49 protein-coding genes, 5 tRNA genes and 1 pseudogene are annotated in these 47,418 nt (G+C 57.2%); 29 read left to right on the forward strand and 26 right to left on the reverse strand.

Going from position 1 to position 47,418, the window contains the following annotated elements; translation table 11 throughout:
* The 7 genes from gutQ to srlA all read right to left on the reverse strand — a co-directional run.
* On the reverse strand, positions 1 to 733 hold a 733-nt coding region (gutQ, locus tag NUX24_RS20410; RefSeq protein ID WP_257833794.1), incomplete at its 3' end, for an arabinose-5-phosphate isomerase GutQ.
* Positions 726 to 1,499 (reverse strand): DNA-binding transcriptional repressor, encoded by a 774-nt coding sequence (locus NUX24_RS20415; protein ID WP_032640855.1) that lies wholly within the window; start codon positions 1,497 to 1,499, stop codon positions 726 to 728. The genes NUX24_RS20415 and gutQ, both read right to left, overlap by 8 nt.
* Positions 1,500 to 1,562: 63 nt before the next feature.
* Positions 1,563 to 1,922, reverse strand: coding sequence for a transcriptional regulator GutM (gutM, locus tag NUX24_RS20420; RefSeq protein WP_045286053.1), 360 nt, complete (start codon positions 1,920 to 1,922; stop codon positions 1,563 to 1,565).
* Between the two features lie 67 nt (positions 1,923 to 1,989).
* Positions 1,990 to 2,769: a sorbitol-6-phosphate dehydrogenase gene (srlD, locus tag NUX24_RS20425; RefSeq protein ID WP_023294411.1), complete on the reverse strand. Its 780-nt coding sequence runs from the start codon at positions 2,767 to 2,769 to the stop codon at positions 1,990 to 1,992.
* 14 nt (positions 2,770 to 2,783) lie between these two features.
* Complete coding sequence (gene srlB, locus NUX24_RS20430) at positions 2,784 to 3,146, reverse strand: PTS glucitol/sorbitol transporter subunit IIA (RefSeq protein WP_023308951.1); 363 nt, start codon at positions 3,144 to 3,146, stop codon at positions 2,784 to 2,786.
* A gap of 12 nt (positions 3,147 to 3,158) precedes the next feature.
* Positions 3,159 to 4,118 carry a PTS glucitol/sorbitol transporter subunit IIB gene (locus NUX24_RS20435; RefSeq protein WP_047650299.1) on the reverse strand — a complete coding sequence of 320 codons (960 nt, stop codon included), beginning with the start codon at positions 4,116 to 4,118 and terminating at the stop codon, positions 3,159 to 3,161.
* Positions 4,115 to 4,678 carry a PTS glucitol/sorbitol transporter subunit IIC gene (gene srlA / locus NUX24_RS20440; protein ID WP_023333189.1) on the reverse strand — a complete coding sequence of 188 codons (564 nt, stop codon included), beginning with the start codon at positions 4,676 to 4,678 and terminating at the stop codon, positions 4,115 to 4,117. Before srlA ends, NUX24_RS20435 begins: the two co-directional genes overlap by 4 nt.
* Before the next feature lie 252 nt (positions 4,679 to 4,930).
* Between srlA and mltB the strand changes: the two genes are divergently transcribed.
* From mltB to NUX24_RS20535, 19 genes are all read left to right on the forward strand, one after another.
* A complete protein-coding gene (gene mltB / locus NUX24_RS20445) occupies positions 4,931 to 6,031 on the forward strand; it encodes a lytic murein transglycosylase B (protein WP_200882512.1) in 1,101 nt (366 codons plus the stop codon).
* Between the two features lie 261 nt (positions 6,032 to 6,292).
* Positions 6,293 to 6,946 (forward strand): metal ABC transporter ATP-binding protein, encoded by a 654-nt coding sequence (locus NUX24_RS20450; RefSeq protein WP_257833798.1) that lies wholly within the window; start codon positions 6,293 to 6,295, stop codon positions 6,944 to 6,946.
* On the forward strand, positions 6,943 to 7,803 hold the full coding sequence (locus NUX24_RS20455; protein ID WP_039263400.1) for a metal ABC transporter permease: 861 nt from the start codon (positions 6,943 to 6,945) through the stop codon (positions 7,801 to 7,803). The genes NUX24_RS20450 and NUX24_RS20455 overlap by 4 nt, the downstream gene beginning before the upstream one ends.
* 14 nt (positions 7,804 to 7,817) lie before the next feature.
* A complete protein-coding gene (locus NUX24_RS20460) occupies positions 7,818 to 8,696 on the forward strand; it encodes a metal ABC transporter substrate-binding protein (RefSeq protein ID WP_126329563.1) in 879 nt (292 codons plus the stop codon).
* Positions 8,697 to 8,825: 129 nt separating this feature from the next.
* Positions 8,826 to 9,323: a nicotinamide-nucleotide amidase gene (gene pncC, locus NUX24_RS20465; protein ID WP_023308944.1), complete on the forward strand. Its 498-nt coding sequence runs from the start codon at positions 8,826 to 8,828 to the stop codon at positions 9,321 to 9,323.
* An 89-nt stretch (positions 9,324 to 9,412) separates the two neighbouring features.
* The gene (recA, locus tag NUX24_RS20470; protein ID WP_023308943.1) at positions 9,413 to 10,471 is read left to right on the forward strand and encodes a recombinase RecA; all 1,059 of its coding nucleotides are present in this window, start codon (positions 9,413 to 9,415) and stop codon (positions 10,469 to 10,471) included.
* Between the two features lie 69 nt (positions 10,472 to 10,540).
* Positions 10,541 to 11,041 carry a recombination regulator RecX gene (recX, locus tag NUX24_RS20475; protein WP_257833799.1) on the forward strand — a complete coding sequence of 167 codons (501 nt, stop codon included), beginning with the start codon at positions 10,541 to 10,543 and terminating at the stop codon, positions 11,039 to 11,041.
* Between the two features lie 131 nt (positions 11,042 to 11,172).
* On the forward strand, positions 11,173 to 13,800 hold the full coding sequence (gene alaS / locus NUX24_RS20480) for an alanine--tRNA ligase (protein ID WP_257833800.1): 2,628 nt from the start codon (positions 11,173 to 11,175) through the stop codon (positions 13,798 to 13,800).
* Positions 13,801 to 14,041: 241 nt separating this feature from the next.
* On the forward strand, positions 14,042 to 14,227 hold the full coding sequence (gene csrA, locus NUX24_RS20485) for a carbon storage regulator CsrA (RefSeq protein WP_000906486.1): 186 nt from the start codon (positions 14,042 to 14,044) through the stop codon (positions 14,225 to 14,227).
* Between the two features lie 342 nt (positions 14,228 to 14,569).
* A tRNA-Ser gene (locus tag NUX24_RS20490) sits at positions 14,570 to 14,662 on the forward strand.
* 4 nt (positions 14,663 to 14,666) lie between these two features.
* Positions 14,667 to 14,743: transfer RNA gene (locus NUX24_RS20495), tRNA-Arg, on the forward strand.
* 64 nt (positions 14,744 to 14,807) lie between these two features.
* Positions 14,808 to 14,884: transfer RNA gene (locus tag NUX24_RS20500), tRNA-Arg, on the forward strand.
* A 29-nt stretch (positions 14,885 to 14,913) separates the two neighbouring features.
* Positions 14,914 to 14,990 (forward strand) — tRNA-Arg (locus tag NUX24_RS20505).
* 160 nt (positions 14,991 to 15,150) lie between these two features.
* Positions 15,151 to 15,227, forward strand: a tRNA-Arg gene (locus NUX24_RS20510).
* A gap of 117 nt (positions 15,228 to 15,344) precedes the next feature.
* The gene (yqaB, locus tag NUX24_RS20515; protein ID WP_257833801.1) at positions 15,345 to 15,911 is read left to right on the forward strand and encodes a fructose-1-phosphate/6-phosphogluconate phosphatase; all 567 of its coding nucleotides are present in this window, start codon (positions 15,345 to 15,347) and stop codon (positions 15,909 to 15,911) included.
* Positions 15,908 to 16,336, forward strand: coding sequence for a YqaA family protein (locus tag NUX24_RS20520; RefSeq protein WP_008499541.1), 429 nt, complete (start codon positions 15,908 to 15,910; stop codon positions 16,334 to 16,336). Before yqaB ends, NUX24_RS20520 begins: the two co-directional genes overlap by 4 nt.
* Positions 16,337 to 16,419: 83 nt before the next feature.
* The gene (gshA, locus tag NUX24_RS20525; RefSeq protein WP_257833802.1) at positions 16,420 to 17,964 is read left to right on the forward strand and encodes a glutamate--cysteine ligase; all 1,545 of its coding nucleotides are present in this window, start codon (positions 16,420 to 16,422) and stop codon (positions 17,962 to 17,964) included.
* Between the two features lie 153 nt (positions 17,965 to 18,117).
* Positions 18,118 to 18,633, forward strand: coding sequence for an S-ribosylhomocysteine lyase (gene luxS / locus NUX24_RS20530; protein ID WP_014884972.1), 516 nt, complete (start codon positions 18,118 to 18,120; stop codon positions 18,631 to 18,633).
* A 54-nt stretch (positions 18,634 to 18,687) separates the two neighbouring features.
* Entirely contained in the window at positions 18,688 to 19,452 is a 765-nt protein-coding gene (locus NUX24_RS20535; RefSeq protein ID WP_257833803.1) for a helix-turn-helix domain-containing protein, read from the forward strand.
* Here NUX24_RS20535 and leuA read toward each other — a convergent pair.
* The 13 genes from leuA to NUX24_RS20600 all read right to left on the reverse strand — a co-directional run bounded on the left by leuA (position 19,439) and on the right by NUX24_RS20600 (position 34,148).
* Entirely contained in the window at positions 19,439 to 21,094 is a 1,656-nt protein-coding gene (gene leuA / locus NUX24_RS20540) for a 2-isopropylmalate synthase (protein WP_257833804.1), read from the reverse strand. The genes NUX24_RS20535 and leuA overlap by 14 nt on opposite strands.
* 96 nt (positions 21,095 to 21,190) lie before the next feature.
* Positions 21,191 to 22,738: a multidrug efflux MFS transporter permease subunit EmrB gene (emrB, locus tag NUX24_RS20545; RefSeq protein ID WP_045357562.1), complete on the reverse strand. Its 1,548-nt coding sequence runs from the start codon at positions 22,736 to 22,738 to the stop codon at positions 21,191 to 21,193.
* Between the two features lie 16 nt (positions 22,739 to 22,754).
* Positions 22,755 to 23,927 (reverse strand): multidrug efflux MFS transporter periplasmic adaptor subunit EmrA, encoded by a 1,173-nt coding sequence (gene emrA / locus NUX24_RS20550; protein ID WP_023308934.1) that lies wholly within the window; start codon positions 23,925 to 23,927, stop codon positions 22,755 to 22,757.
* A 126-nt stretch (positions 23,928 to 24,053) separates the two neighbouring features.
* Positions 24,054 to 24,584 (reverse strand): transcriptional repressor MprA, encoded by a 531-nt coding sequence (gene mprA, locus NUX24_RS20555; RefSeq protein WP_023308933.1) that lies wholly within the window; start codon positions 24,582 to 24,584, stop codon positions 24,054 to 24,056.
* 313 nt (positions 24,585 to 24,897) lie between these two features.
* Positions 24,898 to 26,082, reverse strand: coding sequence for an MFS transporter (locus NUX24_RS20560; RefSeq protein ID WP_257833805.1), 1,185 nt, complete (start codon positions 26,080 to 26,082; stop codon positions 24,898 to 24,900).
* A 162-nt stretch (positions 26,083 to 26,244) separates the two neighbouring features.
* Entirely contained in the window at positions 26,245 to 27,240 is a 996-nt protein-coding gene (proX, locus tag NUX24_RS20565) for a glycine betaine/L-proline ABC transporter substrate-binding protein ProX (RefSeq protein WP_023308931.1), read from the reverse strand.
* Between the two features lie 9 nt (positions 27,241 to 27,249).
* Positions 27,250 to 28,320 (reverse strand): glycine betaine/L-proline ABC transporter permease ProW, encoded by a 1,071-nt coding sequence (gene proW / locus NUX24_RS20570; RefSeq protein WP_047650311.1) that lies wholly within the window; start codon positions 28,318 to 28,320, stop codon positions 27,250 to 27,252.
* Positions 28,304 to 29,515 (reverse strand): glycine betaine/L-proline ABC transporter ATP-binding protein ProV, encoded by a 1,212-nt coding sequence (gene proV, locus NUX24_RS20575; RefSeq protein ID WP_167818907.1) that lies wholly within the window; start codon positions 29,513 to 29,515, stop codon positions 28,304 to 28,306. Before proV ends, proW begins: the two co-directional genes overlap by 17 nt.
* A gap of 331 nt (positions 29,516 to 29,846) precedes the next feature.
* Positions 29,847 to 30,806 carry a class 1b ribonucleoside-diphosphate reductase subunit beta gene (gene nrdF / locus NUX24_RS20580; RefSeq protein ID WP_257833807.1) on the reverse strand — a complete coding sequence of 320 codons (960 nt, stop codon included), beginning with the start codon at positions 30,804 to 30,806 and terminating at the stop codon, positions 29,847 to 29,849.
* Positions 30,807 to 30,815: 9 nt separating this feature from the next.
* Positions 30,816 to 32,960 (reverse strand): class 1b ribonucleoside-diphosphate reductase subunit alpha, encoded by a 2,145-nt coding sequence (gene nrdE / locus NUX24_RS20585; RefSeq protein WP_257833809.1) that lies wholly within the window; start codon positions 32,958 to 32,960, stop codon positions 30,816 to 30,818.
* Positions 32,933 to 33,343, reverse strand: a complete 411-nt coding sequence (gene nrdI / locus NUX24_RS20590) for a class Ib ribonucleoside-diphosphate reductase assembly flavoprotein NrdI (RefSeq protein WP_047650315.1) — start codon at positions 33,341 to 33,343, stop codon at positions 32,933 to 32,935. Before nrdI ends, nrdE begins: the two co-directional genes overlap by 28 nt.
* Positions 33,340 to 33,579: a glutaredoxin-like protein NrdH gene (gene nrdH, locus NUX24_RS20595; protein WP_126329543.1), complete on the reverse strand. Its 240-nt coding sequence runs from the start codon at positions 33,577 to 33,579 to the stop codon at positions 33,340 to 33,342. Before nrdH ends, nrdI begins: the two co-directional genes overlap by 4 nt.
* A 242-nt stretch (positions 33,580 to 33,821) precedes the next feature.
* Positions 33,822 to 34,148 (reverse strand): DUF883 domain-containing protein, encoded by a 327-nt coding sequence (locus tag NUX24_RS20600; RefSeq protein WP_023308924.1) that lies wholly within the window; start codon positions 34,146 to 34,148, stop codon positions 33,822 to 33,824.
* Between the two features lie 160 nt (positions 34,149 to 34,308).
* On the opposite strand from NUX24_RS20600, the gene NUX24_RS20605 reads away from it, so the two are divergent.
* Positions 34,309 to 34,653 carry a DUF2002 family protein gene (locus tag NUX24_RS20605; RefSeq protein ID WP_023308923.1) on the forward strand — a complete coding sequence of 115 codons (345 nt, stop codon included), beginning with the start codon at positions 34,309 to 34,311 and terminating at the stop codon, positions 34,651 to 34,653.
* Between the two features lie 32 nt (positions 34,654 to 34,685).
* Here the strand turns inward: NUX24_RS20605 and alaE are convergent, their stop codons facing one another.
* Entirely contained in the window at positions 34,686 to 35,135 is a 450-nt protein-coding gene (gene alaE / locus NUX24_RS20610) for an L-alanine exporter AlaE (protein ID WP_008502567.1), read from the reverse strand.
* Between the two features lie 497 nt (positions 35,136 to 35,632).
* Between alaE and stpA the strand changes: the two genes are divergently transcribed.
* Positions 35,633 to 36,037 carry a DNA-binding protein StpA gene (gene stpA, locus NUX24_RS20615; protein ID WP_033146355.1) on the forward strand — a complete coding sequence of 135 codons (405 nt, stop codon included), beginning with the start codon at positions 35,633 to 35,635 and terminating at the stop codon, positions 36,035 to 36,037.
* Between the two features lie 38 nt (positions 36,038 to 36,075).
* On the opposite strand, the gene NUX24_RS20620 is transcribed toward stpA, so the two are convergent.
* From NUX24_RS20620 to NUX24_RS20630, 3 genes are all read right to left on the reverse strand, one after another.
* The gene (locus tag NUX24_RS20620) at positions 36,076 to 36,255 is read right to left on the reverse strand and encodes a hypothetical protein (RefSeq protein ID WP_023308920.1); all 180 of its coding nucleotides are present in this window, start codon (positions 36,253 to 36,255) and stop codon (positions 36,076 to 36,078) included.
* Between the two features lie 79 nt (positions 36,256 to 36,334).
* The gene (locus NUX24_RS20625; RefSeq protein ID WP_064673542.1) at positions 36,335 to 36,856 is read right to left on the reverse strand and encodes a rhodanese family protein; all 522 of its coding nucleotides are present in this window, start codon (positions 36,854 to 36,856) and stop codon (positions 36,335 to 36,337) included.
* Positions 36,857 to 36,865: 9 nt separating this feature from the next.
* Positions 36,866 to 37,165 (reverse strand): helix-turn-helix transcriptional regulator, encoded by a 300-nt coding sequence (locus NUX24_RS20630; RefSeq protein WP_047650318.1) that lies wholly within the window; start codon positions 37,163 to 37,165, stop codon positions 36,866 to 36,868.
* A 179-nt stretch (positions 37,166 to 37,344) separates the two neighbouring features.
* On the opposite strand from NUX24_RS20630, the gene NUX24_RS20635 reads away from it, so the two are divergent.
* Complete coding sequence (locus NUX24_RS20635; protein ID WP_023308917.1) at positions 37,345 to 37,503, forward strand: YqaE/Pmp3 family membrane protein; 159 nt, start codon at positions 37,345 to 37,347, stop codon at positions 37,501 to 37,503.
* Here NUX24_RS20635 and NUX24_RS20640 read toward each other — a convergent pair.
* Complete coding sequence (locus NUX24_RS20640; RefSeq protein WP_029742057.1) at positions 37,500 to 38,429, reverse strand: LysR substrate-binding domain-containing protein; 930 nt, start codon at positions 38,427 to 38,429, stop codon at positions 37,500 to 37,502. The genes NUX24_RS20635 and NUX24_RS20640 overlap by 4 nt on opposite strands.
* A 320-nt stretch (positions 38,430 to 38,749) precedes the next feature.
* Here NUX24_RS20640 and NUX24_RS20645 point away from each other — a divergent pair, with 320 nt between their 5' ends.
* The 7 genes from NUX24_RS20645 (at position 38,750) to NUX24_RS20675 (ending at position 47,179) form a co-directional block, all read left to right on the forward strand.
* Positions 38,750 to 39,355: an ankyrin repeat domain-containing protein gene (locus tag NUX24_RS20645; RefSeq protein WP_039263421.1), complete on the forward strand. Its 606-nt coding sequence runs from the start codon at positions 38,750 to 38,752 to the stop codon at positions 39,353 to 39,355.
* A 107-nt stretch (positions 39,356 to 39,462) separates the two neighbouring features.
* The gene (gene fdrA, locus NUX24_RS20650) at positions 39,463 to 41,004 is read left to right on the forward strand and encodes an acyl-CoA synthetase FdrA (protein ID WP_047650319.1); all 1,542 of its coding nucleotides are present in this window, start codon (positions 39,463 to 39,465) and stop codon (positions 41,002 to 41,004) included.
* Positions 41,004 to 42,419 carry a DUF1116 domain-containing protein gene (locus tag NUX24_RS20655; protein WP_257833818.1) on the forward strand — a complete coding sequence of 472 codons (1,416 nt, stop codon included), beginning with the start codon at positions 41,004 to 41,006 and terminating at the stop codon, positions 42,417 to 42,419. The genes fdrA and NUX24_RS20655 overlap by 1 nt, the downstream gene beginning before the upstream one ends.
* An 11-nt stretch (positions 42,420 to 42,430) precedes the next feature.
* Positions 42,431 to 44,011, forward strand: a complete 1,581-nt coding sequence (locus NUX24_RS20660; protein ID WP_257833820.1) for a xanthine permease — start codon at positions 42,431 to 42,433, stop codon at positions 44,009 to 44,011.
* Complete coding sequence (locus NUX24_RS20665) at positions 44,008 to 44,964, forward strand: carbamate kinase family protein (RefSeq protein WP_257833822.1); 957 nt, start codon at positions 44,008 to 44,010, stop codon at positions 44,962 to 44,964. The genes NUX24_RS20660 and NUX24_RS20665 overlap by 4 nt, the downstream gene beginning before the upstream one ends.
* Before the next feature lies 1 nt (position 44,965).
* Positions 44,966 to 46,345, forward strand: coding sequence for an amidohydrolase family protein (locus NUX24_RS20670; RefSeq protein WP_257833824.1), 1,380 nt, complete (start codon positions 44,966 to 44,968; stop codon positions 46,343 to 46,345).
* Between the two features lie 99 nt (positions 46,346 to 46,444).
* Positions 46,445 to 47,179 (forward strand): bifunctional 2-polyprenyl-6-hydroxyphenol methylase/3-demethylubiquinol 3-O-methyltransferase UbiG, encoded by a 735-nt coding sequence (locus tag NUX24_RS20675; RefSeq protein ID WP_257833825.1) that lies wholly within the window; start codon positions 46,445 to 46,447, stop codon positions 47,177 to 47,179.
* On the opposite strand, the pseudogene NUX24_RS20680 reads toward NUX24_RS20675, so the two are convergent.
* Positions 47,173 to 47,418: pseudogene (locus tag NUX24_RS20680) on the reverse strand (short chain dehydrogenase); the annotation flags it as partial. The gene NUX24_RS20675 and the pseudogene NUX24_RS20680 overlap by 7 nt on opposite strands.

The following is a 47,418-nucleotide window of genomic DNA, read 5'->3' on the forward strand; positions in this document are numbered from 1 at the left end:
CGCCCTTAACGCTCCCGCCGTCATCGCACACCGCAACCAGCCCCAGACCGGTGCGGCTGAGCTCCAGCATCGCGTCCATGACGCTGGTATCGAGTTTGACCTGCGGAATGGCATCGTCGGTGCGCATCAGGTGGTGAACCTTGTTGAGCAGGCGCGCGCCGAGCGCGCCCGCCGGATGCGAACGGGCGAAATCTTCTTCGTTAAAGCCGCGCGCCTGCATCACCGCCATTGCCAGCGCGTCGCCCATCATCAGGGTGTTAACGGTGCTGGAGGTCGGGGCGAGGTGCATCGGACAGGCTTCACGCTCAACGGAAATATCCAGCGTCGCCTTGGCGGCCAGCGCCAGCGGCGAGCGGGATTTCCCGGTCATCGCCAGCAGGGCGACCGATTTTTCCTGCAGGCGCGGAATAATCAGATCCAGCTCTTTGGCCGAACCGGAGTAGGAGATAAACAGCATCACGTCGCGGCTTTCAATCATCCCCAGATCGCCGTGCAGCGCCTCTGCCGGATGCACGAAGAACGCCGGGGTGCCGGTGCTGGCGAGCGTCGCGGCAATCTTTTTGCCGATATGGCCGGATTTACCGATGCCCGCCACGATCACTTTGCCTTCGCAGTGGATAATGGTGTTGGCCGCGCGGACAAAATCCTCGCCCAGACGTTCCGGCAGGCGGCTGGCTTCCTGCAGTTCAAGCATCAGCGTCTGGCGGCCCGTTTCTAACAGAAAATCACTCATCTCTCTCTCCGGTTACGATCACGTCGATTCCTTTCTCTTCCAGCGCTTTTTTGAACGCCGGGTCGATACCCGCGTCGGTAATCAGCTTATCAACGCTTTCAAGGCTACAGACAATGTTGGGGCTTTTACGGCCAAACTTCGACGAGTCTGCCATCAAAATCACTTCCCGCGCGGCGTTGCACATGGCTTTACTGACGCTGAACACCTCGTTGAACGTCGTAACGCCGGCGTTCAGGTCGATGCCGTCGGTGCCCATAAACAGTTTATCAAAGCTGAAGTGGTCGAAGGCATTCTCCGCCAGTTGGCCGTGAAACGACGCCGATTTTTTGCGGAAGGTGCCGCCGGGCATCAGGATGGTCTGCTCGCTGTCAAACTCCGACAGGGCATTGACGATGTGCAGGCTGTTGGTCATCACCGTGATGTTGTTAAAGCGGCTGAGCAGCGGGATCATCTGCAGGACGGTGCTGCCTGCATCCAGAATGATGGAGTCGCCATCGTGGATAAATTTGACCGCGGCTTCGGCAATCAGCGCTTTCTGGTGGGTATTGATCAGCGTTTTGTGATCGATAGGCGGGTCCGCTTCGTCCTTGTTGAGCACCACGCCGCCGTAGGTTCGAATGACGGCGCCAGAGTTTTCGAGCAATACCAGGTCCTTGCGTATTGTCGTGCCGGTGGTGTCAAAGTAGTGGGCCAGATCCTCTACCGAACATTTTCCCTGCTTTTGCAGATGTTCGAGAATGGCCGCCTGCCGCTGACGAGGTTTCATAGGCGCTTCGTTCCTTAGGTTGCGAAATGATAATTTCGCAAGTCTATAGCTTTCACAACGAAATTATCCATGTTTCAGATTAAGCGCTAATGATAGTGCATTCTGACAGAGTGGATCATGGGGAAAGATCACATCAGGCCGTAATTCCTGCAGCGAAATGCCGTTGATTGCCTGGATTTTCACCGGACGGGCAAAGACGGTCATGCCGCGCATGATGAGGGAATCGCAGACGTTATTGTTTTCATCCAGCGCAACGGCGACGACCACGCGCGGTTTGAAGCGTCCACCGGAACGCCCGACCCCGACGCGACCTTTCTGACACAGTGCGTCAAACGCGCGGTTAAACTGGTGGATCTGCCAGCCGCCAAACGCCATCTGGCAGATCCAGGCGAGGGCGGCGACGGTGATGAGTGCGGTGACCATATCGGCTCCTTGTTTTGTTCCCTCTCCCCTTGGGAGAGGGTTAGGGTGAGGGCATCAAGCCGCTCGATCAGAACATCACCTGCCCGCCGGTGACGTTAATCGACTGCCCGGTGCAGTACGAGGCTTTCGGGCTGGCGTAAAACAGCAGCATGTTCAGCACGTCCTGATAATCGCACCCGCGCTTCAGCGGCACTTTATCGATGTAGTACTGCTCCACTTCCTCAGCCTTGATGCCGAGCTTGGTGGCATACTGCGGCAGCAGGGACTGGAACATCGGCGATTTCAGCAGGTTGCCCAGCATCAGCGAATGCACGGTAATGCCGTACTCGGCCAGATCCAGCGCCAGAGACTGCGTCAGCCCCACGCCGCCAAACTTCGCCGCGCTGTAGCCGGAGTTGTGCTTGCTGCCCACTTTCCCCGATTTGGAGTTGATCTGAATGATGCGCCCCTGAATGCCGTCGCGGATCATCAGACGGGAAAACTCGCGGGCGCAGAGGAAATAGCCCACCAGATTGACCTGCAGCGAGCGGTCAAAATCTCCCAGCTCGAAGTCGCTGATAAAGGCCGCTTTCGCAATACCGGCGCTATAAACCAGCAGGTCGGTACGGCCAAAAATCTCGTCCACGCCGCGGGCGAGCGCCATCACGCTCTGTTCGCTGGTGGCGTCGGCGCCAAACCCGTACGCCATCCCTTCACCAAACTCGGTGTTAATGGTGTCCGCCACGCGGGCGGCTTTTTCACTCTGAATGTCCACTACCGCCACGCGGTAGCCCTCTGCGGCAAGCCCACGGCAGAGGAACTCGCCTAAGGTTTGTCCTCCACCAATGACAACGGCAACCTGACTCATGTGTTTCTCCTTAATTACGCAACAAATTTTAATGTGCAGCCTGGGGTGACAGCCTGCGGAACCGGGCCCGCTACGTGAACCGTGCCGGGATATTCCGCCTGCGGCTGGCCGTCGAAACGCAGGGTGATGTGGCCCAGCTCGCGCAGGTTTTGTTCAGCGACGTCGCCGACGGCGGTAACGGCATACCGCGCCTCGCCCAGCTCCAGCTGGCTTCCTGCCTTCAGCTCGCCCTTCAGCTCGCCGTGGCAGTGGATAAAACAAAACTCTTCGATATCCGCAGGCGCCCCTTCGCGGAAGGTGATCAGCATCTGGTCGCTCAGCGCGTCGGCCGCGCTCTGGCCGATGCGGGTAATGGTGGTCTGGTAAATCACGGTCATCGCAGGAACCTCTTATTGATAAATAAAGCCGGAGACAAACCAGGCAATCAGCACCGTCGGCGCGCCCGTCAGGAAGCGGCTAACCAGCACGGACGGCACGCCCACGCGCACGGTGTCCTGGCGTGCTTCGGCCAGCGACAGCCCAACGGGGATGAAGTCGCACGCCGCCTGGGCGTTAATGGCAAACAGGGCGGGCAGGGCGAGATGCGGGGGAATGTTCCCCAGACCAATCTGCACGCCAATCAGTACGCCGATGACCTGGGCAATCACCGCGCCCGGTCCGAGGAACGGCGACAGCAGCGGGAAGGAGCAGATCAGCGCCAGCGTCACCAGCCCGAGCGGGTGGCTGGCGAGCGGGGCGAGGCCGTGGGCAATCCAGTCGCCCAGGCCGGACGCCATGATGATGCCGATCAGCGCCGAGACGAATGCCATAAACGGCAAAATGGTTTTCAGTACCGTGTCGATGGTGTCGCGCCCGGACTGGAACAGCACCGCCACGGCGGAACCCATGCCCATCCCGACCTTCGCCAGCAGGCCGTCGCTCTGCTCGGTGATTTTCTTAGTGGTGTCATACTCGCGCGGGGCCGCTTTTTGCGGCGCCGGAGTGCCGTTCACCAGCGTGATGTTGTCCTCCTTCACGCCTGAGACATAAATGTCTTCAAGGATGTACTGTGCCAGCGGGCCGGATTTTCCGGTGGAGTGAATATTTACCGTCGGAATGCGGCGCTTCGGATAGATGCCGCAGCGCAGCGTGCCGCCGCAGTCGATTACCGCCACGCCAATTTCCGCCTCCGGTGGTTCCCCTTCTTTGAAGCCGTCGACCGCTTCCCAACCGGTCAGCTCGCGCAGCCTGTCGACGATCGCCGGGCGCGTGCCTGCGGTGATGTAGACGATCTTTTTGCCTTCGGTGGCGTCGAACTCCAGCGGGCCGCCCCAGCCGCCCGTGCCTTTCTCAATGCGGATCCGGTTCATGCTGTGGCTCCTGAAAGATGGACTTTCTGTTCAAGCTGGATGCCCATTTTTTTCTCAAAAATGGCGGTGGTGAGGTCGGTCACCCAGCCGCGGAAGAAGTTGGTGACCAGGCCAACCAGCAGGTAGCTCACCGCCAGCGGGCCGAGCGGCAGGCCAAGGGTGGTGAGACCGCTGGCGATCCCGAGATAAACAAACAGCTCGCCGGGGTTAATGTGCGGGAACAGGCCGTTCATCGAATGGCAGCTGTAGGAGGCGGCGGCGTAGTAGCTCGGCTTGTACTTTTCCGGCATGAAGCGGCCGAGGCTTAAGGTCATCGGGTTGCAGAACACGAAGGTGCCGATGAACGGCAGTACCAGGTAGCGGGACAGCGGATTCCCGGCACAGCGCTGGGCGAAGCGTTCGATGCGCTGCTGGCCGATAAAGTTGATCAGCGCGTTCATGATCACCAGCAGGCTGATCAGCAGGGGCAGGATCCCGGTCACCATGCCGGTGAACACTTCTCCGCCTTTCTGAAACAGCCCGATGAACCACTCGGCGCCGTGGGTGATGGTTTCTATCATTCTTCTCTCCTGTGGGGCTTTTTTGTTTTTGTCTGACTGGGCTAATAATAATCACTTTGAAAGGTTTTAAAGTGTTAATTAGATCTCACAATGAAAGAAAAAAGTATTATTTTGAAAGTTTATTGGTGGGGCGAATGATTTTCGGTGGAAAAAAGCGCGGATTTGCGTAGGGGAGGTGCGTACCGCTTCCTTGAGGTGTTGCGGATGCTTTACCATACTGGGTTCTTATCGAACCCGTTAAATGGATGTCTCATGTTCAAGCGTCGTTATGCAGCGCTGTTGCCTGCGCTTATTCTGCTGTCTGCCTGTAGTAGCAAACCTAAGACCGAAGCCGTTCAGCAAACGGCGGGCGCGCCTTCCGGAGGATTCCTGCTGGAGCCGCAGCACAATATGATGCAGATGGGCGGCGACTTCGCGAATAACCCGGCGGCCGAGCAGTTCATCGATAAAATGGTGAGCAAGCACGGCTTTGACAGACAGCAACTGCACGAAATTTTGTCTCAGGCCAAGCGCCTGGACTACGTGCTGCGCCTGATGGACAGGCAGGCACCAACCGCCCAGGTGCCGAGCGGGCCAAACGGCGCGTGGCTGCGCTATCGCAAACAGTTTATTACCCCGGACAACGTGCAAAATGGCGTGGTGTTCTGGAATCAGTATGAAGATGCGCTCAACCGCGCGTGGCAGGTCTACGGCGTACCGCCTGAAATCATCGTCGGGATTATTGGCGTGGAAACCCGCTGGGGCCGCGTGATGGGTAAAACCCGCATCCTCGACGCGCTGGCGACGCTCTCCTTTAACTACCCGCGCCGCGCGGAGTATTTCTCTTCCGAGCTGGAAACCTTCCTGCTGATGGCGCGCAACGAGCAGGACGATCCGCTCGATCTGAAAGGGTCGTTTGCCGGCGCGATGGGCTACGGTCAGTTTATGCCGTCCTCCTATAAGCAGTATGCCGTCGACTTTAACGGTGATGGTCACATCAACCTGTGGGATCCGGTGGATGCCATCGGCAGCGTGGCGAACTACTTCAAAGCGCACGGCTGGACGCCGGGCGGTCAGGTTGCCGTTCAGGCAAACGGCGAGGCGTTTGGTCTGGAAAACGGCTTCAAAACCAAATACAGCGTCGCACAGCTGACGGCGGCGGGCTTAACGCCAACCCAGCCGCTGGGCAATGTCGATCAGGTGAGCCTGCTGCGTCTGGATGTCGGGACGGGCTACCAGTACTGGTACGGCATGCCGAACTTCTACACCATCACCCGCTATAACCACAGCACCCACTATGCTATGGCGGTGTGGCAGTTGGGGCTGGCAGTGTCCCAGGCGCGCGTTCCGGCGGCGTCGCCGTTTAGTCAGTAAGTCATCTTATTCCGCCCTCTCCCTTTGGGAGAGGGTACCCCGCGCCCATCCTGGTTTTTCTCAGAAACATTTCGCCACACTCCCTTTTCAAACCCGCCATTTACATCTTAACCGTCTTTCATTATTGTTATGTTATAACATTTAATGCGGTGTCGACATGTCAACGTCCCTTTTTTCTCTGTCTGCTCTGGTTCGGCTTTTGCTGGCGCTGATGCTTGTTGTCTTTCTCGGGCTGGCCGTGCGCTGGGCGGTGGCATTGCCATGATTGTGATGAACGAACTGGTCGCGGGATATGAACGCCAGCCCGTTACGCGGCCCCTTTCGGGCACGATTGAGCGCGGAAGCATGACCGCCATTATCGGCGCTAACGGCTGCGGGAAATCCACGCTGCTGAAAACGCTGGCGGGATTTATTCCTCCCGTCAGCGGCGGCTTCCGCTGGCAGGGAAAGCGACCGGTCATCGGCTGGCTGGCACAGCGTCACGCGCTGGAGGCGCAGTTTCCGCTGACCGTACAGGACGTGGTAAGCATGGGCTGCTGGCCGGGCATTTCGCTTTTTTCCGGGTTTCGTCGCGAAACGCGGCTGCGCATTGCCAGCGCGCTAGAGCGCGTCGGGCTTGAGTCCATGGCATTATCCACCATTGATGAACTCTCCGGCGGTCAGTTTCAGCGCATGCTGTTTGCCCGCGTCCTGGTGCAGCAGGCGCCGCTGGTGATGCTGGATGAACCCTTTACCGGGGTCGATGAAGCTACCTGCAACGTGCTGATGGATCTGATGCTGGAGATGTATATGCAGGGGCAAACGCTGCTCGCGGTACTGCACGACAGCGAGCGCGTGTCGCGCCATTTCCCGCAAACGCTGCGGCTGGATGCTAACGTTCCCCAGTGGAAAACCGAGCGGGTGAGGGTGGCATGATCTGGCATCTCTTTTTTCAGCCGTTCATTGAGTATGGCTTTATGCGTCGCGCGCTGGTGGTTTGCCTGGCGCTCTCCGTCAGCACGACCGCGCTCGGCGTGTTTCTTCAGCTGCGTCGGATGAGCCTGATGGGCGACGCCCTTTCTCACGCTATTTTGCCGGGTGTCGCCGTGGGGTATTTGCTCAGCGGTATGTCGCTGCTGGCGATGAGTATTGGCGGTTTTATCGCGGGAATTACCGTGGCGCTGCTGGCCGGTCTGGTCAGTCGACGCACGCCGCTGAAAGAAGATGCCAGCTTTGCCGGGTTTTATCTCGGCTCGCTGGCGCTGGGTGTCACGCTGGTGTCGCTGCGCGGGTCGAATGTCGATCTGCTGCATCTGCTGTTCGGATCTATCCTCGCCGTGGACAACGACGCCGCGCTGTTCGTCACGGGCGTGTGCATGTTCACCCTTATCACGCTGGCGCTGTTTTATCGCGGACTGGTGACAGAAGCGTTTGATACCGCCTGGCTGCAGGTGAACGCCCGCTGGCTGCCTGGCCTGCTGCACGGCCTGTTTCTGGCGCTGCTGGTGCTTAACCTGGTGGCCGGTTTTCAGGTGCTCGGCACGCTGATGGCCGTCGGGCTGATGATGCTTCCGGCCGTGGCAGCCCGCTGCTGGGTGCGCACGTTACCGGCATTACTCCTGATGGCGGGTATCAGCGGTATCTTCTGTGCGTGGCTCGGGCTAAGCCTCTCCTGGGCGATGAGTCTGCCGGCCGGGCCATCCATCGTGCTCACCGCCAGCGCGCTGTTCTTTATTTCCATTTTACTGGGTACGCGAAGCAGGCTCGCTGGCAGCCTGCGGGCGTATTTTTAACGCAAGGGGAAACGATGAAAGGTACAGGATTTGTAGTGGCGCTCGCGCTGGGGATGATGTCGCACGGCGTGATGGCGAAAACGCTGAATGTGGTGACCAGCTTTTCGATACTGGGGGATATCACGCAGGAGGTGGGCGGCGACCATGTGAACGTGACGACGCTGGTCGGGCCGGACGGCGATCCGCATACCTTCGAACCGTCGCCGAAAGACAGCGCGGCCCTGAGCAAGGCTGATGTGGTAGTGGTAAACGGCCTTGGGCTGGAGGGCTGGCTTGATCGTCTGGTAAAAGCCTCCGGGTTCAAAGGGCAACTGGTTGTCGCCTCAACTGGGGTGAAAACCCACACGCTTGAGGAAGATGGAAAGACTGTGACCGATCCCCATGCGTGGAACAGCGCGGCGAACGGAGCGCTGTATGCACAAAATATTCTGAACGGGCTGGTGAAAGCTGACCCGCAGGACAAAGCCGCGCTGGAAGCCTCCGGTAAACCGTATATCGCGCAGCTTAACCAGCTGGATAACTGGGCCAAAACGCGCTTTAGCCAGATTCCACTGGCGAAGCGTAAAGTGCTGACCAGCCATGACGCGTTCGGCTATTTCAGCCGCGCTTACGGCGTGACGTTTATGGCGCCGCAGGGGCTGTCGTCTGAGAGCGAAGCCAGCGCGGCGCAGGTCGCCGAGATTATCAATCAGATTAAAGCCGACGGCGTGAAAACCTGGTTTATGGAGAATCAGCTCGATCCGCGTCTGGTGAAACAGATTGCGTCGGCGACGGGCGCGCAGCCCGGGGGGGAGCTTTACCCCGAAGCGCTGTCGGCAAAAGGTGGGGTGGCAGATACCTACGTTAAGGCGTTTCGCCACAATGTGAACACCCTCGCTGAGAGCATGAAATAACCTTTCCACCGCCGGTGCGTCCGTACCGGCTTTTTTCTGAAGCCCCCTCGTAAAACCTGAAGTGCATCCCCACATCTGACGAGAAAGTGCTATCTTGTGCAGCACGTTTTTCTGATGCCTGGAGCGAGAATGACTGACCATGAATTGATGCAGCTTAGCGAGATCGTTGGCCTTGCGCTAAAGCAGCGTGGCGCGACAATCACCACCGCGGAATCCTGCACCGGCGGCTGGGTGGCGAAAGCGATTACCGATATTGCCGGCAGTTCCGCCTGGTTTGAACGCGGTTTTGTGACCTACAGTAACGAAGCTAAAGCTCAGATGATTGGCGTGCGTGAATCCACGCTTGAACAGCATGGCGCGGTCAGCGAACCGGTGGTGATCGAGATGGCCATTGGCGCGCTCAAAGAGGCGCGGGCAGATTACGCCATTTCCATTAGCGGCATTGCAGGCCCGGACGGCGGTAGCGACGTGAAGCCTGTCGGCACCGTCTGGTTTGGGTTCGCCACCTCCAAAGGGGAAGGGATCACCCGCCGGGAGTGCTTCAGCGGCGATCGCGAAAGCGTGCGTCGTCAGGCAACCGTTTATGCGTTAAAAACGCTCTGGCAACAATTTCTACAAAACACTTGATACTGTATGACCATACAGTATAATTGCACCAACAGAACAGAAATCCACGGTGAAGCACAGTCGCTTCTCCCGGCATGACAGGAGTAATAATGGCTATCGACGAAAACAAACAGAAAGCGTTGGCGGCAGCACTGGGCCAGATCGAAAAGCAATTCGGTAAAGGCTCCATCATGCGCCTGGGTGAAGACCGTTCCATGGATGTGGAAACCATCTCCACCGGTTCGCTTTCTCTGGATATCGCGCTGGGCGCTGGCGGTCTGCCTATGGGCCGTATCGTAGAAATCTACGGGCCAGAGTCCTCCGGTAAAACCACCCTGACGCTGCAGGTGATTGCCGCGGCACAGCGCGAAGGTAAAACCTGTGCGTTTATCGATGCCGAGCACGCGCTGGATCCTGTTTATGCCCGCAAGCTGGGCGTTGATATCGACAACCTGCTGTGTTCTCAGCCGGACACCGGTGAGCAGGCGCTGGAAATTTGTGATGCGCTGGCGCGTTCTGGTGCCGTTGACGTTATCGTGGTCGACTCCGTTGCCGCACTGACGCCAAAAGCCGAAATCGAAGGTGAAATCGGTGACTCTCACATGGGCCTCGCGGCACGTATGATGAGCCAGGCGATGCGTAAGCTGGCGGGTAACCTGAAGCAGTCCAACACGCTGCTGATCTTCATCAACCAGATCCGTATGAAAATTGGTGTGATGTTCGGTAACCCGGAAACCACTACCGGTGGTAACGCACTGAAATTCTACGCCTCTGTCCGTCTGGATATCCGCCGTATCGGCGCGGTGAAAGAGGGCGAGAACGTGGTCGGTAGCGAAACCCGCGTGAAGGTTGTGAAGAACAAAATCGCCGCGCCGTTCAAACAGGCTGAATTCCAGATCCTCTACGGCGAAGGGATCAACTTCCTCGGCGAGCTGGTTGACCTGGGCGTGAAAGAGAAGCTGATTGAAAAAGCAGGCGCCTGGTACAGCTACAACGGTGACAAGATTGGTCAGGGTAAAGCGAACGCGATCTCCTGGCTGAAAGAGAACCCGGCTGCGGCGAAAGAGATTGAGAAGAAGGTGCGTGAGCTTCTGCTGAACAACCAGGACTCCAAACCTGATTTCGTGGTGGATGCCGCGGATGCTGAAGAAACTAACGAAGACTTTTAATTCTTTCGTTTAAAAATGAAGGGCTGCTGATGCGGCCCTTTTTGCATTTCTGAACCAGCAGGTTTTTTTATGAGTGAACCGACAACACGTCGACCCGCGTATGCACGCTTACTGGACCGTGCGGTGCGCATCCTGGCCGTTCGTGACCACAGTGAACAGGAGCTGCGGCGAAAACTGTCGGCGCCGGTAATGAGTAAAAACGGGCCGGAAGAGATTGATGCCACCGCGGAGGATTATGACCGCGTGATTGCCTGGTGCTACGAGCATCGTTATCTTGATGACGAGCGTTTTGCCTCACGGTTTCTCGCCAGCCGCGGCCGTAAAGGATATGGGCCCGCGCGCATCCGGCAGGAGCTGAACCAGAAAGGGTTGGCCCGGGAGTCCATCGAAAAAGCGATGCGCGAATGCGATACTGACTGGTGCGAGCTGGCCAGAGAACAGGCGATTCGTAAATACGGCGAACCGCTGCCGCGTGAATTTTCAGAAAAAGTCAAAATCCAGCGCTTTTTGCTCTACCGCGGCTTTCTGATGGAAGATATTCAGGATATCTGGCGTAATTTTGCCGATTGAACGCATGCGGGATTTTACTTCCCACCCAAGAAAACTTATCTTATTCCCACTTTTTCCAGTAGCTGGCCTGTCCAACGGTTTACCGATACAGGCTGGCTACGACATTTCGTTAGCTTGATTTCAGGATAATTATGAGCAAGAGCACCGCTGAGATCCGTCAGGCGTTTCTCGATTTTTTCCATAGTAAGGGACACCAGGTTGTTGCCAGCAGCTCCCTGGTACCGAACAACGATCCAACTCTGCTGTTTACCAACGCCGGGATGAACCAGTTCAAGGATGTGTTCCTTGGTCTCGACAAGCGTAATTATTCCCGCGCCACAACCTCACAGCGTTGCGTGCGTGCGGGCGGTAAACACAACGACCTGGAAAACGTCGGTTACACCGCGCGTCACCATACGTTCTTCGAAATGCTGGGTAACTTCAGCTTCGGCGACTACTTCAAACACGATGCCATTCAATATGCGTGGGAACTGCTGACCGGTGAAAACTGGTTCAACCTGCCGAAAGAGCGTCTGTGGGTTACCGTCTATGAAACCGATGACGAAGCCTACGAAATCTGGGAAAAAGAAGTCGGGATCCCGCGTGAGCGTATTATTCGCATCGGTGATAACAAAGGCGCGCCATACGCGTCTGACAACTTCTGGCAGATGGGTGATACCGGCCCTTGCGGTCCGTGCACCGAGATCTTCTACGATCACGGCGACCACATCTGGGGTGGGCCTCCGGGCAGCCCGGAAGAAGACGGCGATCGCTACATTGAGATCTGGAACATCGTCTTCATGCAGTTCAACCGTCAGGCCGACGGTACGATGGAGCCGCTGCCGAAGCCTTCCGTCGATACCGGTATGGGCCTGGAGCGTATTGCCGCGGTTCTGCAGCACGTTAACTCCAACTACGAGATTGATCTGTTCAGCACCCTGATCAAAGCCGTTGCGGACGTTACCGGCGCGACCGATCTGAACAACAAATCGCTGCGCGTCATCGCGGACCACATTCGTTCCTGTGCGTTCCTGATTGCCGACGGCGTTATCCCGTCGAATGAAAACCGTGGCTACGTGCTGCGTCGTATCATTCGTCGTGCCATCCGTCACGGCAACATGCTGGGCGCGAAGGACACCTTCTTCTATAAACTCGTTGGGCCACTGATTGGCGTGATGGGTGCTGCCGGTGATGAGCTGAAACGCCAGCAGGCACAGGTAGAGCAGGTTCTGAAAACCGAAGAAGAGCAGTTTGCGCGTACGCTGGAGCGCGGCCTGGCGCTGCTGGACGAAGAGCTGGCGAAACTTAAGGGCGACACGCTGGATGGCGAAACCGCTTTCCGTCTGTACGACACCTACGGCTTCCCGGTTGACCTGACGGCAGACGTTTGCCGCGAGCGCAACATCAAAGTTGACGAAGCGGGCTTCGAAGCCGCGATGGAAGAGCAGCGTCGTCGTGCGCGTGAATCCAGCGGTTTCGGTGCAGACTACAACGCGATGATCCGCGTTGATAGCGCGTCAGAATTCAAAGGTTATGACGCGCTGGAACTGACCGGCAAAGTGACCGCTCTGTTTGTTGACGGTAAAGCCGTGGACAGCATCAGCGCGGGCCAGGATGCGGTTGTCATTCTGGACAAAACGCCGTTCTACGCGGAATCCGGCGGTCAGGTTGGCGATAAAGGCGAACTGAAAGGCAACGGTTTCAGCTTCAGCGTCAGCGACACCCAGAAATACGGTCAGGCGATTGGTCACCAGGGCAAACTGGTTTCCGGTTCTCTGAAAGTGGGCGAGGGCGTACAGGCTAACGTGGATGAAGCTCGCCGCGCGCGCATTCGTCTGAACCACTCTGCAACCCACCTGATGCACGCTGCCCTGCGCGACGTGCTCGGTACCCACGTTGCACAGAAAGGTTCTCTGGTTAACGACAAAGTGCTGCGCTTCGACTTCTCGCATTTTGAAGCGATGAAACCGTCTGAAATCCGCGCGGTGGAAGATCTGGTGAACGCGCAGATCCGTCGTAACCTGCCAATCGAGACCCACATCATGGAGCTCGAGGACGCGAAGAAAAAAGGTGCGATGGCGCTGTTTGGTGAGAAATATGACGACCGCGTTCGCGTGCTGAGCATGGGCGACTTCTCTACCGAGCTGTGCGGCGGTACGCACGCATCGCGCACCGGTGACATCGGCCTGTTCCGCATTGTTTCCGAGTCGGGAACGGCGGCAGGTGTGCGTCGTATTGAAGCGGTGACCGGTGAAGGTGCGATTGCCAGCCTGCATGCGCAGAGCGATCAGCTGCACGACATCGCGCAGCTGCTGAAAGGCGATAGCCAGAACCTGGGTGAGAAAGTGCGCGTTGCGCTGGATCGCACGCGTCAGCTGGAAAAAGAGCTGCAGCAGCTGAAAGAGCAGGCTGCGGCGCAGGAGAGTGCAAACCTCTCCAGCAAGGCTGTAAACATTAAGGGCGTCAAACTGCTGGTCAGCGATCTGGCGGGGGTTGAGCCTAAGATGCTGCGTACTATGGTCGACGATCTCAAGAACCAGCTTGGTTCTACCGTTATCGTGCTGGCGACAGTGGCAGAAGGTAAGGTTTCTCTGATTGCGGGCGTCTCTAAGGATGTGACCGACCGCGTAAAAGCAGGGGAACTGATTGGTATGGTCGCTCAGCAGGTGGGCGGCAAGGGTGGCGGTCGTCCGGACATGGCGCAAGCCGGTGGTACGGATGCGGCGGCACTTCCGCAAGCTTTGGCCAGCGTTGAAAGCTGGGTAAGCGCGAAACTGTAATAACTACAAAGCACAAGCAGACGCCATAGCGGTAACGTTATGGCGTCTTGTTCACTGTGCTATCGATAACGATAAAGTCAGGTTGAGTTTGTGTATATCGGCTAAACTTACGTTTAACAGAATGTGATGCCGTGACTGCTTACACTTTACGTGTTTGTCATCGCTTACTTTTTGGCGTTATATGATGGATAATGCCGGGATACAAGAGACCCGACTCTTTTAATCTTTCAAGGAGCAAAGAATGCTGATTCTGACTCGTCGAGTTGGTGAGACCCTCATGATTGGGGATGAGGTCACCGTGACAGTTTTAGGGGTAAAGGGTAACCAGGTACGTATTGGTGTTAACGCTCCTAAAGAAGTATCTGTCCACCGTGAAGAGATCTACCAGCGTATCCAGGCTGAAAAATCCCAGCAGTCCAGTTACTGATATTGTCGCGTCTCGCTGTCGGGCGAGACGCAACCCTCCTGTCATTTTTCCTGCTCAACGTTACCGTTTAATTTCAAACGCTCTCTTTTTAACCACTCTGTTACCCTAAACTCGCCCCTACGCCGCCATTTCTGCAAAGGTTTTCTGTGAAGATGCCTGCAAAATCCGCTTATAAAACACCCTCTTTGCGGCTTTTACATGCGAATTGCGTGTGATTTGTGCAAACGATAAAAGCTTTTGGAAAATTGTTTGACTTATAAGTCCCAGAAAGTAATATATGCGCCACGCAGCGACGAGAAGCTCTTAACGAGTAACTCGAAGCACTCGAAAGAGGCGTTGTGTGGTGAGGTGGCCGAGAGGCTGAAGGCGCTCCCCTGCTAAGGGAGTATGCGGTCAAAAGCTGCATCCGGGGTTCGAATCCCCGCCTCACCGCCATTTTGCATCCGTAGCTCAGCTGGATAGAGTACTCGGCTACGAACCGAGCGGTCGGAGGTTCGAATCCTCCCGGATGCACCATCTATTACTTCATATTGCTTTAGAAGTGATATGAATATCGAGCAGTACAGTAGTAAATCCCGATGCATCCGTAGCTCAGCTGGATAGAGTACTCGGCTACGAACCGAGCGGTCGGAGGTTCGAATCCTCCCGGATGCACCATTTACTATTTCTGAAAGCAGTACCCTGATGCATCCGTAGCTCAGCTGGATAGAGTACTCGGCTACGAACCGAGCGGTCGGAGGTTCGAATCCTCCCGGATGCACCATATTCTCCGAGATAATAGCCACGCTGTTGTTTCAAGGTCTGCGAGTTAATCGCGAGCACTAGGGAGGATAACGTTGCTTCAGCAACGGCCCGCAGGGCGAGGCGCAGCCGAGTAATCCTCCCGGATGCACCATTTACTGTTTCTAAAAGCATTTCCCGATGCATCCGTAGCTCAGCTGGATAGAGTACTCGGCTACGAACCGAGCGGTCGGAGGTTCGAATCCTCCCGGATGCACCATCTTCTCCTTCTTTGTTTATTCCTTCGACGTTCCGTCAGCAATCACACTCTCAGTCAGCGACAAAAATCACCATTTACGATAAAGTAATGCTTTGTTAATCGTTTAGCGAGAGCACGATGTACGCACAGTATGAAGGTTTGATCTTTGATATGGACGGCACTCTCCTGGATACCGAACCCACGCATCGTCAAGCCTGGACTGACGTCCTGGGCCGTTACGGCATGCGTTTCGATCTTCAGGCGATGATTGCCCTCAACGGATCCCCCACCTGGCGTATTGCGCAGGCCGTGATTGAACTGAATCAGGCCGATCTCGACCCGCACCTGCTCGCGCGCGAAAAAACCGATGCGGTAAAAGCCATGCTTTTAGATACCGTACGCCCTCTGCCGCTGATTGATGTGGTAAAAGAGTGGCACGGGCGCCGCCCGATGTCGGTAGGAACCGGGAGCGAAAGCGCGATTGCAGAAGCTTTGCTCAACCATCTTGGCCTGCGCCACTATTTTTCTGCCGTGGTGGCCGCCGATCATGTTAAACATCACAAGCCCGCACCGGACACCTTCCTGCTTTGCGCAGAATTAATGGGCGTCCCGGCGGCAAAATGTGTCGTGTTTGAAGACGCCGATTTCGGTATCCAGGCCGCGCGAGATGCCGGAATGGATGCGGTGGATGTGCGCTTACTGTGAGTGACGCGCTGTCACTTGCTTCATTATTCGCCAGCAGTTTTTTAAGCGCCACGCTGTTACCGGGAAATTCGGAAGTGGTGCTGGTGGCGATGCTGTTGTCCGGCGTGAGTCAGCCCTGGCTGCTTGTATTAATAGCAACAATGGGTAATAGCCTTGGAGGGCTGACTAACGTTATTCTTGGGCGTTTCTTTCCGCTGCGCGAAAAATCGCGCTGGCAGGAAAAGGCAGTCGGCTGGCTAAAACGCTATGGCGCTGCCACGCTGTTATTAAGCTGGATGCCTGTAATAGGCGATTTACTGTGTCTGCTGGCGGGATGGATGCGCATCTCCTGGGGACCGGTGCTCTTTTTTTTGTGCCTTGGCAAGGCGTTGCGCTATGTTCTTGTGGCGTGGGCAACACTACAGGGTATGACGTGGTGGCACTAATTGGTGGAATGAAAACGCGACCTTCAATCGTCAACCATTACAATTATGCTGAGTAACATTACTTTGACAGGCGGGAGGTCAATTTGATCCCGGACGTATCTCAGGCGCTGGCCTGGCTGGAAAACCACCCTCAGGCATTGAAGGGTATTCAGCGTGGTCTTGAGCGTGAAACGCTGCGCGTTAACGCGGACGGTAGCTTAGCGACGACGGGTCACCCGAAGGCGTTAGGCTCGGCGCTGACACATAAATGGATCACAACCGATTTCGCTGAAGCGCTGCTGGAGTTCATCACCCCAGTAGAGGGTGATATTGATCATATGCTGACGATTATGCGCGATATCCATCGCTACACCGCGCGCAACATGGGCGACGAACGTATGTGGCCCCTCAGCATGCCGTGCTATATCGAGCAGGGCCAGGAGATTGAGCTGGCGCAGTACGGCACGTCAAATATCGGCCGGCTGAAAACGCTCTATCGCGAAGGGCTGAAAAACCGCTACGGCGCGTTGATGCAGACGATCTCGGGCGTGCATTACAACTTCTCGCTGCCAATGGCGTTCTGGCAGGCGAAATGCGGTGAAACGGATAAAGACGCGATCTCTGAAGGCTACTTCCGCCTGATCCGCAACTATTACCGTTTCGGCTGGGTGATCCCGTATCTGTTTGGTGCGTCTCCTGCGATCTGTTCTTCGTTCCTGCAGGGGAAACCGACCACGCTGCCGTTCGAGAAGACCGAGTGCGGAATGTACTATCTCCCGTACGCCACCTCTCTGCGCCTGAGCGATCTGGGTTATACCAATAAATCGCAAAGCAATCTCGGTATTACGTTTAACGAATTGCACGAATATGTGGCAGGATTGAAGCGGGCGATCAAAACCCCGTCGGAAGAGTACGAGAAAATCGGCCTCGAAAAAGACGGCAAGCGCCTGCAAATCAACAGCAATGTGCTGCAGATTGAAAACGAGCTGTATGCGCCTATTCGTCCTAAACGCGTGACGCTCAGCGGTGAAACCCCGTCGGATGCGCTGCAGCGCGGCGGGATCGAATACATCGAAGTGCGTTCGCTGGATATCAACCCGTTCTCACCGATTGGCGTTGATGAACAGCAGGTTCGCTTCCTGGATCTGTTTATGGTCTGGTGCGTGCTGGCGGATGCGCCGGAAATGAGTTCAGACGAACTGCTCTGTACCCGTACAAACTGGAATCGCGTGATTCTGGAAGGGCGTAAACCGGGCCTGACGCTGGGTATCGGCTGCGAAACGGCACAGTTCCCGTTGACCAAAGTCGGCAAAGATCTGTTCCGCGATCTGAAGCGCGTTGCCCGCACAATGGACAGCATCGACGGCGGCGACGCGTATCAACAGATCTGCGACCAGCTGGTGGAATGTTTTGATAATCCGGAACTGACGTTCTCAGCGCGTATTCTGCGTTCTATGATCGATCAGGGCATTGGCGGCACGGGGCGTTCACTCTCAGCGGAGTACCGTGAGATGCTGATGCAGGAGCCGTTAGAAGTGCTGAGCGAAGCGGATTTTGCCGCGGAACGCGATGCGTCCGTGGTGCGTCAGAAAGAGGTTGAAGCGGCGGATACCGAGTCGTTTGAGGCGTTTCTGGCGAAGCAGTCTTAAGCAGAAAAGAAAAAGGCCACATCGCTGTGGCCAAAATATACATCTCTGAATTCAGGGATGATGATAACAAATGCGCGTCTTTCATATACTCAGACGTGCATTCTGTAGAAGAGTTCAGTTTATTTTAAAAAAAATCACTGTCGGAGGTGACGTATGCCGTTATTAGATAGCTTTACTGTCGACCATACCCGTATGGAAGCACCTGCAGTACGCGTGGCGAAGACCATGCACACCCCGCACGGCGACACGATCACCGTTTTCGATCTGCGTTTCTGCGTGCCAAATAAAGAAGTGATGCCAGAGAAAGGCATTCATACCCTGGAACACCTGTTCGCCGGTTTCATGCGTGACCATCTGAACGGCAACGGCGTTGAGATCATCGACATCTCTCCGATGGGCTGCCGTACCGGTTTCTACATGAGCCTGATTGGCCAGCCGGAAGAGAAACGCGTCGCTGATGCGTGGAAAGCGGCGATGGAAGACGTGCTGAAGGTGAAAGAGCAGAACCAGATCCCTGAGCTGAACGTTTACCAGTGCGGTACTTACCAGATGCACTCTCTGGAAGAAGCGCAGGACATCGCGCGTCACATCATCGAGCGTGATGTTCGCGTGAACAGCAACGAAGAGCTGGCCCTGCCAAAAGAAAAACTGCAGGAACTGCACATCTAGTGCACCTTTTCCCTCTCCCACCGGGAGAGGGTAGGGTGAGGGTTGTTTAACCCCATGACCACAACCGCAACGTTCTCCTTTACCCATCGTCCCCTCGTTCCGTTCGCCCATGATTACGTTCATGGTGACAGCGAGCCGTGGCATGAGCACGACTGCGCGCAGCTGTTGCACATCCTGAGCGGCGTGGTACGGGTTGATACCGTCTCGGGCTGCTGGGTGGTACCGCCTGGCCGCGGCGTCTGGCTGCCGGCGGGTACTCGCCACTCGCTTCGCATCACCGGCAACGTGGCGGCGCGAACGCTGTTCATCGATCCGCTGGCGCGAGCCGATCTCCCGGCCACCTGCCAGATCGTGCAGATCGCGCCGCTGTTGCGCGAGCTGATCCTCGTCTCTCTTGCTTTACCTGAATCGTACTCGCCCGGCAGCCGGGATGAACGCGTCTATGAACTCATTCTCGATGAAATCCGCACTATGCCGGTGCTGCCGATTCATCTGCCGGAGCCGGAAAGCGAGGCGTTACGTCACCTGTGTCTGCAAATCCGGCAAAACGCGGGGGAGAGCTGGAGCGGCGCGCAGGCCGCGAGCATGATGAACATGAGCGAGCGAACCCTGAACCGCCATTTTCAGCAGCAGACGGGATTAAGCTACGGCGAGTGGCTGAGACGGGCGCGCCTGCTGGAAGCCTTAGTGCGGCTGGCGCAGGGCCAGCCGGTACTGCGCGTGGCGCTGGATCTGGGTTACGGCAGCCACAGCGCCTTTACGGCGATGTTCCGCCGGGTGATGGGCGTCTCCCCCAGCGATTATTTTAAGAACGACTGACGGCGTTTAAAAGCGCCTGAAGCGACGCGCGCGCCACGTCGCTGTCAATGCCTACGCCCCAGCGGCTGCTGCCGTCCTGGAACAGGCAGCAGATGTAGGCCACCGAGCGGCTGTCGCTGCGTTCGCCTAACGTATGCTCGTGATAATCCTTAATCACGAACGGGGCGTTGACCCAGCGGCTTAAGCCCTGAGCGGCGGCGGAGAGCAGACCGTTACCCTGACCTTCCAGCTGACGCGTTCCCCCCTGCGTAGCGACGCTTGCCGTCAAACGCAGCTGGCCGTCCTGCTGGCTGTCGCTGCGGTAGGATTGCAGCGCAAACTGCGGCGTGGCGACCAGGCCGTAGCGGGTGCGGAACAGCTGCCACAGCGCATTTTGCGTCATCTCTTTTCCGTGGCGATCGGTTTCCTGCTGCACGTGCTGGCTGAAATCCTGCTGCAGGGCGCGGGGCAGTTTCAGGCCATGATTCTGCTCAATCAGCCACGCGCTGCCGCTTTTTCCTGACTGGCTGTTCACGCGGATCACCGCTTCGTAGGTGCAGCCGATATCCTGTGGATCGACGGGCAGATACGGCATCTCCCAGCGATCGCCAGGCCTGCGGGCATCAAAGCCTTTTTTGATCGCGTCCTGATGCGAGCCTGAGAAGGCGGTATAGGCCAGTCGTCCGGCCCACGGGTGGCGCGGATGCACCGGCAGCTGGTTGCAGGCTTCCACCACTTCCACGACCCGGTTCATATCGCTAAAGTCGAGATTCGGGCTGATGCCCTGGCTGTAGAGGTTCATCGCCAGCGTCACCAGGCAGACGTTGCCCGTGCGCTCACCGTTACCAAACAGACAGCCTTCCACGCGATCAGCCCCCGCCATCACGGCCAGCTCGGCGCTGGCGACGCCGGTACCGCGGTCGTTATGCGGATGCACGCTAATGCAGACATCCCGGCGGCGGCTGAAGTGACGACAGAAATACTCGATCTGGTCGGCATAGACGTTCGGCGTGCTCACTTCGACGGTGGCCGGTAAGTTGATCACCATGGGCCGTTCGTCGCACGGCTGCCAGATCTCCGCCACGGCTTCACAGATCTCCAGCGCAAACTCCGGCTCGGTAAAGCAGAAGGTCTCCGGGGAATACTCATACTGCCAGCGGGTGTCCGGGTTCTCTTCACACAGCTGACGAATAAGCCGCGTGGATCGCGTCGCCAGCTCGACGATTTGCGCTTTTTCCATGCCGAATACCAGGCGGCGGAACAGCGGGGCGGTGGAGTTATACAGATGGACGGTGGCCTGTTTCGCGCCGCGCAGGGATTGGAAAGTACGATGGATGAGATCTTCCCGCGCCTGGGTTAATACCTGAATCGTGACGTCATCCGGGATGCGGTTCTCTTCAATCAGCTGGCGAACAAAGTTGAAGTCAGTCTGCGAGGCGGATGGGAACGCCACCTCAATTTCTTTGAATCCGCAGCCCAGCAGCAGATCCCAGAACTGCAGCTTGCGGGTGCTGTCCATCGGCTCGGCAAGGGCCTGGTTGCCGTCGCGTAAGTCGGTGGAGAGCCAGCGCGGCGCGCGGGTGATGCGTTGCTCCGGCCAGCGGCGGTCGGGCAGGGAAAGGGTGGGATAGGGTTGGTACTTGTCGGCGGGTGTGTTCAGCATGATGCGCTCCTGTTGTCTTTTCACCATCGTGAATGGATTTCAGGAGCGCTGCTTTATCGAAACTGACAATCGCTGTCGCGTTCTGGACAACGCGAATTAGTGCGCGCCACCGCCGCCGCTACCGGCGCCAAACGGTGGTTTAGCAAACCAGACCAGCCCCAGCAGGACGATAAAGATCCCCGCCGATATCCAGAAAATCTCGTTGGCCGATATAATCAGACCCTGGTTGGTGATCTGCTGGGCTATCCACCCTGACGCCTGCTGTTCCGTCATACCCATTCCCTGAAGCTGGTTGTACATCTCCCGGGAGTTCGGGTTGAACGGGTTCACCGCTTCGGTCAGCTGGGCATGGTGCATCGATTCACGGTTCGTCCACAGGGTGGTGGTGATCGACGTACCAATCGAGCCCGCCAGCGTTCGCGTAAAGTTCGACAGGCTCGATGCGGCCGCCATGCGCTCAGGCGGTAAACCGGAAAGCGTGATGGTGGTCAGTGGCATAAAGAAACACGCCACGGCAAAGCCCTGAATAAACTGCGGCCACGCGGACGCGCCAAAGTCCATTCCCGGTTCGAACGTATACGCGCGCCAGTAAAAGCAAACGGCATACATGATAAAGCTGAACGTCACCAGCCTGCGCATGTCGAGCTTGTGGGCGAAGCGGCCAATAATCGGCGACAGCAGAACAGGAATCAATCCAACCGGCGCCGAGGCTAAACCTGCCCAGGTTGCGGTGTAGCCGTATACCTCCTGCAACAGCTGCGGCAGCAGTACAATCGCGCCGAAGTAGAGCATGTAGGCGAGGCTGATACACAGACAGCCTATGGTGAAGTTTCGCGACTTAAACAGCGACAGGTCGACTATCGGGTTATCGTCCGTTAGCTCCCAGACAATCAGGAAGCTCAGCGACACCACCGCGACAATCGTCAGGATGATGATCTCCCGGGAGTTGAACCAGTCCAGCTCTTTGCCCTGGTCGAGCATGACCTGCAGGCTACCGATGCCGACAACCAGCAGTGCCAGACCAATGGCGTCGATACGCCGCTGTTCCGTCCGGGTTTCTCTGCCGCGCAGCGACTGGAGCGTCAGCATTACCACGATGGCGCCAATCGGTACGTTGATGAAGAAGATCCAGCCCCAGTGATAGTTGTCGCTGATATAGCCGCCTAAGATAGGCCCGCAAATCGGCGCGACAATTACGGTCATCGACCACAGCGCCAGCGCAATCGAGCGCTTGGCGGGCGGGTAGTTGTTCAGCAGTAAGCTCTGCGACAGCGGGATCAGCGGCCCGGCGACAATCCCCTGAATGACGCGGAAGAAAATCAGCATCGTCAGGCTGCTGGACATGCCGCACGCCCAGGAGGCAAGAACGAACAATACCGTTGACCAGAGGAACAGCTTCACTTCACCGACGCGCTTTGCCAGCCAGCCGGTAATCGGAATGGAGATGGCGTTTGCCACCCCAAACGAGGTAATGACCCAGGTCCCCTGGCTCAGCGACGAGCCAAGGTTACCGGCGATGGTCGGGATCGCCACGTTCGCGATGGTGGAGTCCAGCACCTGCATGAATGTCGCCAGCGACAGCGCGATGGTCATGATGACCAGCTGCGCGCCTTCCAGCGGTTTTTGCGGCTTTTGCTGTTGCATAACGCTCACCTTCGGATTAACCGGCGTTTGCCTTCACGATGTCATCGATCAGCTTGTTGACCGGATCGAGGCTAATTTCACGGGCGTTACTTTCATAAGCCGGGCTGCTTCGCACCTGGCTTGCCAGGATCTGACCGTCGCGGTTGGCGGTGTCGACCGTCACTAGCGTTGAGAGGCCGATACGCAGCGGGTGATCCGCCAGCTGTTTGGCATCCAGCTCAATACGCACGGGCAGACGCTGAACCACTTTGATCCAGTTACCGGTGGCGTTTTGCGCAGGCAACAGGGAGAAGGCGCTGCCGGTCCCCATGTCCAGGCCGACTACTTTACCGGTGTACTTCACGTCATCGCCATAGATGTCGCTGACAACCGTCGCGCTCTGGCCGATACGCATATGGGCAAGCTGCGTCTCTTTAAAGTTGGCGTCTACCCACAGATTGTCTGCCGGCACGACCGCCATCAGCGGCGTGGTTGGGCTAATCTGCGCCCCTGGCTGGACGGAACGACGGGAGACATAGCCGGTCATCGGGCTGACGATTTTGGTACGCTGCAGGGCAAGCCACGCGTTGCGCACTTCGGTCGCCGCCTGCTGTACGGCAGGCTGGTTTTCCAGACTAGTGCCCAGCACCATCGCCTGGTTGGCGTTGTACTGTTGAATGGCTACATCCAGCTGTGCCTGAGCGCTGGCAACGGCGTCGCGGGCGTGCTGCAGCTCTTCACGGCCAATCAGGTTGGCGGTGCCGAGCGGCACGCGGCGGTTCAGGTCGCTCTGCGCCTGCGCCAGCGCCGTTTTCTGCACGTCGATGTTGGCCTGCAGCTGCTTGCTGTTGATCATCAGCTGGCGGGTCTGACGGACGCTGGAGGCCAGCGCGGTCTGTGCTTTTTCAAACGCCTGCTGGGCGTCGGTGGGATCGAGGGTCACCAACACATCGCCTTTTTGCACAAAGTCGGTATTGTCAGCCCAGACTTTCGTCACGCTGCCCGACACCTGCGCCATAATTTGTACCTGGTTCCCTGCCACGTACGCGTCGTCAGTCTCTTCAGCATGACGCAGTACTAAAAACCAATAGATCCCATATGCCACGGCAATAATGATAAAGAGCAAGGTCAACAGAAGAAGGGCGCTCTTACGTTTGCCTTTCTTGTTGGCCGGTTGCTGCGGGGTAGTGCTCTCCGCATTTGCGCTCATTGTTGTTCTCCACGATCTTCTTATTTTCACATCGGCTGAGCCGACCTGTTGTCAGAAAGGCCAGCACTGTGACGTGCTGGCCTGTCGGTTTTCTTATGAATCTGGAATGGTGAGCGTGTCGTCGCGTTAGCGCAGCGCCTCAAGAACGGCGCCGTCTTCATCCATCTGGTCCAGACGGGTGAGCAGCTTGCGAGTGATGTGCTCAAGCTGATCGCGCTCGGCGGTGCTGAGGGCAGACCAGAGTTTGTGCAGGCAATTGTGCTGAGGTGGCAGCACCTCGCGCAGGAACTGGTGACCTTTATCGGTCAGTTGCAGATGCAGGCAGCGGCGATCGTTGTCGCTTTCACGGCGCTCAATCCAGCCGCGCTTTTCGAGTTCATCGGCAATACGGGTCGCATTGGTACGGGAGGAGCCCAGCGCGCAGCTCAGTTCGGAAGGCTGAATGCTGTGATTTTCCTGAGACTCCAGCGTAATCAACGCCATAAACAACGTCTCGTTAATCCCTTGAGCTTTCAGCATTTTATTACGGTTTTCCAGTAGCTTACCCTGCATGTGCATGCACAGGCGAGTCAGCAGGATTTCCTGATACGGGAAGTCCTCATGGCGACTGGCGCGGAATTTAAGCATTTGTTCAATGGGCGTAAACGAACTATCCATTTGGGCATAACCTCATTAATTACAGCCGATATAGTAACGACAGTGACAAATAATGTAAATGAATTATTTGTGCGGTTATATCCGCCAAATTTATGTCACCGTCAGAAAGCGCCGGGTAAGTCCGTGACCCGGTGAGCACAGAAAGCGTAGGGTGTGAACCCGCTAGAGAGAGGATGTGAGGACGGGGGTCTGAACTATTCATGCCGATTGTAAATATGTCACCCACATTAAAATTTCTGGGATAAATGATTACGTTTACATTAACAGAGTGATGGGCCTCTTAACACCCTAAGAGGCCAACTCAATGTAAATGTTAGTTAATTGCATCCTGACGGTGATAACCGCGCCACCATACTAGCAGGTTGAGGGTAGCGACGATGGCCCCTATCGCGCATACCCCCGACCAGCCCGCATGCTGCCACGCCGACGCTGAAATGAGTGAACCCGCCGCGCCGCCGATGAAGTAGCTGGTCATGTATCCGGCCGTCAGGCGGTTACGCGCCTCTGGCTTCACGCGATAGATGACGGTCTGATTGGTGATGTGAACGCCCTGAACGGTGAGATCGAGCACCAGGATACCGACGATCAGCGCCAGCACCGAGATGTGTCCGTACCAGATCGCCGCCCAGGAGAGCAGAAGTAAAACCAGCCCTGCAGAGGTGGTCAGGTGGGATTTGCCCTTGTCGGCCAGCCCGCCAGCGGGACGCGCGCCCAGTGCGCCTGCGGCGCCGGCCAGGCCGAACAGGCCAATCACCCCTTCGGAATAATTAAACGGCGGCGCGGCCAGCAGAAACGCCATCGACGTCCACAGGATGCTGAAGTTAGCGAAGGTGAAACAGCCCAGCAGGGCGCGGGTGCGCAGAAGCTTGTCCTGGGTGAACAGGCTGAAAACGGAGGCCAGCAGCTGAGGATAGTTCAGGTGGTTTTCCTGCTTCACTTTTGGCAGCCCGCGCCACAGCGCCAGCGCCATGACGACCATCAGCACGCTCGCCACCCAGTATACGGTGCGCCAGCCGCCGAGGCTTGCCAGCAGCCCTGCAACGGTACGCGCCAGCAAAATCCCCAGCAGCAGGCCGCTCATGATGGTGCCCACCACCTTGCCGCGTTTTTCCGGAGAGGCGAGGGTCGCGGCGAGCGGGACCAGGATTTGCGCCACCACGGAGAACAGCCCCGTTAGCGCGGTACCGATAATCATCATCGTCAGCGACTGGCTGCTGGCGGTGATCAGCATCCCACCGGCGGCCAGCAGGGTCATGGAGACAATCAGCATTCGGCGTTCAAACATATCGCCGAGCGGCACCAGGAACAGCAGCCCGGCGGCATAGCCTAGCTGGGCAGCGGTGACGATAAAGCCTGCGGAGCTGGCGGAGAGATTGAACGCGCGGGCGATGGTGTCGAGAAGAGGCTGCGCGTAATAGTTGCTGGCGACTGCCAGACCCGTTGCCACGGACATTAAAAGGATGAGTGCGGGGCTAAGCCCTTGAGTTGTTTTTGTCATTAGTTTCAGGAATCGTTAGTTGAGTGATTATTTTTCCGGAAACCATAATAGCTAATGATTGTGAAAGTTGGGGGATTGTTGGGTGATGTATTGTGCGGTTTAGGTTGGGTGCGGTTGATCCCCTCATCCTAGCCCTCTCCCACGGGGAGAGGGCTAAGTCCTTTACTTCTGCGCTTCAAGCGCCTCTTTCACCCAGCCGTCGAACTGCTGCTGGTGGGCTTTGATCCAGCCGTCCACGTGGCCTTTCACATCCGCTTCAGACGATTTGCCCGCATGCATCATCGCGTTCTGGGCATTGATGTCCGCCAGCGGCAGCTTCATTACCGAGAACAGCTTCGCCGCCGCCGGGTTTTTCTCCGCCCAGGCTTTGTTGGCCACGATATGCATGGTGTTCACCGGGAAGCCGTAGTTCATGCCGTTCGGCAGTTTGGTGTCGATATCCTTCTGCTCGCCCGGAAGGGAGGAGAACGGCACCTGCAGCCACACCACGTCTTTTCCCGGCTTTAGCACGTCGCTCACCCAGTACGGCGTCCAGGTGTAGTAGATCACCGGTTTACCCTCTTTAAAGCGGGCAATGGTGTCGGCCATCATCGCTGAATAGTTGCCGTGGCTCACGTCGACCGTTTTCGCCAGATCGAACGCTTTGTTCTGGTGGTTAATCACCGCTTCACAGCCCCAGCCCGGCGAGCAGCCCATCATGTCGGCCTTGCCGTCACCGTTGGTGTCGAACAGTTTGGCGATCTTCGGATCTTTCAGCTGTTCAATGTTGGTTATGTGGTACTTATCGGCAGTTTTTTTGTCGATCAGATACCCCTGCGCCGCACCCGTCACGAAGGTGCCTTCGCGATAGAATTTCTTGTCGCCACCGGCGGCGGCATACATGTCGTCGTGCAGCGGCTGCCAGTTGACGGCGGTAAAGGTGGCGTCACCGGAGGCAATCGAGGTATAGCCCACGTTGTAATCCACTTCGCTCGGGGTATTAACCGTATAGCCCAGCTTCTCCAGCGCGCGGCTGACGATCAGCGTCTGGAAGCTCTCTTCCGAAATGGTGCTCTGCACCGGCTGCACGGTAATGCCTTTACCCGGCAGGTCAGCCGCAAACGCGCTGGTGGAGACAAGGGTGGCAAACGCTGTGGCAAAAAGTACGTTATGTCGCATCGTTGTTCCTTATTTTGACTTCGTGAAAGGGCGGGTGAGTAACCCGACAGGGCCGGTGGTATACCAGCGACGGTTGCCGCGACTGCGTGAATCACGACCGACGGCCTGGGTCAGGCGGTCAAGGATAATGGCGAGGATCACAATGCCGACGCCGCCGACGGTCGCCAGCCCCATGTCGAGACGGCCAATACCGCGCAGCACCATCTGGCCCAGTCCGCCAACGGCGATCATCGAGGCAATGACGACCATCGAAAGAGCCAGCATCAGCGTCTGGTTGACGCCCGCCATGATGGTCGGCATCGCCAGAGGAAGCTGAACCTTAAACAGCATCTGGCGCGGGCTGGCGCCGAACGAGCGGGACGCTTCGATCAGGTCCGCAGGCACCTGGTTAATCCCCAGAATGGTCAGACGAATAATCGGCGGCAGGGCAAAGATAATGGTGACCACCACGCCCGGCACGTTGCCGATGCCGAACAGCATCACGATAGGCACCAGATAGACGAATGCCGGGGTGGTCTGCATTGCATCCAGCAGCGGACGAATAATCTTCGCCGCTCGCGGGCTGCGCGCCAGCCAGATCCCCATCGGCAGGCCGATGACAATGCAGAAGAGTAGAGCGGTCAGCACCAGCGCCAGGGTGATCATCGCCTGCGACCACGCGCCAATCGCGCCGATGGCAATCAGCGAAATCAGCGTGGCGACCCCCATGCCCGCGCTACCGAACTGCCAGGCGATCAGGGAGAACAGGATAATCGCCACCGGCGCCGGCATGCCCAGCATCAGCTGCTGGAAGCCGTTCAGGATGTAATCCACCGGGACGCGGATCCCCTGGAAGACCGGACGGAAGTGGGTGACCACCCAGTCGATCCCCTCCGTGACCCAGCTGTCCAGCGGGATCAGCGTTTTGTGGAACGGATCCATAATGTTGAAGTGTTCTGGCGCAGGCGCGGGTGCGCTGTTGAGCCAGTCTGCCGCACCGCCGCCATCGGTCGGCGCTGGCGCGGAACCCCAGGCGTCGGCAGATTGCGCAGCGCTGTCCGCTGCTTCGGTGGTGCCCCACGGGTTAGATTGATCGGTCATTGTTTGCCCCCTCGCGATCTAAAGCCTGCAGCAGCATCCGTTTTGAGATGATGCCGACGTACTGTTGTTCCTCACCCACGACCGGCACGGCGCAAGGCGCCTGGCCCACGTGAGAGAGCAACTCGCTGAGCGGCGTTTCGGCGTCCACGGCAAGCGGAGCGTCAATTAACGCCGCATCGATTCCCTGGTTCTCTGTCAGAGCCGTTTTCAGGGAGTCGATGGAGACAACGCCAACAAATTTATTGCCGCGTTCAACCAGATAACCGTATTCACGGTCTTCGTCCTGCAGCAGCTTCAGCGCGGAGCGGGGGCCGAAGCCTGGCGTTTTACGGATAATGCCGTTTGGCGTTCGACGGGCAATATCTTTGGCGCTAAAGACCTGGCTAATATCCACGCCGCGGAAGAAGGTGCGCACATAATCGTTCGCCGGGTTATTGAGGATTTCATCCGGCGTGCCGACCTGCACCACTTCACCGTTTTGCATAATGGCAATGCGGTCGCCAATACGCATGGCTTCATCCAGATCGTGGGAAATAAAGACAATCGTTCGCTGATGTTTAGCCTGTAATTTTACCAGCTCATCCTGCATCTCGGTGCGAATTAACGGATCGAGGGCGGAGAAGGCTTCATCCATTAATAATATGTCTGGATTAATGGCTAATGCACGGGCTAATCCTACGCGCTGACGCATACCGCCGGAAAGTTCATCCGGGTACGCATGCGCATAATTTTCCAGCCCGACCTGACGCAGTGCATCAAGGGCTTTTTCCTGACGTTCCTGAGCCGGCGTGCCGGCTAATTCCATGCCGAAAGCGGTATTATCCAGCACCGTCATGTGCGGCATCAGCGCGAATGACTGGAACACCATTGCAATCTTCTTTCTGCGCACCTCGCGAAGCTCTGCGTCTGATATTCTGGCGATATCCACGCCGTCAATCAGCACCTGTCCGCGGGTGGGTTCAATCAGGCGATTGAGAAGGCGAACCATAGTGGATTTACCTGAACCGGATAACCCCATGATGACAAAAATCTCGCCTTCTTCAATGGCCAGACTGGCGTCTTTAACGCCAAGCGATAGCCCGGTTTTTTCCAGAATTTGCTCTTTCGTAAGGCCTTTCTCAATATATTTGAATGCGCGCTGCGGGTGCTCGCCAAATACTTTATAAAGATTTTTCACTTCTAATTTAATTGCCATGCAATAGAGAGTGTCCTGTTATTTGTTTATGCCGATATGATTACCATGGTAAATTGTTAACGGGCATAACCCTAACATACTGAGAATCTGAGACAACCCTGCGTCGGGCTAAGGGCGGAATTTTGGAGTAAGCGAAACGGCTGAATTTCCCATGAATAAAGGGCTGAGGGCAGTTTGAATTTTTCTCAATTTTTTGCTGCTGCATCGGGAAATTTCACCTGAATCGGAATGATTCAGGCGAATATGACGTGGAAATTACAGTGTAGTTGTTTGGTAAATATTAGAGAGGGAGTTGTTGGGTTTATATTAAATTAACGAACGTTAGCGTTCATTAAAAATCCCAGTCTTCATCCTCGGTTTCCACCGCTTTGCCCATCACGTACGACGAGCCAGATCCCGAGAAGAAATCGTGGTTTTCGTCAGCATTGGGCGACAGCGCGGCCAGAATAGCCGGGTTCACCTCCGCCATCTCCGGCGGGAACAGCGCGTCGTAACCCAGGTTCATCAGCGCCTTGTTGGCGTTGTAGCAGAGGAAGGCCTTCACGTCTTTTTCCCAGCCGGTACCGGCGTAGAGTTCCTCCGTATAGCTCAGCTCGTTGTCGTACAGATCCATCAGCAAATCGAGCGCAAAGCCTTTAAGCTCCTCGCGCTTCGCCTCGCTGACTTTCTCCAGCCCTTTCTGATACTTATAGCCGATATAATACCCGTGCACCGCTTCATCACGAATGATGAGCCGAATCAAATCGGCGGTGTTGGTGAGCTTGCCCCGGCTCGACCAGTACATGGGCAGCCAGAAGCCGGAATAGAAGAGGAAGGATTCCAGGAATACGCTGGCGATCTTTTTCTTCAGCGGCTCGTCGGCCCGGTAATATTCCAGAACAAGCTCCGCCTTTCTCTGTAATGACTCACTCTCTTCACTCCAGGCGTAGGCTGCGTCCACGTCTTTGGTCTGGCAGAGCGTCGAAAAAATCGAGCTGTAGGAGCGGGCGTGCACCGCCTCCATAAAGCTGATGTTCGACATCACCGCCTCTTCGTGCGGCGTCAGCGCATCACTTATCAGCGCGGGCGCTCCCACGGTATTCTGAATGGTGTCCAGCAGCGTCAGGCCGGTAAAGACGCGGATCGTCAGCTGTTGTTCAGCGTGGCTCAGCGTTTGCCAGGCCGGAATATCGTTGGAGAGCGGAACCTTTTCCGGCAGCCAGAAGTTGCTGGTCAGGCGGTTCCATACCTCCAGGTCTTTATCGTCCTGGATTTTGTTCCAGTTAACGGCACTCACGCGTGACAGTTTCATCCTTTCTCCTTACAGCGCGCAGGACACGCAGCCTTCAATTTCGGTGCCTTCCAGCGCAAGCTGGCGCAGGCGAATGTAGTAAAGCGTTTTGATGCCTTTCTTCCAGGCGTAGATCTGCGCCCTGTTGATATCCCGCGTGGTGGCGGTGTCCGGGAAGAACAGCGTCAGCGACAGCCCCTGATCGACATGTTTTGTCGCCTCCGCGTAGGTATCGATAATTTTCTCCGGGCCGATCTCATACGCGTCCTGATACAGCGCCAGGTTCTCATTGGTCATAAACGGGGCAGGGTAGTAAACGCGCCCGGTTTTACCTTCTTTGCGAATTTCAATTTTCGACACGATCGGGTGAATGCTCGACGTGGCGTGGTTGATGTAGGAAATCGATCCGGTCGGCGGTACCGCCTGCAGGTTCTGGTTATAAATGCCGTAGCGCATCACGTCGTCACGCAGCTGCTGCCACATTTCTCGCGTCGGCAGGGTAATCCCCGCGCGGGCAAACAGTTCGCGCACTTTTTCGGTTTTCGGCTGCCACTCGCCTTCGAGGTACTGGCTGAAATATTCCCCGCTGGCGTAGCGGGAGTGCTCAAAGCCCGCGAACCGCTGGCTGCGCTCGCGCGCCAGCATCATCGAGGTGTGCAGCGCGTGCCAGGTAATGGTGTAAAAATAGAGGTTGGTGAAATCCAGCCCTTCCGGACTGCCGTAGGCGATGCCTTCCCGCGCCAGATAGCCGTGCAGGTTCATCTGCCCCAGACCGATGGCGTGCGACGCGGCGTTGCCCGCTTCAATAGACGGTACGCTGCGGATGTGGCTCATGTCCGACACCGCCGTCAGCCCGCGAATGGCGGTCTCCACCGTGCGGCCAAAGTCGGGGGAATCCATGGTGTGGGCAATATTCAGCGACCCGAGGTTGCAGGAGATATCCTTGCCGATGTCCGCGTAATCCAGGTTCTCATCGTAGGTTGACGCGCTGTTGACCTGCAAAATCTCCGAGCACAGGTTGCTCATGTTGATACGCCCGGCAATCGGGTTTGCGCGGTTCACCGTGTCCTCGTACATGATGTACGGATAGCCGGACTCAAACTGGATCTCCGCAAGCGTCTGGAAGAAATCGCGGGCGTTGATAGTTTTTTTGCGGATGCGATCGTCGGCCAGCAGCTCGTCGTACAGCTCGCTGATGGCCACGTCGCCAAAGGCTTTGCCGTAGATTCGCTCAACATCATACGGCGAGAAAAGCGCCATCTCGGCATTCTCTTTGGCGAGCTTAAAGGTGATATCCGGGATCACCACGCCGAGCGACAGGGTTTTGATGCGAATTTTTTCGTCGGCGTTTTCGCGCTTAGTATCGAGAAAACGCAGAATATCCGGATGATGTGCGTGCAGGTAAACCGCGCCCGCGCCCTGACGCGCGCCAAGCTGGTTGGCATAGGAGAACGCATCTTCCAGCATCTTCATCACCGGGATCACCCCGGAGGACTGGTTTTCGATGCGCTTGATCGGCGCGCCCGCTTCACGCAGGTTCGAGAGCAGAAACGCCACGCCGCCGCCGCGTTTGGAAAGCTGTAGCGCCGAGTTCACCGCGCGGCCAATTGACTCCATATTGTCTTCGATACGCAGCAGGAAGCAGGAGACCAGTTCGCCGCGCTGGGCTTTGCCGCAGTTGAGAAAGGTCGGCGTGGCGGGCTGGAAGCGGCCGGAGAGGATCTCGTCGGCGAGCCGCTCCGCCAGCGCTTCATCGCCCTGCGCCAGGGTCAGCGCCACCATTGCCACGCGATCTTCAAAGCTTTCTAAGTAGCGTTTACCGTCAAAGGTCTTCAGGGTGTAGCTGGTGTAGTACTTCCACGCGCCGAGGAAGGTCTGGAAACGAAAGCCGCTGGCGTGGGCGCGCTCAAACAGCTTCACCACAAAGGCGCGGTCGTAGCGGGTCAGCACGCGTTCTTCGTAGTAGCCCTCGTTAACCAGATAGTCGAGACGTTCATGCTGGCTCGCAAAGGTCACGCTGTTGGGCCGCACGTGGGCGGCAAAAAAGGCGTCCACCGCCTCACGATCTTTATCGAACTGGATGCGCCCCTCCCGATCGTAGAGGTTAAGCATCGCGTTTAATGCGTGGTAATCCGGTGTCGCCTGAATCACCCGTTCTGCGGTTGTCGTTGCCAAAATTCGTTCACTCCTTTACGCACGTTTTCGACGTCCTGCTGTGTCCCCATCAGCTCAAAACGATAGAGATACGGCACGCCGCATTTTTGAGAAATGACATCCCCGGCGCGGCCAAAGGCATCGCCGAAATTGCGATTCCCCGCTGCGATAACGCCGCGGATGAGCCCGCGGTTATGAGGATCGTTCAGAAAGCGGATCACCTGACGAGGCACGGCTCCTGCTGTACCGCCTCCGCCATAGCTGGGCACCACCAGAATGTAAGGCTCCTCTACCCGGATCCGCTCCCGCTCGTTCAGCGGAATGCGCACCGCAGGCAGCCCGACGCGCTCAATAAAACGGAGCGTGTTTTCCGAGCTGCTGGAGAAGAACACCAGTCTGCTCATGCCCGTACGGCCTGCGCGGCGATGCGGTTGATCATGTCCGGGCGGAAGCCGGACCAGCTGGTCTCCCCGGCCACCACCACCGGAAGCTGACGGAAACCCTGCGCGCGAAGGGTATCGGCGGCCTCGGGCTGCTGGTCAATATTCACCGTCTCAAACGCCACGCCGCGGCTTTCCATCGCCCGTTTGGTCGCGTGGCACTGAACACAATCGTTACGAGTGTAAATAATAATGCTCATGATTCGTATTTCCATTTAAAATGAGGGAGCGGCGCGAAACATCGCGTCAGTTGTGTGTATCTTGCTAAAAGGAATACTAGATGTAGTTGTCTTAAGTTTCAACCATACAAGATATGGGAAATTTAGATTGATATCGCCCCTGTGATGAGCACAGCGGGGCAGGGCAGGCTGTACGGGTTTTTCAGGCTAACGGGTATAAAAAAGCCCCGGCGCCTGAGGCTGCCGGGGCAGAAAACGCGGGCTTATTTACGCAGGCTAAGCAGGGCACCGACGAAGATGCCGACCGCCGCGACGGTTCCCAGAGTACATAGCGGTTTTTCACGCACGAAGGTCGTAGCACAGCTTGCCATATCGCAGGCTGCCTGCGTGGCGCGTGAACGTCCGTTCATGCGGGCGCGAGTTTCACGGAGCAGAGACTGAGCCTTACGCTTTGCGGCATCCGCTTCGTCCTTCGCGTCACTTCCCCAGGACTTCAGCACCTCTTCCAGCGTGTCCGCTAATTGGCTGACATCATTACGAATATCCTGAGCGTCGTCATTAATATCGTTTCGGTTCGGTCTGTTAAACATACGATCCTCCGTAATTTTGTGTTCCCGTTCAGTTTAGTTCAGAAATTTAATATCTGAAGCGTATCACGCGTTATCCGGCAGTTTATGGACTATTCTGAAAGCCCTGCTATTGCTGAATACTGTAAGGTTGCCGGGCAGGAAAAGATAACGAGGAAAAGATATGTATTTACGACCTGACGAGGTGGCACGCGTTCTTGAAAAAGAGGGATTCACCATGGATGAGGTGACGCCAAAAGCGTATGGATATCGCCGCGGCGAGAATTATGTTTATGTTAATCGCGAAGCAAGAATGGGACGCACTGCTCTCATTATTCATCCGACGCTGAAAGACAGAAGTCTGTCATTTGCTGAGCCTGCCTCGGATATTAAAACCTGCGATCATTATCAGCAATTTCCGCTCTATTTAGGCGGTGAACGGCACGAGCATTATGGTATTCCGCACGGTTTCAGTTCGCGTATGGCGCTGGAGCGATTTTTGAAGGGACTGTTTGGCGACGTACAGTAAATCCGCGACTGGCGTGCGCCAGTCGCTTCACATCACGCTTTTGCCTGGCTGTACTGGCTGACCTTAAACAGGCGGCGGCAGTAGTCGAGGAAATAGCCGTAAACGGCTCCCATCAACATCGAAATGACAATATTCGAACTCACCGCCGCAGCGATCTGGTGCCAGTCTGCACCGACAGTCAGGAGAATGGCCACGTAAACCGGTGACTGGAACGTCACATACGCCAGAACGTCTGCGAGGTTTTTCACCCAGCCTGCAGGACTGATACGACGCGCGAAACGCATTACCGCATCGCGGTATAAACCGTAAGGCCATGCAATAATAATATTGACCGGGATCGCCACCAGACGAGAAGAAAGCGACTGCTCGAAGGACATTCCGGAGAGGAATATTTCGATCAGCATGTTCACGACGGAACAGTAAACAACCATCGCGAAAGTATCCGCCACCGCGTGGCGCAGGCGAGATTGCGGCGAGAACATGTCTGAACTCCTTGAGAAGAACACAAAAGAAACGATTTTCCTTCATCGGTTAGTGCTTTAGGTTGGTTTGTTTGACGTGTATAGCGTATATCTCTGAGTTTGAACTAACAACTAGTGATTAATTTTTATTTAATCGCCTTTTGTCCACAAAATTCTCTAAAGTTGTTCGTTTTTTGTTCCGATCGTTATAATCTGTCTCGTTTGATAATTTTTATATTAAAATCAATAACTTGATTTTATAGGTGGCGAGAAGCAGGCATTTACACCTGATGGCGGGTGAGTATGCTGTGATTTGGATTAAGCTTAGCCATTTATATTAATAGGGATGATTGGATTCACCGGTGTCCTGCCAGCACCTTGCGCTATTATTAACAATGAGCTCTAAATATATTTACACCGACGCCCGTACGGACCCTTGGGTAGATATTTCAACTCAAATGAATTATTCTGTCGGCGATTTATCTATTTATCCCCCAAAGAAAAGGTTTCCAAATAATATGTCTTTGACGTTACAGAATCTTAATAATATCCGAACCCTGCGCGCCATGGCGCGTGAATTATCCCTGGACGTTCTTGAGGAAATGCTGGAAAAGGTCAGGGTCGTTACTGAAGAGAAACGCAGCGAGCTGACGGAATTAGAGCAGCAGCGTGCTGAGCAGCAGGAAAAAATTAATGCTCTGCTGGAGCGGATGAAAGCCGATGGTATTTCCCCGACTGACCTGCTGGGTTCTGAACTGGCGCAGGCGGGTAAGCCAGCGAAAAAGCGTAAGCCGCGTGAAGCAAAATATCGCTTTATTGACCAGAACGGCGAAGAGAAAACGTGGACCGGCCAGGGCCGCACGCCGAAGCCTATCGCCAGCGCGCTGGCAGACGGTAAATCACTGGATGATTTTCTGATCTAACGGATGAGCCGGGCGGAACACGCCGCCCGGCTGACTGTTCAGCAGACGCCGAAATCGCCTTCTTCGGTATAAGGCGCCACATCGGCGGCTTTCAGCGTATATTTCTCGCCTTGCTCATTGCTGGCCTGGACCGCCACAATACTGTCACCGTTCACTTCGAGCACTTTCAGTTTCGGGCCGCCTTTACGCGGTTGCACATAATCACCGACAGAAAACATATTACCTCCTCATCGTTTTAGCGATCTTCACCTTAGCCCACGCATGACGCCGGGTACAGCGTAATTCACCGATTACTGCTTATGAGGTACGCCGGTTCCATGGCATCACCTTGAGCAGTCGCGCCATGCCGCAAAAGCCCGTCACACCGGCGAACAGCAGCCCGGCTCCGACAAAACCGCTGAGCAGGAAAAAGCCGCTGGAGACGCTATAGCCCAGCACCACGCCGCAGAGTATCAACAGCCCGGCGGCAATTTGCACCTGACGCATTAGCGGCAGCGGCTGGGATTTGTCTTCGACGGTTGGCAGCCCCGCCTGCTTCCAGCCCTGAATCCCCCCCTCGACCACAAATGCCTCTGCGGGTGCGGCGGCCTGAGCCAGGCGTTCGGCATTCCCCGACGTCCGGGCGCCGGACTGACAGTGAAAAATCACCGTATCGCCCGCCTGCGCGTTAAGTGCGCCGGGTAAGGTATCCAGCGGCACGGACCGCGCGGCGGGGATATGCTCGCGGGCGTACTCATCGGCATCACGAATATCAATCAGTTTTGCGCCTTCAGCGACCCGGGCATTGGCCTGGCGCGGTGAAAGAAGAGGAAGTGACATGGCGGCTCCTTACGGGCAATAAAGGGTTTTCAGGGTGCTGATAAGCTGATGTACCGCATCGTTTTTTATGGAATAGAGAATGCGCTGCGCGTCGCGGGTGCTGTCGATAAGCCCTTCCTCACGCATGCGCGCCAGATGCTGAGACGTAGCGGACGCGCTAAGCCCCGTTGCTCGCGCAAGCTCCCCCGCGCTGGTGCCGGGCGCTCCGCACAGGGTGCAGAGGATCAGCAGCCGACGGGGGTTGCTCATCGCTTTTAAGAGTGTGGCGGCCTGCCCGGCGCTGGCCTGAAGCTGTTCGAGTTGGGTCATAATAGTTTAGCATTTACTTAATTAAGTAAATGCTAAACTAATTCGATGCATTAAACCAGCGTCTAAAGCGTAAAAGAGGGTAAACGCGAGGCCCGGAACTGGTACAGACGAATAAACTGGCTATGCTTACAGCGTTCTCTTTATTATTTTCAATGGATTAGACTGAACGGAGTGTTTATATGGGATTTTGGCGTATTGTTTTTACGATCCTTATACCGCCGCTGGGCGTGCTGTTGGGCAAAGGGTTTGGCTGGGCGTTTATTATCAACATTCTTCTGACGCTGCTGGGCTACTTCCCCGGCCTCATTCACGCATTTTGGGTACAAAGCAAAAGCTAGGCGCGCCACAGTAAATCGCTATAGATATCGGTCAGCACCCCCGCAGGACCAAACTGCTGCTTGATCCACCGCGTGACCTGGCCGGTTGCGGCATGCTGCGTGGCGAGCAGCATGCGCGAATCCTGACGCGGGTTATTAATCCGTCGGGTGACCAGCAGCCCCGCTTCTACCGCCTCGCGGGCCATGTATTCCGGCAAAAAGCCAATCCCTTCGCCCAGGATCTGACACTGACATTTGGTGTTAAAGTCCGGGACCAGAATCGCCTCCTGTCCGTGCAGCAGCCAGCCGACCTTTTTGTTAATGGTATGCGCGGTATCTTCCACCATGATGTTGGGATACAGGCGCAGCTGGCTTTCCGCTATTGGCTCCGGGGTGAACGCCAGCGGGTGTTCCGGCGCGATGGCAAACACCCAGCGAATGGCGCCGATCTCGGTGTAATCAATCCCGCCGCCGTCCAGCAGCGTGTCCGGCGCGCCAATCGCGATGTTGGCCTGGTTGTTGATGATGGAGTCCCAGACGCCGTTGTAGACCTCGGTGGTCACGGTGATCTGACAGGTGGGAAACTGCTTTTTCAGCACCTGTAGCAGCCGCGCCGTGTGGCGTGGGGTATACAAAAGCTGGTTGATACAGATGCGCACCCGCGCCTCAATGCCCTGAGAAATGGTGTCAATCCCGCGCTTGATGGCGTGAAAGTCGTTAAGAAGGTCGGTGGCCTTACGATAAAAGTAAAATCCGGACTCGGTCAGCTCGATGCTGCGCGTGCTGCGGACGAACAGCACCACGTCCAGCCCGGTCTCCATGCGCTTAATGGTGTAGCTGATGGCGGAGGTTGTTACCCCCAGTTCGGCGGCGGCTTTGCTGAAGCTGCCGAAGCGTGCGGCGGTAGTAAAGGCCAGCAGGTTCTCCTCGGTAAAGATGGAATTCATATCTCACTCCCTCCAGCCATCAGTTTTGAACATATTTTAACAGCGTCGTTACAACGCATTTGAAGCCGATCACAGTTCTGACTCTTTGTCGAAAGCCGCATGCAGTAAGGCTTCGTCAGACATAAGCATAATGCAGGCAGAAGCGATAAAAAGCGGGGAAACATAAGAAAAAGGTTGCACAGACGCACGTTTTGACCGGTTTATTGAATTTACCTCAACAATGAATTGACTGTCGATGAATCATTTTTAAGCGGATTCTTTTATGACCAGGCTGTTGCTATTCTCAGGTCAACAGAAATAAAAACATCGGGAGTCTGAATATGTCTGCGAACGAACTCGTTACTGAATTTCTGCTGGCGGCAGAAGAGGGTAATAGCGATGCGCTAAAAGCCTGTCTGGAGAAAGGTGTGGATATTAACGCCACCAACCGCCAGAAAAGAACCGCCGTTATTATTGCCAGCCTGAAAAAGCATTATGACTGCGTGGCGTTATTAATTGCCGCCGGGGCGGATATTGATAAACAGGATCAGACCTGCTTTAACCCCTTCCTGATTAGCTGCCTGACTAACGATATCACCCTGCTGCGCCTTGTCCTTCCGGCAAATCCCGATCTTGACCGCCTGACGCGCTTTGGCGGCGTGGGCATTACGCCAGCCAGTGAAAAAGGGCACGTGGAGATCGTCCGCGAGCTGCTGGAAAAAACCGATATCAACGTTAACCACACCAATTTTGTCGGCTGGACGCCGCTGCTGGAAGCGATCGTGCTCAACGACGGCGGCGCTAAGCAGCAGGAGATCGTGAAGCTGCTGCTGGATCACGGCGCGAACCCGCACATGACCGATAAATACGGCAAAACCCCGCTCGAGCTGGCGCGGGAAAAAGGCTTCGATGCAATAGCAGACCTGCTGCTGGCGGCGGGCGCATAACGCATTCGGTCAGCCGCGTCCGGCTGGCCGTTAATTTAAAAAGTATTTTTACCGACGTGCATTTTGCACGACGGCGGCCACCTTTTATCCGCATTCAGGAGAAAATAATGCCCACAAAAATCGTCATAAAAAAGAACACCTATTTTGACTCCGTCTCATTAATGTCCGTTTCCACCAAAGCCAATAAATTACCGGGCGTCGAGCAGGCGTTTGTCGCGATGGCGACGGAAATGAACAAAGGCGTATTAAAAAACCTCGGGCTATTAACGCCGGAATTAGCGGAAGCCAAAAACGGCGACCTGATGATCGTGATTAAAGGCGACGCGGCGAATGATGAAACGCTGGCGGCCATCGAAGCGCTGTTCACGCGTAAAGAGAGCGGCGGCACCCATGAAGCGCGCTACGCCACGATTGCCAGCGCCAAAACTCATCGCCCGGAGAGCAACCTCGCGGTGATTTCCGTCAACGGCACCTTCGCTGCCCGCGAAGCGCGCCAGGCGCTGGAAAACGATCTTAACGTGATGCTGTTCTCCGACAACGTTTCGCTCGACGACGAGCTGGCACTGAAGCAGCTGGCGCACCAGAAAGGGCTACTGATGATGGGGCCGGACTGCGGTACCGCCATTATCAACGGCGCGGGATTGTGCTTTGCCAACGCGGTGCGCCGCGGAGCGATTGGCATCGTCGGCGCCTCCGGCACCGGCAGTCAGGAGCTGAGCGTGCGCATTCACGAATTCGGTGGCGGCGTGTCGCAGCTGATCGGCACCGGCGGTCGCGATCTTAGCGAGAAAATCGGCGGCCTGATGATGCTCGACGCCATCGACATGCTGGAAGCGGACGACGCGACCCAGGTGATTGCGCTGATCTCCAAGCCGCCGGCCCCTGCGGTGGCGGAGAAAGTGCTGGCCCGAGCACGCGCCTGCCGCAAGCCCGTGATCGCATGTTTCCTCGGCCGCAGCGAACCGCCCGCCGATGAAGACGGCCTGCAGTTTGCACGCGGCACGAAAGAGGCGGCCCTGAAGGCGGTCCTGCTCACCGGCATCAAAAAAGAGTCCCTCGATCTGCATCCTCTCAACTGGCCGTTGATTGAAGAGGTGCGCGCCCGCCTGACCCCGCAGCAGAAGTACATTCGCGGCCTGTTCTGCGGCGGTACCCTGTGCGACGAGGCGATGTTCGCGGCGCTTGCGAAATTCGACGACGTCTACAGCAACATCCAGCCGGATCCGGCTAAGCGCCTGAGCGACATCAGCGTCAGTAAAGCCCACACCTTCCTCGATTTTGGCGACGACGACTTCACCAACGGCAAGCCGCACCCGATGATCGACCCGACCAACCGCATCAGCCGCCTGCTGCAGGAAGCCCGCGACCCGGAAGTCGGGGTAATTGTGATGGACTTCGTGCTGGGCTTTGGCGCGCACGAGGATCCGGTCGGGGTGATGATCGACGCTATCAAAGAGGCGCAGGCCATCGCGAAGGCCGATAACCGTCCGCTGGAGATCCTCGGCTACGTGCTCGGCACCGACCAGGATCCGCAGTCGCTGGCGCAGCAGTGCCAGCTGCTGACCGACGCAGGCGTCATCTGGGCCAGCAGCAGCACCAACACCGGATTACTGGCACGCGAATTTGTCTGCAAAGGGGAGAAAGCATAATGACGACCTTATTCAACCAGCCGCTGAACGTGATTAACGTCGGCATTGCGATGTTCAGCGACGATCTCAAAAAACAGCACGTTCCCGTGACCCAGCTCGACTGGACGCCGCCGGGACGGGGCAATATGCAGGTCGTTGAAGCGCTCGATCGGCTGGCGGAAAAACCGCTGGTGGAGAAAATCGCCGCCGCTAACCGCATCGCCCTTGAGCGCATTATTCAGTCTCATCCGGTGTTGGTGGGCTATGACCAGGCCATTAACGTGGTGCCGGGCATGACCCGCACCACCATTCTGCACGCCGGTCCGCCTGTCGCCTGGGAGAACATGTGCGGGGCGATGAAGGGGGCGGTCACCGGGGCGCTGGTGTTTGAAGGGCTGGCGAACGATCTGGACGATGCGGCACGGCTCGCTGCCTCCGGAGACATTACCTTCTCACCGTGCCACGAGCACGACTGCGTGGGCTCGATGGCGGGCGTCACCTCCGCGTCGATGTTTATGCACATCGTGGAGAACAAAACCTACGGCAACCGCGCGTTCACCAACCTCAGCGAGCAGATGGCGAAGATCCTGCGCATGGGCGCCAACGACCAGAGCGTGATCGACCGCCTGAACTGGATGCGCGACGTGCTCGGCCCGATGCTGCGCGAGGCGATGAAGATCGTCGGCGAAATCGACCTGCGCCTGATGCTGGCCCAGGCGCTGCACATGGGCGACGAGTGCCATAACCGCAACAACGCGGGCACCACGCTTCTTATTCAGGCGCTGACGCCGGGGCTGATCCAGGCGGGTTATCCGGTGGAGCAACAGCGCGAGGTGTTCGAATTTGTCGCCAGCAGCGACTACTTCTCCGGCCCGACGTGGATGGCGATGTGTAAAGCCGCGCTGGACGCCGCTCACGGCATTGAGTACAGCACCGTCGTCACCACCATGGCGCGTAACGGCTACGAGTTCGGCCTGCGCGTTTCCGGCCTGCCGGGGCAGTGGTTCACCGGCCCGGCGCAGCAGGTGATTGGCCCGATGTTCGCGGGCTATAAGCCGGAAGATTCAGGGCTGGACATCGGCGATAGCGCCATCACCGAAACCTACGGCATCGGCGGCTTTGCGATGGCGACGGCTCCGGCAATCGTTGCGCTGGTGGGCGGAACGGTGGAGGAAGCCATCGACTTCTCCCGTCAGATGCGCGAAATCACCCTCGGCGAAAACCCGAACGTCACCATTCCGCTGCTCTCGTTTATGGGCATTCCGACCGCTATCGATATCACCAAAGTCGCCTGCAGCGGCATTCTGCCGGTGATTAACACCGCCATTGCCCATAAAGACGCGGGCATCGGCATGATTGGGGCGGGCATCGTTCACCCGCCGTTTAGCTGTTTTGAAAAGGCGCTGTTGACCTTCCGCGATCGCTACTTTTTATAAGGCATGCATCCATGAAAAACATGAAGCTGGAGTGGAAAAGAGGTGACTGGGCGGCATATTTCGGGTTGATGACCAACAACCTGACCAATTTGCTGACCATGATGGGGCTGCTCATTTTTGTCGTCGGCATCCCGAAGGAGATTGTTTATGGACGCATCGCGCCAGCCTTCGGGCTGGCGGTGCTGGTGGCGAGTATTTGCTACGCCTGGTTCGGCATGCAGATGGCGCGCGCCACCGGACGAACGGACGTGACCGCGCTACCGTCCGGCCCGAGCGCGCCGTCGATTTTTACCGTGACCTTCCTGGTCCTGATGCCGGTTTATCAGCAAACCGGCGATGCGGACTTCGCGATCCAGATTGGCCTGGTGTGGTGCTTCGTGGAGGCGATGATCCTCGCGGGCGGTTCGTTCCTCGGTGAAACCATCCGCAAGATGATCCCGCGTACCGTGCTGCTGTCGTGCCTCTCCGGTTTGGGCCTGCTGCTGCTGGCGATGAACCCGATGCTTCAGGCGTTCGAAGCGCCGACCGTGTCGTTTATCGTATTGCTGCTGATCTTCATCAACTGGTTCGGTAAAAAGCCGATTTTCGCCCGTATCCCGACCGGTCTGCTGCTGCTGATTGCCGGTACGGCACTGGCGTGGATCTCCGGTCTGCAAAGCCCGGAAGCGATTAAAGCGTCTATGTCATCCTTCGGCTTTAACCCGCCGGAAGTGCACGTGGACAGCTTTATGCAGGGCCTGCCGCACGCGTTGCCGTATCTTGCCTCTGCCGTGCCGCTGGGGCTGGCGAACTACATCTTTGACCTGGAGAACATCGAAAGCGCCCACGCGGCGGGGGATGAATACCCGACGCGTAAAGTCATGCTGGCGAACGGCCTGGCGTCGATGCTCGGCTGCCTGATGGGGAACCCCTTCCCGGTGACGGTCTACGTCGGCCACCCTGGCTGGAAAGCGATGGGGGCGAGCATCGGCTACACGCTGGCCTCCGGCGTGACCATGTTCATCGTGCCGCTGTTCGGACTGGGGGCGTTTATGCTCGCCATCATTCCAATGACCGCCATCGTGCCGATTCTGGTGTTTATCGGCGTGGTCACCGCCAACCAGGTGGTAAGGGAGACGCCGAAGGTGGAGGTACCGGTGATCTTCATCTGCCTGTTCCCGTGGATCGCCAACTGGGCGCTGACGATGATGAACAGCGTGATGGGGGCGGCGGGCACCAGCGCGGCGAAGATCGGCACCGACGTGCTGCACAGCAAAGGAATTTACTACGAAGGCCTGGTGCATCTCGGCAGCGGCGCGCCGCTCGCCAGCATGCTGTGGGGCTGTATCGCCATCTTCGCCATCATCAACAAGCCGCTGCGCGGGGCTGTCGCCGCTGCGGGTGGTGCACTGCTGGCGCTGTTTGGCGTGATCCACGCTCCGGTGGTGGGATTTGCCGAGGGCAGTTCGCTGATGTTCGTCACCGCGTATCTGATGATGAGCGGCATGTTTGTGGTGAAGCATGTGCTGGATATCTCTGTCACTCCCCCTCTCCCTGTGGGAGAGGGCCGGGGTGAGGGCACCAGAACGCACCTTCTAAAGGACACAAAATGAAAGAGCTTATGGTCGTCGCCATCGGCGGCAACAGCATTATCAAAGACAACGCCAGCCAGTCGGTTGAACATCAGGCGCAGGCGGTTAAAGCGGTGGCAGAGTCGGTGCTCGAAATGCTGGCCTCCGACTATGACATCGTGCTCACCCACGGTAACGGCCCCCAGGTGGGGCTGGATCTGCGCCGCGCCGAAATCGCCCACGAGCGGGAAGGGCTGCCGCTGACGCCGCTGGCAAACTGCGTGGCGGACACGCAGGGGGGGATTGGCTACCTGATCCAGCAGGCGCTCAACAATCGCCTGGCCGCGCGCGGGGAGCAAAAGGCGGTCACGGTCGTCACACAGGTGGAGGTGGATAAAAACGATCCGGGCTTTACTCACCCTACCAAACCGATCGGTGCGTTCTTCACCGAGGCGCAGCGCGACGAGCTGCAGCGCACGCACCCGGACTGGCATTTTGTCGAGGATTCAGGCCGTGGTTACCGTCGCGTGGTGGCTTCACCCCAGCCGCTGCGGATCGTCGAGGCGGATGCCATCAAGGCTCTGACACAAAAAGGCTTTGTGGTGATCGGCGCGGGCGGCGGCGGAATCCCCGTGATTCGCAGCGAGCAGGGCGACTACCAGAGCGTCGATGCGGTGATTGATAAAGATCTCTCCACCGCGCTGCTGGCGCGGGAGATCGGTGCCGACGTGCTGGTGATCACCACCGGCGTGGAGAAGGTGTGCATCAACTTCGGCAAGCCGAACCAGCAGGCGCTGGACACCGTCAGCGTGGCGCAGATGACGCGCTACAGGGAAGAGGGCCACTTCCCGGCGGGCAGCATGCTGCCCAAAATCGTCGCCTCGCTGGAATTTTTACACCACGGCGGCAGGCGCGTGATCATCACCTCGCCGGACTGCCTGCCCGCGGCGCTGCGCGGGGAAACCGGCACCCATATTGTTAATGAAGGAAGATAAGATGAGTGAAAACAAAAGCCGCCGCGAATTTATTAGCCAGAGCGGCAAAATGGTTACCGCCTGCGCGCTGTTTGGCGCCACCGGATCCGTCGCGTATGCTGCTGACTCCGCGAAGCCAACCTGCGAGACGGGCAAACCGATGAGCATCACCGCGAAACATTACTATCTGGACAACGTGCTGCTGGAGGCCGGGTTCAACGTCGACGGCGGCGTGGCGACGAGCACCCGCACCGAGCTGAAAACGCTGGAGATTAACGACGGGAAGATCGTCGCCCTGCGCGACAACAAGCGCCACGCCGACGCCACGCTGCCGCACTACGATGCGGGCGGCAAGCTGATGCTCCCGGCGATGCGCGACATGCACATTCATCTGGATAAAACCTTTTATGGCGGTCCGTGGCGCTCCCTGAACCGCCCGGCGGGCACGACGATTCAGGATATGATCCGCCTCGAGCAGAAGCTGCTGCCGGAGCTGCAGCCCTACACCCAGGAGCGTGCGGAAAAGCTGATCGATCTGATCCAGTCGAAAGGCTCCACCATCGCCCGCAGCCACTGCAATATCGAGCCGGTTTCCGGCCTGAAGAATCTGGAAAACCTGCAGGCGGTTTTATCGCGCCGTAAGCCCGGCTTTGACTGCGAAATCGTCGCTTTTCCGCAGCACGGGCTGCTGCTGTCGAACTCCGAAAAGCTGATGCGCGAGGCGATGCAGGCCGGGGCGCACTACGTGGGCGGGCTGGATCCAACCAACGTCGACGGCGCGATGGAGAAATCCCTCGACACCATGTTCCAGATTGCGCTGGACTACGGCAAAGGGGTGGACATTCACCTGCACGAAACCAGCCCGGCGGGCGTGGCGGCGGTGAACTACATGGTGGAAACCGTGGAGAAAACGCCGGAGCTGAAGGGCAAGCTGACCATCAGCCACGCCTTCGCGCTGGCGACGCTCAACGAGCAGCAGGTGGATGAGATCGCCACCCGCATGGCGGCGCAGCAGGTGACCATCGCTTCCACCGTGCCGATTGGCACCCTGCATATGCCGCTGAAGCAGCTGCGCGAGAAGGGCGTGTTCGTTATGACGGGAACCGACAGCGTCATCGACCACTGGTCGCCGTACGGTCTGGGGGACATGCTGGAAAAAGCGAATCTCTACGCCCAGCTCTATATCCGCCCGAACGAGCAGACGCTCTCCCGCGCGCTCGGTATCGCCACCGGCGACGTGCTGCCGCTGAACGACAAAGGCGAACGCGTGTGGCCGAAAGCGCAGGACGACGCCAGCTTTGTGCTGGTGGATGCCTCCTGCTCCGCCGAGGCCGTGGCGCGCATTTCACCGCGCACCGCGACGTTCCATAAGGGCAACCTTGTCTGGGGCTCGGTGGGTTGACGTACATTTCCCCCTCTCCCTGTGGGAGAGGGGGATGAAGGCATCAGGCCGCAGACAATGCTTTATACTGGAAGTCACATTCTTAAAGAGGGATCTGCCATGGCACAAAACATCTACGACAATCCGGCGTTTTTTGAAGGCTACGCCCAGCTTCCACGCTCGGTGCAGGGTCTGGACGGCGCGCCGGAGTGGCCCGCGCTTAAGGCCATGCTGCCGGATTTAACCGGCAAATCGGTTGTCGATCTCGGCTGCGGCTACGGCTGGTTCTGCCGCGCAGCCCGCGAGCTGGGCGCTGCTGACGTCACGGGGGTCGATATCTCAGAAAAGATGCTTGCCCGCGCAGCGGAGCTTACCGCTTACCCACAGATTCACTATCAGCGTAGCGATCTGGAATCTCTTAAGCTCAACGAGAACAGCCTCGATCTGGTCTACAGCTCGCTGGCGCTGCACTACCTGCCGGAACTGGACACGTTATTCGCCAGGGTTCAGCGCGCGCTCAGGCCCGGCGGCAGCCTGGTCTTTTCCATGGAGCACCCGATATACACCTGCGCCACCCGTCAGGGCTGGCTGACCGACGATAACGGCGAGCGGTTCTGGGGCGTAAACCATTATCAGGATGAAGGCAAACGCGTCAGCAACTGGCTGGCGGACCGGGTGGTGAAATACCACCGCACGCTCGGCACCACGCTTAACGCGCTGATCGGGGCAGGATTAACGATAAGCGACGTCAACGAGTGGGGGCCAGCGCAGGCGCAGATTGACGCCTGGCCTGCATTGGCCGAAGAGGCAGAACGCCCGATGCTGGTGCTGATCGCCGCCCGTAAGGCTCAGTAACCCACCTTATACACGCGCCCGCTCTGTACGCCTTCCACGCTGCGGCGATAGGCCTGCGCCACGGTCGCGGCGGGAACGCTCTCAAAGCCCGGGAAGAAGCCATCGTACGTTTCGACGGATTCGGTGAGGACCGTCGGGCTAATCAGGTTGATGCGGATCCCGCGCGGCAGTTCGCAGGCTGCGGCGCGGACAAACCCTTCCAGCGCCGCATTTACCGTGGTGGCATTCACGCCCTGGGC

Source organism: Enterobacter sp. HG048, from assembly GCF_024702055.1.
GTDB classification, from domain to species: Bacteria; Pseudomonadota; Gammaproteobacteria; order Enterobacterales; family Enterobacteriaceae; genus Enterobacter; species Enterobacter dykesii.

Excerpts from the sequence above, each read along its gene's own strand:
- NUX24_RS20415 (WP_032640855.1), bottom strand. The coding sequence starts at position 1,499 with ATGAAACCTCGTCAGCGGCAGGCGGCCATTCTCGAACATCTGCAAAAG.
- gutM (WP_045286053.1), bottom strand. The coding sequence starts at position 1,922 with ATGGTCACCGCACTCATCACCGTCGCCGCCCTCGCCTGGATCTGCCAG.
- srlD (WP_023294411.1), bottom strand. The coding sequence starts at position 2,769 with ATGAGTCAGGTTGCCGTTGTCATTGGTGGAGGACAAACCTTAGGCGAG.
- srlB (WP_023308951.1), bottom strand. The coding sequence starts at position 3,146 with ATGACCGTGATTTACCAGACCACCATTACCCGCATCGGCCAGAGCGCG.
- NUX24_RS20435 (WP_047650299.1), bottom strand. The coding sequence starts at position 4,118 with ATGAACCGGATCCGCATTGAGAAAGGCACGGGCGGCTGGGGCGGCCCG.
- srlA (WP_023333189.1), bottom strand. The coding sequence starts at position 4,678 with ATGATAGAAACCATCACCCACGGCGCCGAGTGGTTCATCGGGCTGTTT.
- mltB (WP_200882512.1), top strand. The coding sequence starts at position 4,931 with ATGTTCAAGCGTCGTTATGCAGCGCTGTTGCCTGCGCTTATTCTGCTG.
- NUX24_RS20450 (WP_257833798.1), top strand. The coding sequence starts at position 6,293 with ATGATTGTGATGAACGAACTGGTCGCGGGATATGAACGCCAGCCCGTT.
- NUX24_RS20455 (WP_039263400.1), top strand. The coding sequence starts at position 6,943 with ATGATCTGGCATCTCTTTTTTCAGCCGTTCATTGAGTATGGCTTTATG.
- NUX24_RS20460 (WP_126329563.1), top strand. The coding sequence starts at position 7,818 with ATGAAAGGTACAGGATTTGTAGTGGCGCTCGCGCTGGGGATGATGTCG.
- pncC (WP_023308944.1), top strand. The coding sequence starts at position 8,826 with ATGACTGACCATGAATTGATGCAGCTTAGCGAGATCGTTGGCCTTGCG.
- recA (WP_023308943.1), top strand. The coding sequence starts at position 9,413 with ATGGCTATCGACGAAAACAAACAGAAAGCGTTGGCGGCAGCACTGGGC.
- recX (WP_257833799.1), top strand. The coding sequence starts at position 10,541 with ATGAGTGAACCGACAACACGTCGACCCGCGTATGCACGCTTACTGGAC.
- alaS (WP_257833800.1), top strand. The coding sequence starts at position 11,173 with ATGAGCAAGAGCACCGCTGAGATCCGTCAGGCGTTTCTCGATTTTTTC.
- csrA (WP_000906486.1), top strand. The coding sequence starts at position 14,042 with ATGCTGATTCTGACTCGTCGAGTTGGTGAGACCCTCATGATTGGGGAT.
- yqaB (WP_257833801.1), top strand. The coding sequence starts at position 15,345 with ATGTACGCACAGTATGAAGGTTTGATCTTTGATATGGACGGCACTCTC.
- luxS (WP_014884972.1), top strand. The coding sequence starts at position 18,118 with ATGCCGTTATTAGATAGCTTTACTGTCGACCATACCCGTATGGAAGCA.
- NUX24_RS20535 (WP_257833803.1), top strand. The coding sequence starts at position 18,688 with ATGACCACAACCGCAACGTTCTCCTTTACCCATCGTCCCCTCGTTCCG.
- leuA (WP_257833804.1), bottom strand. The coding sequence starts at position 21,094 with ATGCTGAACACACCCGCCGACAAGTACCAACCCTATCCCACCCTTTCC.
- emrB (WP_045357562.1), bottom strand. The coding sequence starts at position 22,738 with ATGCAACAGCAAAAGCCGCAAAAACCGCTGGAAGGCGCGCAGCTGGTC.
- emrA (WP_023308934.1), bottom strand. The coding sequence starts at position 23,927 with ATGAGCGCAAATGCGGAGAGCACTACCCCGCAGCAACCGGCCAACAAG.
- mprA (WP_023308933.1), bottom strand. The coding sequence starts at position 24,584 with ATGGATAGTTCGTTTACGCCCATTGAACAAATGCTTAAATTCCGCGCC.
- NUX24_RS20560 (WP_257833805.1), bottom strand. The coding sequence starts at position 26,082 with ATGACAAAAACAACTCAAGGGCTTAGCCCCGCACTCATCCTTTTAATG.
- proX (WP_023308931.1), bottom strand. The coding sequence starts at position 27,240 with ATGCGACATAACGTACTTTTTGCCACAGCGTTTGCCACCCTTGTCTCC.
- proW (WP_047650311.1), bottom strand. The coding sequence starts at position 28,320 with ATGACCGATCAATCTAACCCGTGGGGCACCACCGAAGCAGCGGACAGC.
- proV (WP_167818907.1), bottom strand. The coding sequence starts at position 29,515 with ATGGCAATTAAATTAGAAGTGAAAAATCTTTATAAAGTATTTGGCGAG.
- nrdF (WP_257833807.1), bottom strand. The coding sequence starts at position 30,806 with ATGAAACTGTCACGCGTGAGTGCCGTTAACTGGAACAAAATCCAGGAC.
- nrdI (WP_047650315.1), bottom strand. The coding sequence starts at position 33,343 with ATGAGCAGACTGGTGTTCTTCTCCAGCAGCTCGGAAAACACGCTCCGT.
- nrdH (WP_126329543.1), bottom strand. The coding sequence starts at position 33,579 with ATGAGCATTATTATTTACACTCGTAACGATTGTGTTCAGTGCCACGCG.
- NUX24_RS20600 (WP_023308924.1), bottom strand. The coding sequence starts at position 34,148 with ATGTTTAACAGACCGAACCGAAACGATATTAATGACGACGCTCAGGAT.
- NUX24_RS20605 (WP_023308923.1), top strand. The coding sequence starts at position 34,309 with ATGTATTTACGACCTGACGAGGTGGCACGCGTTCTTGAAAAAGAGGGA.
- alaE (WP_008502567.1), bottom strand. The coding sequence starts at position 35,135 with ATGTTCTCGCCGCAATCTCGCCTGCGCCACGCGGTGGCGGATACTTTC.
- stpA (WP_033146355.1), top strand. The coding sequence starts at position 35,633 with ATGTCTTTGACGTTACAGAATCTTAATAATATCCGAACCCTGCGCGCC.
- NUX24_RS20620 (WP_023308920.1), bottom strand. The coding sequence starts at position 36,255 with ATGTTTTCTGTCGGTGATTATGTGCAACCGCGTAAAGGCGGCCCGAAA.
- NUX24_RS20625 (WP_064673542.1), bottom strand. The coding sequence starts at position 36,856 with ATGTCACTTCCTCTTCTTTCACCGCGCCAGGCCAATGCCCGGGTCGCT.
- NUX24_RS20630 (WP_047650318.1), bottom strand. The coding sequence starts at position 37,165 with ATGACCCAACTCGAACAGCTTCAGGCCAGCGCCGGGCAGGCCGCCACA.
- NUX24_RS20635 (WP_023308917.1), top strand. The coding sequence starts at position 37,345 with ATGGGATTTTGGCGTATTGTTTTTACGATCCTTATACCGCCGCTGGGC.
- NUX24_RS20640 (WP_029742057.1), bottom strand. The coding sequence starts at position 38,429 with ATGAATTCCATCTTTACCGAGGAGAACCTGCTGGCCTTTACTACCGCC.
- NUX24_RS20645 (WP_039263421.1), top strand. The coding sequence starts at position 38,750 with ATGTCTGCGAACGAACTCGTTACTGAATTTCTGCTGGCGGCAGAAGAG.
- fdrA (WP_047650319.1), top strand. The coding sequence starts at position 39,463 with ATGCCCACAAAAATCGTCATAAAAAAGAACACCTATTTTGACTCCGTC.
- NUX24_RS20655 (WP_257833818.1), top strand. The coding sequence starts at position 41,004 with ATGACGACCTTATTCAACCAGCCGCTGAACGTGATTAACGTCGGCATT.
- NUX24_RS20660 (WP_257833820.1), top strand. The coding sequence starts at position 42,431 with ATGAAAAACATGAAGCTGGAGTGGAAAAGAGGTGACTGGGCGGCATAT.
- NUX24_RS20665 (WP_257833822.1), top strand. The coding sequence starts at position 44,008 with ATGAAAGAGCTTATGGTCGTCGCCATCGGCGGCAACAGCATTATCAAA.
- NUX24_RS20670 (WP_257833824.1), top strand. The coding sequence starts at position 44,966 with ATGAGTGAAAACAAAAGCCGCCGCGAATTTATTAGCCAGAGCGGCAAA.
- NUX24_RS20675 (WP_257833825.1), top strand. The coding sequence starts at position 46,445 with ATGGCACAAAACATCTACGACAATCCGGCGTTTTTTGAAGGCTACGCC.